The following is a 44,747-nucleotide window of genomic DNA, read 5'->3' as shown; positions in this document are numbered from 1 at the left end:
TACGCAGCCGCCAACTCACCAACCGAATGCCCCGCAACAAAATCAGCCCGCAACCCCCACGACTCCACCAACCGAAACAAACCCACCTCAACCGCAAACAACGCCGGCTGAGCAAACTCCGTACGCTCCAAAACCCCCTCAGCACCCAACCCCTCCGCAAACATCACCTCACGAAGCGACCCACCCAACACCCCATCAAAAACCCCACACACCTCATCCACAGCCGCAGCAAAAACCGGAAACGCCCCATACAAAACACGCCCCATACCCACCCGCTGCGAACCCTGACCAGAAAACAAAAACCCAACCCGACCAGCGTTATCAGCCACCCGACCCTCGATCGCGGCGGGCGACACCCGACCCTGGGACACCGTGTCGAGCCCGCGCAGAAGTGCGTCGGTGTCCTCGCCGAGCACCACCGCCCGGTGAGCGAACGCGGTACGGGACGTCGCCAGCGTCAGCGCCACATCGGCCGGGTCCGTCTCCGGCCGGTCCGCCACGAACGACCGCAGTCGCTCCGCCTGCGCCCGCAGGGCGGTCGTGTTCCTGCCCGACAGCACCCACGCCAGAGACCCGGCGCCGCCCTCGGAGCCAGAGTCAGCTCCGGAGTCAGAGCCGGCGCCAGAGCCAGGCCGGCCGCGCTCACCATCGCCGGCACCGCCCTCCCCGCTCCGCGCACCCGCAGGCGCCCCCTCCACCACCACATGGCAGTTGGTGCCTCCCATGCCGAACGAGCTGACGCCGGCCAGCGGCAGCGCGCCGGCCCGCACGGCGGGCCAGTCGGTCAGGGACCGCTGTACTCGCAGGTTCCACTCGTCCAGGGCGATGCGGGGGTTCGGCCGCTCGTAATTGAGGCTGGCCGGGATCTGCCCGTTCCGCATCGACAGGGCCACCTTCAGCAGCCCCACGATGCCCGCGGCGCCCTCCAGGTGGCCGACGTTGGTCTTGGCCGAGCCGACGGTCACGGGCAGTTCGCGGCCGTCCGCCGTGCCCAGGACCGCGCCGAGCGCGGAGGCCTCGATGGGATCCCCCACCTTGGTCCCGGTGCCGTGCAGTTCGACGTACTGCACCTGCGCGGGGTCGGCGCCGGCCGCCTCGTAGGCGAGCCGCAGCACCTCCTGCTGGGCCTGCGGGTTCGGCACGGTGAGGCCGTCGGTGGCGCCGTCGTTGTTCATCGCGCTGCCGCGAATGACGCAGTAGACGGGGTCGCCGTCCGCCAGCGCCCGCGCGAGCGGCTTCAGCAGTACGGCGCCGCCGCCCTCGCCCCGTACATATCCGTTCGCCCGCTCGTCGAATGTGTAGCAGCGGCCGTCGGGAGAGAGGCCGCCGAACCGCTCCGCGCCGAAGGCGCTTTCCGGGACGATATTGAGGTTCACGCCGCCCGCGATGGCGAGTTCGCTCGCACCGCTGCGAAGGCTTTCGCACGCCAGATGCACGGCGGTGAGGCCGGATGACTGGGCGGTGTCGACGGTGAGGCTGGGGCCGCGCAGTCCGAGTGTGTAGGAGACGCGGTTGGCGATGATGCTGCGGTGCAGGCCGGTCACCGAATGCTGGGTAACGGCGGAAAGTCCGCGCCGGTGCAGCAGCGTCGCGTAGTCGTCCCAAATGGCCCCGAAAAAGACTCCGCCCCGCGTGCCGCGCACACTTTCCGGAAGAATTCCGGCGTCCTCGAAGGCTTCCCAGGCGAGTTCGAGCACAAGCCGCTGCTGCGGGTCCATCATCACGGCTTCCCGGGGGGAGACGCCGAAGAACTCGGCGTCGAACCCGTCGACCCGGTCGAGAAAGGCCCCGTGCCGGGCCGGCCCCGTCAAGGCATCCGCGGCCCAGCGGTCGCGGGGCACCTCGCCGACCGCGCTGCGCCCTTCCTTGAGCAGTTGCCAAAAGGCCTGCGGGTCCGGCGCCTGGGGAAGTCGGCAGGATATTCCGACAACGGCGATTGCCCCCTCGGAAATCGGACCGTACTCAGTGACGCCACCGGGAACAAACGACATGGATCCCAACCCTCGCTCTTCGCAGGCCCTTACAGCACACGAAGGGATATCGAGGGGATTGCTCAGGAGCGGTGCCCCCCGAAAACCCCATACCGCACATGCACCACTCGGCGTCAACAGTAGGGGAGGGATCCCCCCTTCCCACACCCCTATCGCCCCCTGCTCCCCCCTACCTCAGACCCCTACCTCAGAGGGGCTTCCGCACCCCCTACCCGCCTCCCCGGGGAGCCCCTCAATGGCAATGCGTCATCAATGGAATAGCGGCAGCACCCGGGAGAGGGGGACCCGATTGAGAACGCCCCGGCATTAAAGCGGACGCTCGGTCGGTGGCGGTGGCGGTGGCGGCCAACTCTGAGCGTGCGCCGACGGTCCCCCCGCCGCGTAGGCGGCCATCCGCCGGCTGATGACCTTGCACGAGGGCCGCTGGACGAAGGTTCCCGTCAACCGGCGGCCCTTCTTGTCCCCATCGGTCCAGTGACGTGGACGGCGTGCCGGTCTGCCCCTGATCCGCAGGCCCGCCGGGTCACCTCACCGAGCGGCGGAGCCGACCGTCAGCCGCCGCTTGTCTGGGAGAGGCCCTTGCGCAGGTCTTCGACGTTCATGACAGGCGCATAGGTGATCTTGGCTTCGAACTGTGAGAAGAAGGGTTCGGACAGCTTCGGCATCTGCGAGGGGTCCTGAAGGTCGAAGACGATGAACGCGGTGCGGACACCCTCCTGCGTCGTGAAGTAAGCCGCCTCCGGATTCAGGGTTTTCAGCGCCGACTCCATGGTCTTCCCCAGGCTCCCGTCCTTGTACGCCTTGTTGCCGGCCGCGGTGTCGATCTGCATCTTCAAGAGCATGCGCATCCGAATCACTCCTCCGGTGGACCGGGCCGGGCGCACCTGTGCGCTCGGGTGGGACCCGATCCGCCTGGTGTTCAGCGTCTTCCGGGGCGGGGGGAGGCGCCACCGGGACGCGGCCGTCCGGTTGGTCACCGGTGCCGGCGGTGTACCCGGGCGAGGAGGAGGACGGTGTCGTCGGCCGGGGAGCTCGGTACGAGGCGGGCGAGGATCTGGTCCGCGGCGTCCTCCAACGAGTCGGCGGCTCGGCGCAGTTCCGCGCGGAGGGCGTCCAGTCCCTCGTCGATGTCGTGGCCTCGTGCCTCGATGAGGCCGTCGGTGTAGAGGGCGAGGGTGGCGTCGTCGGGCAGGGCGATCTCCGTCGTACGGAAGGGAGAGCCTCCGACGCCGAGGGGGACGCCGAGAACCTCGTCGATGAGCTCGGTCCGGCCGTCCGGGTGGAGGACGACGGGCGGCGGGTGGCCGGCGCTGGCGATGCGGGTGCGTCCGGTGGTGGGGTCGTAGCGGATGTAGAGGCAGGTCGCGAGTTCGATGCCCGCCTCTTGGGCGCAGCGGTCGAGTTCGGCGAGCAGCTCGTCGGGTTCCTGGTCGTGCCGGGCGAGCGTCTTGGCGGTGATGCGCAGCCTGCCCATGTCGGCGGCGGCGGAGACGCCGTGTCCCATGACGTCGCCGACGACGAGGGCGACCCGGTGGTCGGGGAGGGCGATCACGTCGTACCAGTCGCCGCCGACCTCGGTGGCACGACTGCCGGGCAGGTAGCGGTGCGCGATGCGCAGGTACGGGCTGGTCGCCAGGGAGCTGGGGAGGAGGGCGCGTTGGAGGGTGAGGGCGATGTTCCTCTCGCGGCTGTACAGACGCGCGTTGTCCAGGCACAGCGCGGCCCGGGAGGCGAGCTCGCCGGCCAGGCCGAGGTCCTGTTCGGTGAATGCCGGCCTGGCCGCGGACCGGCCGAAGATGGCGATGCCCTGGACCGTTCCCCGGGCGATGAGCGGGGCGAGGAGGAGACAGACCAGACCGCTGTCGGCCATCAGCCGGGCGCGCGCCGGGTCCAGCATGGTCCGCACCATGAATTCCTCGTTGACCGGTACGGAGATCGGGCGGCCGGTGCGCAGCATCTTGTGGATGGCGGAGCCCGGTGGGTGGTGCACGACGTCCCGTCGGCTGACGAGTTCCGTCGCGGGCGGGGGCAGGACGGTGCCGGAGGCGATGCGGCGGGTGATGACCGGCAGCGCGGGGTCGAAGGGCTCGAGCTCGTCCATCCACTGCACGAGCTCGACGACGGCTCCGTCGGAGAAGTCCGGCACCGCGGCCTCGACCAGTTCCCGGGCGGTGGCCTCCACGTCCAAGGTGGTGCCGATCCGGCCGGCGGCGCGGTTCAGGAGCGCCAGCCGCTGGCGGGTGGCGCTCGCCTCCACGAGGGCCTGCTCCCGGTCGGTCACGTCGACCACCAGCCCGCCCAGTCCCGGGCGGGTGCCGACCGCCTGGGTGAGGGGGAAGAAGCTCACCGACAGGACCTTGTCCCGGTCCGGATGGCCTCGGGTGCGCACCCCCACCAGCACGCCCGTGACGGGCTTGCCGTCCGCGGCGACGGCGCGCAGCAGGCGCTCGTATTCACCGCCGTCCGAGGTGGTCATGGTGTCGGTGAGGTGCCGTCCGAGGTGTTCTTCGATGGGGAGCCCGTTGATGTCGGCGAGCGCCTGGTTGAGGTGGAGGTAGCGCAGGTCCTCGTCGAGCATGACCAGCCCGATCGGGCAGGTTTCGAAGAGGGAGTCGAGGAAGGCGAGGTTGGTCTTCACCCGGTCCAGTTCGTCGCCGCGGCTCGCCAGGCCCATGAGCACCGAGCGTCCCGCCATGCCGGTGACCGGGAAGACGCGGAAGCCGCAGCCGAAGACCGTGCCGTCCTGGTGCCTGGCGAAGAGGCGGCCCCGCCAGTAGCCCAGGGTCCGGCCGCGCTCGGCCATGCGGGAGCAGGCGTCGGGGCCGCCTCGGGGGGAGTCGGGGAAGAGGAGGGCGCCGGGTTTGCTCAGCGCGTCCGTGGCGCGGTAGCCGAAGAGGTCCTGGGCGCCGGGGCCCCAGTAGGAGATCCGGTTGTCGTCATCGAGGCCGAACACGGCGACGGCGACGTGTTCCAGCAGTGATCCGGGCTCGGACCAGAGCGGGCCACGGCCCTTTTCGTCGCTCGGCCGATCTGGGGGCACCCGGCTTTCCCTTCCACCCGCCGCGCACAGTGGCTTGTCTGCCCTCCGGAGGGCAGGGCGGCTCTCTCAATTCTGCGCTTTTCCCGCAGCCGCGGATATTCGGGGCGGAGCGGGGTTCGCCGGGCGGAGGCGTGACGCGCGGCAGGGCGGGTGCCGGAGGCCGCCCACCAGGGGCGATACACGCCTCTATCCCTTCAATGTATACGTCGCCTGTAGAGTTCCGGCATGTCTCTTGATCTCGGCTCCGGGTTGGCCGCCGTTACGGGATGGAGGGGCGCTCCGGCCCCGGGCGGAGCGCGTCGGACGCCGGGTTGGGTGATAGCCGGCGCGCCCGCGCTGCTGGCGCTCGCGCTGGGCCTGTGGGGCCTGTCCCGCCAGGGCGCCATATGGCGGGATGAGGCCGCGACGTGGGAGGCGGCCGAGCGGTCCGTACCCGAGATCTGGCACATGATCGGGCAGGTGGACGTCGTCCACGGGCTCTACTACCTGCTGATCCACACCCTCTTCGAAGTCTTCGGGGCGGATCTGGCGGCGCTGCGGCTGCCGTCGGTGCTGGGCATCGTGGTCGCCGCGGCGGTCACCGCGGCGACCGGCCGCCGGCTCGCCGGGCCCCTGGGCGGCCTCGCGGCGGGGCTGGTGACGGCCCTGCTTCCGGTGATGCAGCGGTACGCGCAGGAGGGGCGCTCCTACGCGCTGGTGACGGCGGGGGTGGTGGTGGCGACGTGGCTCCTGGTGGGTGCCGTGTGCCCGGCGGGGCCCGAGACGTCGCGGGAAGGCGGCGGGCGGCGGGCGGCGTGGGGGTGGCGCTGGGGCTGCTACGCGGCGGTCATGCTCACGACCGCACTGCTCAACTGGCTGTCGCTCCTGGCGCTGGCGGCCCACGGCGTGACCGTTCTGATCGCCTGGCGCGCCGGCCAACGTCCGTTGTGCGTACGGTGGTTGGTGGCGTCCGCGGTGATCGTGTCGGGGGCCGCGCCTCTCATATTCGCCAGCCGTCCGCAGGCGGGCCAGGTGGCGTGGATAGAGCCCGCTTCGGCCGTCACCTTGCTGGGGGTGACGGTGCTGCTGCTGGTGGGCCTGATATGTGCCCGAATACCGCGGCGCGAGCGGACGGTGCTCTCGCCGGTGTCGGTGGGGCTGCCGCTGATCGCCGTCCCGCAGCTCGCGTTGCTGCTGGCCTCCTGGCTCATCGAGCCGCTCTACGTCGACCGCTACGTGCTGTTCGTCTACATCGGGGTGGCGCTGCTGGTGGGCCCCGCCCTCGTGTGGGCGGTGCGGGCGGTTCTGGCGTACGGCCGGGCCCGGGGCCGGGCCTGGGGGCGGATGCGGGCGAGGACGCTGCTCGCCGGGGTGGTGTCCTTCGCGTTCGTCGCGCTGCTGCCCCTGGAGCTGAGCCTGCGGGCCCCGACGAGCCGGACGGACGACGTGCGGGTGACGGCGGACAAGGTCGCGGCGCTCGCCCGGCCGGGGGACGGCGTCGTGTTCATTCCCGACCAGCGGCGGGATGCCGCGCTCGTCACGCCCTCCTCGTTCGGCGGACTCGACGATCTGGCGCTCGTGGAGGACCCGGTGGCCTCCGGGACTCTGTACGGCGTCGAGGCCCCGCCCGCACGTATCCGGGCCGCCATGCTGGCTCACCGGCGCCTCGTCGTCGTCAGCGACCCCGACTCCGAGCCGGCACCGACCGCGCCCCGCGATCTGACCAAACTCGCCGTCCTCGCACGGCACTTCACCCTCACCACCGCCACGGAGACCGGGGGGCGCCGGGTGTTGGTGTACGAGCGGACGGGGTGACGCACCGGACTGTCGCCGCGATGGCCGGGTCGTGCCGGGCCGCCGGTCCGGAGATTCCGCTCTCCACCGCGCGATATACGCCGACAGGGCGGGGGAATGCGATCAGGCGAGGCCGCGACGGACAATTATCCGATCGCTTCAACTGCTGTCGGGGAACAGGGCTTTCTGCTGAAGCGGAAGGGCGGTGGCGAAAGCTCCGCGCTCTCCGGACAGGATACTCTCGACACGCATTCCGGGGGCCGGGGGCGGAAGCGTTTCGACCGCGTGATCCTGCTCGGTGGTGCCTTTACCGCGCCGTTCGCCGCAGTGGTCCGCGAGAACGCTCGTGGCCAGGTGCCGCAGGACGTCGGTGTGCGCGATCAATGCCTTACGGGCGTGCTCGTCGGTGGGGTCCGTGAGCAGAATGCGGGCGGCGGTGTTCATCGCGCGCAGCCGCGAACGCTGGACTTTGCGCTGCGCCCGGGGCAGGGAGCGCCAGGCGAAGTTGCCGATCGTGACGGTGCGCCACAGTTCGTCGCGCCGCGGATCGCCACCGTAGAACCGCAGTCCGTGGCGTCCCACGAGCCAGTAGGAGAGGATCAGGCACACGGCCAGCGCGGCGTCGAAGACCAGCCACGGCTCGGCCAGATACCCGCCGCCCAGAACGGCCACGGTGAGCGCCGCGACACCCGCGCCGCCCGCGCCGAAGACGGCCGAGGCGATCAGCGTGAAGAAAGCCAGCGTCGGGATGAGTCCGATGCCGTTCTCGTTTTCCATGCACAACAAGCCCCGCCAATGAGGCGCCAGATAGCGAGCCAATCGGGCGATTCTTGGTGCGGGCTCTGCAATGACGATTCCCTGTGCCCAGCTCACGGCCACCGACGGTCATTCCTTCGAACGTTTGCTGCACTGGTCTCCATGTTTCCTAAACGAGCCCGAGACCGTAAAGGAGTTGCTTATACCCTCGAATGGCCGCTCCGCCGGTGGCAGCCGCCCAGCTCGCCACCGGCGCGGGCCCGGCACCGGTTTCCCGACGGCCCGCATCGCAACGGCCTTGCGGGGCACGCGAGTACGACAGGCGTATGAGAGCGACAGTCGACGAACGCCGTCGACGCCGTCCCCCATGTCGCAGCAACGAGCATCGACCGCGCGCACCACAGAGAACGGAGACCCTCATGGACTGGCGCCATCACGCCGCCTGTCGTGACGAAGACCCCGACCTGTTCTTCCCCATCGGCACCAGCGGCCCGGCACTGCTCCAGACCGAGGAGGCCAAGACCCTCTGCCACCGTTGCCCGGTCATGGACGAGTGTCTGGAATGGGCGCTGGAATCCGGTCAGGAATACGGAGTGTGGGGTGGCCTGAGCGAGGACGAGCGGCGCGCCTTGAAGCGGCGCAGGACCCGCGGCCGGGCCCGCCGGGCTTCCCACTAGCCCGGGGGCCCGCCCGCACTGTCCACGTCGCTGTCCGGTCGCTGTCAGGTGGTGGAGGCGGGGACGAGGACGCTTTCGCCGCCGAGGGAGCGGGTCGTCGTCTCGCGGTTCATGGCCAGTTTTCCGGCGGGCCAGAGTGCGACGAGGTCGTTCTGGCGGCCGTCGGCGCCGCCGAAGGAGCCGGCGGTGGCGAGGAGGGCGGAGCGCCAGGCCGATTTCGCGGGGCGGAGCCGGCGTTCGGCCCGCAGGCCGTTGGCGGCGATGTTCTCGTAGACGGTGACCTCGCCGTCCGCCCAGCGGACGAACAGGTCCTGATCGCCGGTGGTCGTACGGAAGTCGCCGGTGGCGAGGTTGCGGGCCTTCGGCCACGTCACGTTGCGCTTGCCGAGCCGCTTTTCGGTGTGCGTGCCCTTGCCGTCGACGTTCGGGTAGAGGGTGACCTCACCGTCGGACCAGCGCACCACGAGGTCGTCGCTGCGGGTGTTGCCGCCGCCGAAGCGGCCGGCGGTGAGGGCGTCGGCGTGCGTCCAGGTGTCGTTGGGGCCCTTGAGCTGGATCTCGTTGCGGAGCTTGGTGGTTTCGTTGACGTCCTTGTAAAGGGTCAGCTTGCCGTTGGCCCAGCGGACGAGGAGGTCGTCGCCGCCGTTACCGGTGAAGTCGCCCGCCGTGAGGGCTTTCGCCTGCTTCCATGCCTCGTTCTTCTTGACGAGCTGGATGTCCTTGCCGAAGCCGTACCGGCCGTCGCCGGGGACGAGGGAGACCTCACCGTCGGACCAGCGCACCAGCAGATCGCTGGTGCGCTCGCGCACCGAGGTGCTGTGGAAACGGCCGGTGGTCATGAGGCCGGCGTGCTTCCAGGTCTCGCCGTCGCCGAGGGGATTGGCCTTGTCGGGCGCCGAGTTGTCCACGGCCTGGCGGTAGAGGCGGAAGACGTCCTCGTCGAATTGCGAGGTGTAGGAGGTGTGCTCGTAGAGGCCGCCGGTCTTGTAGCCGCCGATGATGCCGACGAGATCGCCGCGGCGGCCGTCGAAGTTCTCCAGGAAGGGGCCGCCGCTGACGCCGGAGCGGAAGCCGTCGCACTTGATTTGCATGAACCGGCCCTGGAAGGCGGTGGTGTCGTTGACGCATCCCAGCGGGGTCTTCTGTCCGCCGGGGTAACCGATCAGCGTCACGCCGGTGCGGGCCAGCTTCGTGGACGGTACGGCCGTCAGTCGGTTGCCGGTCCCGACGGCGTCCTCCAGGAGTTGGCCCGCGGAGTTGGGCCCGACGCGCAGGAAGGCGAAGTCCACGTCGTCACTGGGGGACGAGGACAGGTACCGGCTGTCGATCCAGAGCCTGCCCTCCTGCATCGGGAAGACGCCGTACGGCGTCTCGCCGGGCTGACCGGCGGAGGAAGTCCCGGCGCGGTAGCCGGGTACGAAGGCCACGCTCCGGTGGGTCCTGGCGCCCTTGAGGCAGTGCGCCGCCGTGATGACCAGGCTCTTGGTCGGCGAGGTCACGGCGTTGGCGGTGCAGAACTGGTTGGGGCCGGTCGATCCGTCATCGTTGCGGATCAGGAAGACGCCGACGGTGGGGATGCCCTCCTCGACCGTGTGGCTCGGCTCCCGGGGCGCGCGCTCAGGCTGCGCGAAGGGCGGCCGCTTCCGGTCCTGGCCCGGGTTCTCGCCTGCGCGGGGAGCGTCCATGGGGACCGCGGCGCGGATGCGGTCGGGGGTCCAGTAGTCCTCCGCCGCCCGCGCCGCGCGGATCTGCTGCGGCGTCACGCCCTTGGAGGGCTCCTTCGCCGTGTCCGAGGGGGGCGGCGTCGGCTCGCCGGCGGACGGTGCGGGTGCGGGCCGGTGGTCGCCCAGTGGCGAGGGGGTGCCCTCGGCGATGTGGGCGGCTCGGGCGGTGGGCGCCGTGGTGGGGACGGCGGTCGCCGGGGCGGCGAGTGCGAACGCCGCGCACAGGCCGAAGGCGGCGTAACGCACCCAGGGTATTCGTCTCATCAACTCGTCCAGTGAAGTGGTGTGGCATCGACCGATCAGTATCCAGGTCACCCGGCCGGGCCCCGACGGGGGCTACGCCCTGGTGGGGTGGGGCGACCTGACCTGAAGATGCGAGGAATGCGACAGATGACCTACAGTCGGCGAATGATCTTCATTGTCGTCAAGTTCCCCGTCAAGCCCGAACACGCCGAGCAGTGGCCGGCGCGGGTCGATGCTTTCACGAAGGCCACCCGGGCCGAGCCGGGCAATCTGTGGTTCGAGTGGTCGCGGAGCGTCGAGGACCCGAACACCTATGTCCTGGTCGAGGCGTTCCAGGACGACGCCGCCGAGGCGCATGTGAACTCCGACCACTTCCGGGACGCGATGGAGCGGATGCGTCCGCTGCTGCGCCACACGCCCGAGATCGTCAGCACCACGATCGAGGGCGCCAACGGCTGGAGTGCGATGGGTGAACTCACCATCGACTGACCCCCGTACGCGGCGCTTACGGCGATTACCACGGTTACAGGGGTTTCGTGGTTACCCTCCGACGCAACGGGCGGCCACCGCCGCCGCCCCGCGACGCAGCTCTCGCCCGCAAAGGAGCCCCCATGACCACCAGCACGGACCTGCTCGTCGACGCTTTCGGCCGGATCCGGGAAACCGTCGGCGAGGTGGTGAGCGGCCTCGGCGCGGACCAGCTCGGCACCCGGATCGCCAAGGACGCCAACTCGATCGCCTGGCTCGTGTGGCACCTCACCCGCATCCAGGACGATCACCTTGCCGGCGCGGCCGGCACGGAGCAGATCTGGACCGCACAGGGCTGGTTCGAGGACTTCGGGCTCCCGTTCCCGGCCGACGCGACCGGATACGGCCACTCCAGCAAGGACGTGGCGGCGGTACGCGAGGTGAGCGCACAACAGCTCGACGACTATCACGCGGCCGTGCACGAGAGCACGGTCGGCTATCTCACCAGCCTCTCCGACAAGGACCTGGCGCACGTCGTCGACCGGTCGTGGACGCCGCCCGTCACGCTGGGCGTCCGCCTCGTCAGCGTCGTCTCCGACGCTCTGCAGCACGTGGGACAGGCGGCCTTCGTCCGGGGCGTGCTCGAAGGAGGCCGGTAGCCCGGGCCGAGGGGCAGGCGTGACGCCGTGAGCGCCCTCCGGATGGGGACGAAGGGCGCGCGCGACTGCAGGGGGGTGGCAGGTGTGGGCCCGGGTCGTCGGGCCCGGGCCCACATGCCGTACGCCCTTGGCGGGGCTTAGAGGAGCCCGAGCAGGCCGAGGCCCAGGAGGCCGTCGCGGGTCTGCTCACGGCTGGTGTCGGCGGCCCCGGTGCTCTTGTCGGCCTTCTTGTCCTTCTTCGCCTTGCACTTGCACTCGCCACGCCGGTTGCTTTGAGCCTGGGACTGGACGCAGCGCTCCTGTTTGGCCGTGGCGGTCTGCGTGTCGCCGGGGGCGGCCGTGGCGGCACCCGCCATCGGCGCCACTACGGCGGCCACGGTGAGGCCGGCCACTGCGAGCCCATGAGGAATCGATCGGAACATTCTTCCACCTTCGCTTGGGTCGAGCAGAAAAAGAATATTCTCTGCAAACACGACAATAGGGTCGCAACCTCCGTCAGCCCCGCGACCCACCGGAAAGTCACTGGAACGCAGCAGACCGCGGCGCGTCGGCGCGCGGCGGCGCACGCCTGACGGTGCGCCACAGGCCGACTGCCTGTGGCGCACCGCCGTGTCCGATGCCTTCCGGCCGGGCCGGCCGCCGCCGGCTAGCCCTTGTTCTTGAAGGTGTCCTTGATCTTCTCCTTGGCCGCGCGCGCGGAACCCTTGCTCCGCTTCATCCGGCCTTCCGCGGCCATGGACTCGTCTCCGGCCGAACGGCCCGCGTCCCGCTTGAGGGCGCCCTTGAGCTCCTCCGCCTTCGCCCTGGCCTTCTCGCTCTTGCTCATCGTGCGATCCTCCCTGCCGGTCATCCGCGTGCTTACCGCTCCTCGTCCTCCTCCTCTTCGTATTCCGCTTCCTCGTCCTCGGCGCCGTAGGGGCCCTCGTCCTCGCCCTCGCCGTATCCCTCGTCCTCGTCGTAGTCCTCGTCCTCGTCGTACTCCTCGCCCTCGGCGTCCTCTCCCCTCGCCGCCCCTTCGCCGTTCTCCGTGTCCCCCTCGCCCCGCGCCTCCTCTTCCTCGACGGCCTCTTCGTGGCTGCGCACCACTTCCCCGTCGCGGATCTCACCGCGCCAGCCTTCCGGCTCCTCGTCGGTGAGGGTGACGTAGCGCTGGAAATTCTTGAAGTCCAGCCGCAGACGGCGCCCTTGGGCGCGCCAGAGGTTTCCGGTCTTCTCGAAGAATCCCGAGGCGTAGTACTCGACGACGAGAACGATGCGGGTCAGGTCGGGCGTCAGTTCGTGGAAACTGACCGCTCCCCGGGTGCTTCCCTTGGCTCCGTCGGACGTCCAGACGATCCGCTCGTCGGGCACCTGCTCCTGGACGGTCGCTTTCCAACCGCGGGTGGACGGGCCGACCTTGGCCTTCCAGTCGCTGTCCGTCTCGTCGGTCTTCGACACGTCGCGTACGCCCTTGGTGAAGCCGCTGAACTTCTCGTACTGCGTCCAGTGGTCGTACGCGGTCCGCACCGGCACCCCGACGTCGAGCACCTCGATGATGTTGGTGACCTTCTTGTCTCCCGCTTTTCGGCCCTGGCCGCCGCCGAAAGCCTCTTTCGCCTTCCCCACGACCGTGTCCTTGACCCCCTTCGCCTTCTCGGTGAGGGCCGCCTTGACCGGCGAATCACCCTTGAGGATGCGGGAGCCGATGTCGGGCAGCCGTCCGCCGTTCTCGGCGACGTCGGTGAGCTGGTCCGTCATCCCGCTCAGCTTGTCGCCGGCCTTTTCGGCGAGGTTCCCCACCCGCACCCCCAGGTAGTCGCCTATTTCCTCACGCAGCCGGTCGAGTCCCGCTCCCGCTGCGCCCGCGTTGTCCCGTCCCGTCTTGGCCATGACCGGCTACCTCCGGCGATCGGCGCGCGTCGCTGTGTTCTTGGCGGCGCTCTTCGAGGAGGCCGCCTTCTTCCCGGCTGCCGACTTCTCGGCCGGGGCCGACTTCTTGGCGGAAGCCGACTGCCGGGCGGCTCCCTTCTTGCCCGGAGCCTGCTTTCCGGGCGCCTGCTTTCCGGGGGCCTTGTCGCCGCCGGATTTCTTACCGGTCGCCTTGTTGCCCCCACCCCTCTTGCCCGGGGCGTTCTTGGCGTCCCGCTTCCCCTCCGCCGCTTTCCCCTCCGAGGCCGGCTTCTTCCCTGACCGCTTCCGGCCGCCTCGCTCCTCACCGCGCGGTTCCCCCGCCTCCTCGTCCTCCCCCTCGTCCTCCTCTTCCTCTTCTTCCTCCTCCGGTTCCTCCTCGTCTTCGTACTCGTCCTCGGTCTCGTCCTCCGCCTCCCCGCTCTCCAGGCGGAGCGTGCGGTCGTGGATCGAATCGGCGAGGGAGGTCAGACTGCGGTTCGCGGCGGCGCCGGCCGCCTTCCGGCCGGCGTCGAGGAGTTCTCCGCGCACCTGCTCGGTCAGGTCCGCGACCTGCGGTATCTCGCTGATCCTGCGCAGGCCGCCGGAGACGAGTTGGCCTGGTTGGAGGCCGCGTTGGCGTCCGGCGAGGTAGGTCGCCGCGGTGAGCGCGAGCCGGCCCTTCTTCGTACGGCCCAGAACGTAGCCGCCTGCCACGGCGGCGGCGAGCATGACCTTGTGCTCGTTCATGGGTACGTCACCTCTTCATCGACAAAGCGAGCGATCGGCGCCGGGCAGGCCGGTGCGACGGCAAGGTGGGCACGCGCGAGGGGGACGCGCCGACCTTGAGCCGTGCCGCAGACGTACCTGGCTGCCGGAGTCATCGCCGCCACCTACTACCTAGTGTGATCGCCCTCCCGGCATACGCATCCCGAGCGCGAATGCGCCGTGGGCGGGCCGCGTACGGCCGCCGGAAACGCGGCCGCCGGTGGCCTTCCGCTCCTGAGGAACGGAAGGCCACCGGCGGTGGTGCGGCGGCTCAGGCCCGGGGACGCGCCCTCTCCTGGAGGGGGCGCGGCCTCAGGTGGAGGGGAAGATGTCTCCGCTGCTCATGCCGCTCTGCTGCTCGCTCTGCTCCTGAAGCCGGCGGGCCTTCTGCTGGAGCCGCTCACGCTCATCGGGGTCGCCCGCGCGCTCCGCCGCCTCCTTCAGTTGCTTGGCCTTCTCGCGCATCTGCCGGGCACGCTCGCCTGGCTCGTCCGCAATGCTCATCGTCACTCCTTGGACTGGGGAAGAGCGGGTATCGGGTATTCCTCAGCGAACCAGGGCCGGTGCGGGGCGGCACCTCGAACGGTCACTGTCCGCGACGGCCCGCGGCGACTACCGCTGCGGCGGTTCGTCGCGGTGCATCCGCTCGAACTCTTCCTTCAGCCGCCTTCTGCGTTCCCAGCCGGACGTGCCCGTGCGTTTCTCCGACCGCTCCTGGCCCGTCGGCTCCTTGCCCGGGGCCGGTGCCTCCTTGGCCGCGTCCGATCCCTTGGGGTGGGATTCCCCGGGCGTCAGCAGTCTCTTGATCCTGTCGGCCATGTTCATGCGTCGCCTCCTCGCCGCATCGGCGACTGCCCTACCTCTTCAGGATCGGGGCCGTTCGGGTGATCCGCACCCGGGCCGCCCGGACGCCGGGCCCGGAAGCCGCTGGCTTGGGAGCGGATGGCTCGGGTAACAGGGATGAGCCGGTCGGCGGGCCGGCTGCCCGCCCGTCGTCACCGGCCGGGACAGTCCGCCAACCGTCGTCCGGAGCAGTCGTCCACCGACCGTCGTCCAGTCGGGCCCCGGCCCGGAGTCCCGACGAGAACAGGAGCAGCCTCCATGTATGACGCCACCCCGTCGCACCGCCCCGTGCTGGTAGGAGTCGAGGAAGGCAGCGGTCAGCGGGCCGTCGTACGGCATGCGGCACGCCACGCCGCGCTGCACGGCAGTCCGCTGCACCTCCTGCACGTCCTCGGCCGCGGCGGGCCGTCCGGAGCCGGGGCGGACGACAGGCCGGCGGCCGGCCTCACGGCGCTCGGCGCGGGCGTCCTCGAACCGCTGGCGGCCGGGGTCCGGCTGGAATTCCCCGAGCTGACGGTGACGACGGAGGCCGTGTCCGGCCGGCCCGCAGCGGTGCTCGTGGAGCGGTCCGCCCAGGCGGCGTCGCTGGTGCTCGGTCACCGTGGCAGCGGCGGATTCCCCCGGCTGCCGCTGGGGTCGGTCAGTTGGCAGGTGGCCACCCACGCGGACTGCCCGGTCCTCGTCATACGCCCCGGAGAGACCGGCGAGGACGGGGACGACCGGGGCGCGGCCCGCGTGGACGAGAACCGGGTCGTGGCCGGTGTCGACGTCTCCGACGTGTCGGCACAGGCCCTGGACGTGGCCTTCGCCGAGGCGGAGGCGCGCGGGGCGCGTCTGGAGCTGCTGTACGCCAACTTCCCCCTCGGCGAGCTGCCCACCGGGCCCGGCCTGGTGGCGCCGGATTTCGAGGCGCTCGACGGCGCCGCCCGCGAGATGCTGGAGGTGGAGGCGGCCAAGCGACGTGACCGCTACCCGGGCGTGCGGGTGGAGCCGCGGGTGGAGCGGGTCCGGCCGGCCACGATCCTGGCGGAGGCGTCGCGGCGCGCCGGGCTGCTGGTCGTCGGCTCCCATGGCCGTACGGGCCTGCGGCGGCTGATGCTCGGCTCGGTCAGCGGCGCGGCCCTGCACACCGCCGCCTGCCCCGTCCTGGTCGTCCCCACCGCGGACGGCGGCTGACGGCGGGCCGCCGGCCGTCCGCCCGTCTGGTGTGACCGGCGCCGTCCTGGGCACCCGCGAGGACAGCAGCACAAGGAACCCGACAAGGCAGCATGTCGCGGCGCCGTCGTGACAGCGGAACGGACGCACATGAGCAACGGATTCATGGGTCCGGAAGGCTACGGCCCGGACTCGTTCGGCGACTTTCTCTCGCGCTTCTTCGGCCGTGCTGCGGAAAGCCCCGGCGGTTCGAGGCCGATGCCGCGGCAGGCCGACATCGCCCGGCTGATGAGCGAACCGGCCCGCGATCTGGTCAGCTCGGCGGCCGCCTACGCGGCGGAGCACGGCAGTGCCGAACTGGGCACGGAGCATCTGCTGCGGGCCGCCCTGTCAGCCGAACCGACCCGCAGCCTGATGCGGCAGTCGGGCGCCGACCCCGACGCGCTGGCCGCCGAGATCGACCGCCGTGCCGGGAGCGGCCCGCAGCAGTCGCGGGTCGCCGTGACCCCGGCCGTCAAGCGGGCGCTGCTGGGTGCGCACGATCTGGCCCTGGGCACCGGCGCCTCGTACATCGGCCCGGAACACGTGCTGGGCGCGCTGGCCTCGAATCCGGACTCGGCGGCCGGCCGCATCCTGAACTTCATCCACTTCGATCCGCAGGCCGCCCCGCACGGCGCGCTCGGGCATCAGCCGACGCCCGCCGAGCCGCCGCCCCCGCCGCGGCACGACACTCCGACCCTCGACAAGTACAGCCGCGACCTGACCGACCTGGCGCGGGCGGGCCGGATCGACCCGGTCATCGGCCGCGACGAGCAGATCGAGCAGACGATCGAGGTGCTCTCGCGCCGGGGCAAGAACAATCCGGTGCTGGTCGGCGACGCGGGCGTGGGGAAGACCGCCATCGTGGAGGGCCTGGCCCAGCGGCTGGCGGACGGGGACGTGCCGGACACGCTCGCCGGGCGGCGGGTGGTGTCGCTGGACATGAGCGGCGTCGTCGCCGGCACCCGGTACCGCGGTGACTTCGAGGAGCGGCTGAACGGCATCATCGAAGAGGTCCGCGCGCACAGCGACAGCCTGATCGTCTTCATCGACGAGCTGCACACCGTCGTCGGCGCGGGCGGGAGCGGGTCGGAGGGCGGGTCGATGGAGGCCGGCAACATGCTCAAGCCCGCCCTGGCGCGCGGGGAGCTGCATGTCATCGGCGCCACGACCCTGGAGGAGTTCCGGCGCCACGTCGAGAAGGACGCCGCGCTCGCCCGCCGCTTCCAACCGATCCTGGTGCCCGAGCCGACCGTCTCCGACACCGTGCAGATCCTGCGCGGTCTCCAGGACCGCTACGAGGCCCACCACCAGGTGCGCTACACCGACGCGGCGCTGCTGGCGGCCGTCGAGCTGTCGGACCGCTACATCCCGCACCGTTTCCTGCCGGACAAGGCCATCGACCTGATCGACCAGGCCGGCGCCCGGGTCCGGTTGCGGTCGGGCACCAAGACCACCGACGTGCGCGACCTCGAACGCCAGGCGGAGCAGTTGGTGCGGGACAAGGACCAGGCGGTCGCGGCGGAGCAGTACGAGCGGGCCACCGAGCTGCGGGACCGGATCGCGGAGATCACCACGCGGATCGAGGCCGGTCAGGGCGAGCGGACGGGCGACGGCCAGGTCGTGGAGGTCACGGCGGAGGATGTCGCCGAGATCGTGTCGCGGCAGACGGGTGTGCCGGTCAGCAATCTGACGGAGGAGGAGAAGACCCGGCTGCTGGGGCTGGAGGAGCGGCTGCACAGCCGGGTGGTCGGGCAGGACGACGCCGTCACCGCGGTCTCCCAGGCGATCCTGCGGTCCCGGGCCGGGCTCGCCGATCCGCAGCGTCCCATCGGCAGTTTCCTCTTCCTCGGCCCGACCGGGGTGGGCAAGACGGAGCTGGCGCGGGCCCTGGCCGAGGCGCTGTTCGGCAGCGAGGAGCGCATGGTGCGGCTCGACATGAGCGAGTACCAGGAACGCCACACCGTCAGCCGGCTGGTCGGCGCGCCGCCCGGGTATGTCGGGCACGAGGACGCGGGCCAACTGACCGAGGCGGTGCGCCACCACCCGTATTCGCTGCTGCTGCTGGACGAGGTGGAAAAGGCCCACCCGGACGTCTTCAACATGCTGCTCCAGGTGCTCGACGACGGGCATCTGACCGATTCGCAGGGCCGCACGATCGACTTCAAGAACACGGTCATCGTGATGACGAGCAACCTCGGCTCCGAAGCCCTCAGCGGGGGCCGCGGAATCCTCGGATTCGGTCCGGGTGACGACTCGGGGACGGGCGAGGGCGCGCGGGACCGGGCGATGGGCGCCCTGCGCGAGCACTTCCGGCCCGAGTTCCTCAACCGGCTGGACGAGATCATCGTCTTCCGGCGGCTCGCCGACGACCAACTGCGGCAGATCACCGGCCTGCTGCTGGAGGGCACCAGCCGCCGGCTGCGCGCGCAGGACATCTCGATCGAGTTCACGCCGGAGGCGGTGGACTGGCTCACCCGGCGCGGCCACCAGCCCGAATACGGGGCACGGCCGCTGCGCCGCACCATCCAGCGGGAGGTGGACAACGCCCTGTCCCGGCTGCTGCTGGACGGTGCGCTGTCCCCCGGCGACCAGGTGTGCGCACAGGTGCGGGACGACCAGTTGGTGTTCCGCACCGGCGAGGAGAGCTGAGAGGGGCCTTATCCGTCCTTCGCGCTGCCGCGACACCTTCTGTGGCGCATGATGCACCTGGGAGGACATGACCGATGGAACCCCGCGGCCCGCGACGGACGTACCCAGGCCGCCACGAGTCGGCCGAGGAGCGGGCCGACCGGCGGTGGGCGGAGTTGCTCCAGGAGGTGCGCGTCACCCAGACCGGGGTGCAGATCCTCTTCGGCTTCCTGCTCACCGTGGTCTTCACGCCCCGGTTCGCCACGCTGCCGCCGTCCGACAAGACCATCTACGTCATCACGGTCATCCTGGGCGCCGCCACGACGGGCGCGCTGATCGGGCCGGTGACGTTCCACCGGCTGGTGACCGGGCGTCGGCTCAAGCCCGAGACGGTGGCCTGGGCGTCCCGTCTGACCGTCCTCGGCGTCGTCCTCCTCCTGGCCACCGTCACCTCGGCGCTCTTCCTCATCCTGCGGATCGCGCTGCACAACAGCGCCGTCCCGTGGGTGGTCGCCGGTGTCGTCGGCTGGTTCCTGCTCTGCTGGTTCGCACTGCCCGTCTGGGCCCGCCACCGGTACGGGTCGCGGCGCTGAGTGGCCCCGTCGGGCCGGTTCAGCGGCGACGGGGCAGCCGGTGCAGCTCCACCGCCGTGAGACGGCCCGCCGCCGCCTCGGCCGTCATGTACGTGCAGTGGGGCTGGCGCCGCCGGTCGGTGGGCGAGCCGGGGTTCAGCAGCCGCAGCCGGCCTTCGGCGAGGGAGTCCCAGGGGATGTGGCTGTGGCCGAACACCAGCACGTCGAGGTCGGGGAACCGCTCCGCGCAGCGGCGCTCGCGGTCCCGCGCCGGCCCGGTCTCGTGGACGACGCCCAGGCGCAGCCCCTCCAGTTCGGCGTACGCCACCTCGGGCAGCCGGGTCCGCAGGTCGGGCCCGTCGTTGTTGCCGTACACGCCGACCAGCCGCCGGGCGCGGTCCTCCAGCAGGTCCAGGGTGGCGGTGTCGACCCAGTCGCCCGCGTGGACGACGACGTCGGCGCGTGCCACCTCGTCGAGGAGTTGTGCGGGCAGGGCCTTGGCGCGGGTGGGCAGATGGGTGTCGGACATCAGCAGAAGTCGCACGGGCTTCAGCACGGGGTGAGGGTCACGACCAGGACGTCGCGCCGGGCGGGCGCGCCGGGGTCGCGCGGGCGGAGGGGGGAGACGCCGTGCAGGGTGCGGCGGTCGTCGCCCAGGAGGAGGGTGCCGGGTTCGCTGAGCGTCGTCGTCATCACGTGGCCGCCGTCCAGGCCGGACACCGTGCTCTGCCCGCCGGTGGCGTTGTGCCGGTCGACCAGGAGGGAGGAGACGAGCGTGACGCCGTCGCGGTGCATGCCCTCCGGGGTGGGCTCGCCCGCGTCGTCGGTGGATGCCAGGACGCGGAAGGGGTGCACCTTGGCGTTCCAGCGGGCGGTGTCGTCCAGGGCGGTCGCGGTGCGTCCCAGCAGGGACAGGAGACAGAGCAGGAGCGGGTCCGCGGCGAAGGTGTCGGTCAGCGGCTCGAAGCGGCGGTCGACGTCGATGTAGAGGGGGTTGGTGTTGTCCGGCTGGACGAAGGGGAGGTGCGGCAGGCGCCGGATCTTGCCGGTGGCGGGCGCGTAGGAGAACTGGCCGTAGCGGCGCAGCCGGCGGGTGCCGCGCTCGGCGGCATACGGGTCCGGCTCCAGCGCGTCCCAGTGTGCGGCGAAGCGGGCCCAGCGGTCGGCGTCGGCGCCGACGCACGACCACACGGCGTCGGGCGGCATGAGATACGCCCCGGCCGAGCGCAGCGCGCGCCGGGCGGCCGCCACCGGTGCGGTGTGCGCGGTGGCCGCCACGGGGGCGGTGTCCGTCGTCCTGCCGTAGCCACCGGCCGCCTCGTCCACGCGGGATCCCGCCTCTCTTGCTCGGTGCGGAGCTGTCACCTACGCGTTCCATCCTCGGACGGCCGGGAAACGACCGCATCCCATGACGGACCCAGGTCGGGAGGGCCTAGCGTGGAGGGATGGATGAGAGGGACGAGAGGGGCGAGAGGGGGCCGGGCAGCGAGGACGTCGGGTTTCCGGCCTTTCACGCGTCGCGCTGCGGGACGCTGGCGGAGCTCGACGCGCGCGTGGTGCGGTGCCGGGCCTGTCCCCGGCTGGTGGCGTGGCGGGAGGAGACCGCCGCGACCCGGCGGGCGGCGTTCCGGGACTGGGATTACTGGGCGAGGCCGGTTCCGGGCTTCGGGCCGCCGGACGCGGCGCTGGCCATCGTGGGGCTGGCGCCGGCCGCGCACGGCGGCAACCGGACCGGCCGCATGTTCACCGGGGACGCCTCCGGCGACTTCCTGTTCGCGGCGCTGCACGCCGTCGGCCTCGCCTCCCGGCCGACGGCGACGCACCGGGGCGACGGGCTGGAGCTGTACGGGGTGCGGGTCACCGCGCCGGTCCACTGCGCTCCGCCGCAGAACAAGCCCACGCCCGGCGAACGCGACACCTGCCGGCCGTGGCTGGCGGCGGAACTGGAGCTGCTCAGCCCCGCCCTGCGGACGGTGGTCGTGCTGGGCGGCTTCGGCTGGCAGGCGCTGATGCCGGTGCTCGGCGAGGCCGGGTGGCACATCCCGCGCCCCCGGCCCGTCTTCGGTCACGGTGCGCTGCTGACGCTGCCCGCCACGGACACCCGGCCGGAGCTGCGGGTGGTGGGGAGTTACCACCCCAGCCAGCGCAACACCTTCACCGGCCTGCTCACGTTCGCCATGTTCGTGGACCTGCTCGGCGGCGCCGCGCGGCTCGCGGGGCTGGAGGGACGCGGCCCCGCCGGCTGAGCGGGGACCGGCATCGCGGTCGCGGGCCCCGGGCCTACATGTGGTCGCGCGGCACCGTCTCGTTCCAACTGCGGGAGAACACCCGCCGGTCGTTCTCGTAGCCGTCCAGGGTGGCGTCGACGAAGAAGGTGTCCTCGTCGCAGCGGAGCTCGGTGTGGGTGACGACCCGGACGTCCCAGTCGTCGCGCCGGAACCGCATGGTCCAGGTCGACTCGCCGCGGGGGGAGGTGAAGTCGTCGGCGGTGGAGGTGTAGCGCTCGTAGGCGCGGCGGGCCACATCGAGGGCGATGTCCTCGAAGCGGACCGTGCCGCGGTCCTTCACGATCTCCAACTCGGCGTGGTAGTCGGTCAGTTCACGCTTGACCTCCCAGCGTTCCTCCGGCGGCGTGAGCCGGGTGGCCTCGGCGAACGGTGCGCCCTCCGGCTCGTCGAAGGGGCGCGGCGGCACCTCGTCCGGCTCCCGGGTGGGCCGTACCGGCAGGGTCAGGGCGCTGGTGCTCTGGTAGACGCTCAGCCGGACCGGTTTGGGCGGCGGCCAGGCGAGCGGCCAGTACGAGGTGGACAGGGACAGCCGGATGCGGTGGCCGGGCGGGAACGCCTGTGCCACGCCGTTGAGTCGGACGGTGGCGCGGTAGCGGCGTCCGGGCTCCAGCGGCTCGGGTTCGTCGGCGCCGTCGCGCCGGGTGAGGTTCAGCAGTCCGTAGGTGACGCGGGTGGCGCGCCCGTCGGGGGCCACGTCGGACAGGCGGGCGGCGACCATCGCGACGGGTTCGCTGACCGACAGGTCCAGTTCGACGGTCGGTGAGCCGAGGATCTCCACCGGCTCGGTGAGTTCGCCGGTGTCGAAGACCATCGCCCCGCCGTCCTCCTCGCGCTGGTCGTACGGCAGGTCGGGGGGCGCGTTGTATGAGGCCCACTTGCCGGCGAACTGGCCGACGGACAGGGGGGATTGGACGGTCAGCGGCTCCTCGCCCGGTTCGGTGTCGCCGGGTGGGCCCTCACTGGGCGGGCCCTCACCGGGTGGGCCCTCACCGGGCGGGCGCTCGCCGGGGCGGACGAGGCGGTGCCGGACGAGCGGGTAGCGGACCGGTTCGATGTGCGGGGAGGGCCAGCCGGGTTCGCCGACCCAGCGGCCGGGCCGTTCCTCGTAGGAGGTGGAGGGCGGCACGCTGTCCTGCATCCAGGTGCGCAGCATCGGGCCGTCCATGACGCCGTTGTCGGCGCCCTTGAGCCAGTGGTCCCACCAGCGCACGACCTCTTGCAGATAGCCGATGGCGGGGCCGGGTTCGCCCAGGTGGGGGTACTTGTGCGACCAGGGGCCGATCAGTCCCTTGCGGGGGACGTCCAGATGGGACAGCAGGCGGGAGACGGCGTTGGAGTAGCCGTCGGCCCAGCCGCTGGAGGCGAGGACCGGGCAGCGCACGGCCTGGTAGTCCTCGCAGACCGAGGCGTGCCGCCAGTAGTCGTCGCGGCGCTGGTGGCGCAGCCATTCCAGGACCCAGGGGCGGGTGTTCTCCAGCCGCTCGTGCCACATCTCGCGCCACCGCTCGCCGACGATCGCCGGGTCGGGCGGGAGGGTGGCGTAGGCGAACATGGTGCCCGCTTCGGCGAGGTTGTCCGAGAGCAGGGTGCCGCCCATGTAGTGCATGTCGTCGTCGTAGCGGTCGTCGGTGAAGGAGGCGATGACGATGGCGCGCAGGCTCGGCGGCTGCCGGGCGGCGACCTGGAGGGCGGCGAAGGCGCCCCAGGAGATGCCCATCATGCCGGTGTTGCCGTCGCACCACGGCTGCTCGGCCAGCCAGGCGAGGACTTCTTCCGCGTCGCGCTGTTCCTGTTCCAGGTATTCGTCCCGCAGCACGCCTTCCGATTCGCCGGTGCCGCGCACGTCGACGCGGACGGCGGCATAGCCGTGGCCGGCGAGGTAGGGGTGGTGGATCGCGTCGCGTACGGAGGTCAGGTCGCGTTTGCGGTAGGGGATGTACTCCAGGACCGCGGGCACCGGTTGCCCGTCGGAGGACACCGGCCGCCAGATCCGCGCCGACAGCCGGGTGCCGTCGGACATCGGGATCGCGACGTGGGCTTCTTCCTTCGTCTCATGGGGCAGATCGCTGACGAAACGCATGCGAGGGGCTCGCTCCTTCGGTGTGGTGCGGTGCGGCGGCGGCCGGTGGGGCGGGGCGCGCGGCCGGGCCGGCCCGCGCGGCCCGGTCATCGGCCGTTCCCGTCCGCCGCGCCGGGCGCCGCCATCTCGTCGAAGCGGAGGTTGAGCGCCGCCACGCACCGGTCGTACTTCTCGCGCAGTTCCTCGGTGCTGTCCCCGCCGGTGAAGATGTGGGCGATCTCGTGGCTGTAGCTGTCCTGCTGGGGCATCTCCGACAGCCGTTGCCCTTCCTCGGGCACCACCTCGACGCGGACGCCCGGGATCTGGCGTTCGATCCGCTCGATGTCCTCGCCGTCGGGGACGCCGCGCACCACGCCGTCGGCGAACCACCGGTAGTACCACTTGGCGGCCGTCCGGTACGGTCCGGCGCCCCGGGGCAGGCTGGGGTCCTCGCCGAGGGCGAGGCGGAGCATGCAGTGGTGGTTGGGCACGCCGTCGACGAACTCGAAGAGTTCGGCGTGCGACTGCGAATGCCGGGGGTTGATCTCCAGCAGGTTGATCTCGTCGGTCCGCGGGTCGTAGAAGTACTCGATGCTGAACGTCGCGGAGTCCATGCCGATCTGCCGCATCACCCGTTCGGAGACGTCGTGCAGCCGCCGCACCACGGGTGTCGGGAGGGTGGAGGGGTACTGGTGGCGCAGGAAGGACGACGAGTCGGGATAGTTGACGGAGTCCAGTACGCCGTAGACGGTGACCCGGCCTTCGTGGACGTATCCCTCGACCGCCACCTGAAGACCCGTCAGCGCTTCCTCCGCCAGGCACACCTCGCCGCCGATGCCCGCCATCTCCGGCGGCAGCTCCAGCTCGTCGAGGATGGAGGTGAAGGGCCGGCCGATCCGGCCGATGCCGGCGCGGATCTCGGTGACCGCCGCGCGGAACTCCTCCTCGTCCTCGACCCCGAAGGCCAGTTCCGAGGAGTACGACAGGGCGGGCTTGAGCCACATCGGGAAGGGCACTCCGTCGGGCGGCCGCGGGTCGTCGGCCTCCAGGTCGACTCGCCCGAAGCGCGGGTGTTCGTCGATGACCTTTCGCTGCTCCAGCCGGCTCCAGTACTTGTGCTCGCACTTGACGACGGATTCCAGGCTGGTGCTGGTGGTGCCGTAGCGCCGGCTCAGCAGCGGGATGAGGGTGCTGACGGGGAAGTCCCAGTAGCCCACGATGGCGTCGACGGTGCCGTCGAACGCGTCCAGTTCGCTCTGCGCCTTCTCCCGCAGCGTTTCCACCGACACCTCGCCGACCTGGAGTTCCTCGACGGTCAGCAGGGGGTGGAAGCGGTAGTCGTGGGCGCCGGGTACGCCGTGCAGCGTGGGCAGGTTCGCCTCGTCGAGGCCGAGGACGAAGATGTTCTTCTCGGTCACCTGGTCTCCTTCCGTCCCGTCCGGGTGGCTCGCGTACCCGGCGCCCCGCCGCTCAATCCGGCCGGGTCAGCAGGCGCTGGGTGCGGTGGAGCACGCCGGTCGCGGCCAGGGGGTGCAGGGCCGCGCGGGCCGCGTTGGCGCCGCAGGCACCGTGGACGCCGCCGCCCGGGTGCGCGCCGGCCGAGGCGAGGTAGAGGCCCTTGACGGGCGTCTCCGGGCGCCCGGTGCCGGGCAGGGGCCGGAAGAAAAACTGCTGGTGGAGGGCGGTGGTGCCGCCGTTGAGGGCGCCGCCGCGCAGGTTGGCGTTCTCGGCCTGGAACGTCGGCGGGGCGAGGATGCGGCGGGCCCGGACGCGGGAGCGGAAGCCGGGCGCGTAGCGCTCCACCTGGCGCTCGATACGGTCCGCCATCGCCTCCTGCTCGCCCTTGCGCCACTCCCCCGTCAGGCCGTCGTCGCCCGCGTCGCCGCGCACGACCTGCGGGACGTGGGTGTAGGCCCAGGCCGACTCGGTGCCGGCCGGTGAGCGGGAGGCGTCCGCGGTGGTCATCTGGCCGAACAGCGCGAACGGCCGGTCGGGAACCCGCCCGGCGGCGATCTGCGCGGCGAACCGGGTGAGGTCGTCGACCCCGTCGGCCAGGTGGAGGGTGCCGGCGGTGGCGGCGTCCGCGGCGGTCCAGGGCACGGTGCCGTCCAGCGCCCAGTCGACCTTGAAGGTGGCGAAGTCCCACTGGAAGCGGCGCAGATCGGCGAGCAACCGGCCGGGCAGGTGCCGGGCGTCGACCAGTTCGCCGTAGAGCGCCGGCACGCTGACGTCGGCCAGCACCGCCCGGCGCGCCGGGACCGTCTCGCCGTCCGCGGTGCGCACCGCCACGGCGCGGCCCGCCCGCACCACGATCTCCACCGCCCGCGCACCGCACCGCAGTGCGCCGCCGCGCCGCTCCAGGCGCCGCACCAGGGCGGCGGTGAGCGCGCCCGCGCCGCCGACCGGCACGGGAAAGCCGTGGTGCTGGCCGAGCATGGACAGCAGCCAGCCGAACCCGCCGCTGCCCGCGGCCTCCGGGGCGAGGTCGGCGTGGAGGGCGTTGCCGGCGAGCAGGAGGCGGCCGGCCTCGGCGCGGAACTCCTCCTCGCCCAGGCGGCGTACGGGCAGCAGCATCGTGCGGGCCAGGCGCAGGCCGCCCGCGCCGCGCAGCCGGGCGAGCAGCCGGGCGCCGGCCCGCAGTGGCGGGAAGGGGGTGAACAGGGCGGCCAGGATGTCGGGGCCGACCCGGTCCCAGACGCGGCACAGGTCCTGCCAGGCCGCGCCGTCGCCGGCGGCGAAGGCGTCCAGGCCGCGGGCGGTGTCGGGGGCGTGGCGCTCCAGCACCGCGCATCTGCCGTCCGGCAGGGGGTGGGCGAGGACGCGGGGCGCGTGGCTCCAGCGCAGGCCCTCGTCCTGGAGGCGCAGAGCGGCGATGACGGGGGAGGCGGCGGCGAGCGGATAGAAGGAGCTGCACACGTCGCTGACGTAGTCGGGGTGGACGCCTCGGTCGCTGCGGACGGCGCCGCCCGGTTCCGCGGCGGCTTCCAGGACTTCCACGCTCCAGCCGGCGTCGGCCAGCAGGTTGGCCGCGACCAGGCCGTTGGGGCCCGCGCCGATCACCACCGCGTCCGGCATCGCTGACTCCTGTTCGCCCCGGCCGCGCTCCGGCGGGCGCCGGTCGGACGTGGGGACGGGTCGTGGGCGGTCAGGACGGTGCGCCGGAACGCTCCGGGCTGTCCTGGACCACTCTGGCCAGCCGGCCGAGCATGCTGCGGTGGCGCAACTGGATCAGGGCGTCCAGGACGGCGTTGTGCAGCAGTCCGCCGGCTCCGGTCAGGGGGTGTTCGTCGAAGATGACCAGGCTGTGGTCGCCCCACGGCCGGATTTCCATGGCGATCCGGGCCGTGCCCAGGGGCCCGCTGTCGATTTCCAGTTCGAGTTCGCGCGGTGGTTCGCTGCGCCGGACGATGGTCCGGCCGGTCACCGTCCAGGGCCCCAGGCGCACGTCGTACGTGAGGGTGGCGCCCACCTCGGGCCAGTTGCCCGCCTCGTGCCGCGAGTCCTTGGTGCCGACGACCCAGTCGGCGTACCGGGAGCCGTCGGCGAGGATCTCCCAGACGGTCTCCGGAGACCTCGTGATGAGCTGATGCCGCACGGCCATGAGCGTCCTCCTCCACCGCGCCTCGGGAACGCGCGCCGGCGTCCGGAAGCCAGCCTAGGGCGACTCGCCGTACCCGGCCCGCCCGGCGAGCGGGTGCCGCGCCCGCGGTGGTCGGGGAGCCGCCTCCGGCCGGTCAGGAAGCCGCGCCGGTTCGGCGTTACGTTGAATGCATGGCCGCACAGCTACCTCTGCTGGGGCGTACCGCGGTGGTCACCGGCGCCGCCCGCGGGTTGGGCGAGGGCTTGGCCGTGGGCCTCGTACGGCGGGGTGCCAGGGTCGCGCTGCTCGGTCTGGAGGAGCGCGAGCTGGCGCGGGTCGCGGCGGCGCTGCCGGACGACACCGCCGCCCATTGGTTGGTCGACGTCACCGACGAAGCCGCGATGGCGCGGACCGCCGTTCGGGTGGAGCGACGGCTCGGGCCGCCGTCGGTGCTGGTGGCCAACGCCGGGGTGGCGGCCGGCGGTCCCTTCCTCGACGGCGATCCGGCGATCTGGCGGCGGGTGGTGGAGACCAACCTGATCGGCAGTGCGATCACCGTCCGGGTCTTCCTGCCCTGCCTGCTGCGGACCGGGGGCTACTACCTCCAGGTGGCCTCGCTGGCGGCGCTCGCGCCGGCGCCGATGATGACGGCGTACTGCGCGTCCAAGGCGGGGGTGGAGGCGTTCGCCCACGCCGTGCGGGCCGAGGTGGCCCATCGCGGGGTGGCGGTGGGCGTCGCCTACCTCGGCTGGACCGACACGGACATGGTCCGGGACGCCGACCACCACGCGGCGCTCGGTGAGCTGCGGGCGCGGATGCCCTGGCCCGCGTCGAAGACGTACCAGGTGGAGGCGGTGGTCGACAGTCTGGTCCACGGGATCGAGCGGCGGGCACCCGCCGTGTACGCGCAGCCCTGGCTGCGCGGCGCGCTGGCCCTGCGGGCGGCCCTGCCCGGGCTCGTCGCCCGGCGGGCGCGCCGCGAGCTGGGGCGACTCGCCGACCGCGCCGCCTTCGCGCCGACCGGGCTGCTGGGCGCGGGCGGCCGGGCGGCCGAGGAGGCGTCGGGGCGCGCTCCGGGAGAGGGATACGGCTACGGAAACGGACGACGCGACGGAAACGGACGACGCGGCCGAAACGGCGACGGCGACGGCGACGGCGACGACTGAGCGTGCCGCCGGTCGTTCAGCTCGCCGCTCCGGTGTCCTTCGCCGCGTCGGTGTCCTTCGCCGCGTCGGCGCCCGGTGGCCTCCTGCGGCCCCGGTGGCTGGTGTCGCACCAGGGGAAGATCTTGCTGCGGCGGCACATGCACAGGGCCACCGTCGGGCGGTCCGAGCGGGCGGTGCCGCCGTCCGGGAGGACCACCTCGACGGGTCCCTCGATGAGCAGCGGCCCGCCCGGCTCCTGGCTGACCCGTCGCGCGGCACGGCACGCGGGCGCGCCGCCGTCCGCCGCGCCTGCTCCCGGGGCGGCGGTCTCAGGCCGGTCGTCGCGCACGGATCACCACCAGCTCCTCCTTGTCCTGGCCGGGAGCGAGCAGCCCCCGGTCCCGCAGCCAGGCCGCGCGGCCGCGTACCACCGGCCCGAAGGGAACGAGCCGCCGGTCGGTGACGGCCGCTTCCAGGCCCGCCGCGGACAGCAGTTCCAGTGTCGTACCGGGGCCGCTCAGCACGGAGTGGACCAGCAGCAGGACGCCACCGGGGCGCAGCAGGGTGGGTGCCTGGGCGCAGAGCCGGTCCAGTACCGCCCGGCCGTCCGTCCCGGCGTCCCAGGCGCGGGTGGGCCCGCCACGCGGCAGTCCGGGGCGGGGCGAGGGCACATAGGGCGGGTTCGCCATGATCAGGTCGAAGCGCCGGCCCGCCACCGGCGCGAACAGCTCCCCGCGGTAGGCGCGGACGGTGCGGCCGTGCCCGGCCAGCCAGGCATTGAGCCGGGTGGTGAACACCGCCGCGCGCGAGACGTCGACCGCGGCGACGTGGCCCGCCCCGGCCCGTGCGGCGGCGACGGCGAGCGCGCCGCTTCCCGTACCGACGTCGAGCACCGAGGCGTCCGCCGGGAGGGTCTCCCGGCCCAGGGCCGCCACCAGCGCGTCGGTGTCCCCCTGGGGTGCGTAGACCCCTGGGGGCCTGAGGAAGTATGCGCACCGCGCATGGCTCCGGCGGCCCCGCCGCGCACGTCCGGTCAGATGTCCCTCGGTTCCAGGGGGGTGTTGGCCGGGCCCTGGACCACCGTGCCGTCCGGCGCGAAGCGCGAGCCGTGGCAGGGGCATTCCCATGTCTTCTCTCCCGGGTTGAAGGCGACCAGGCAGCCCATGTGGGTGCAGCGTGCCGATACCGCGTGCGCCGTGCCGGTCTCGTCGCGGTAGACGGCGCAGCGTCTGCCCCGCACCCGGACCACCGCGCCGGTCCCGGGGGCGATTTCGGCGATGGAGTCGGCGTGCGTGGCGCGCAGCCGGTCGCCGAGGAAGTGCTGGGCCACTTCCGCCTGGTGTTTGAGGAACGCGGGCGCCTCTCGGACCGCGCTCCACAGCCGGCGGGGGTCGTACAGCCCCGCCCATGGCGGCGGGTCGCCGGTGATCAGGCCGGTCAGGAGCCGTCCGGCCATCACTCCCCCGCTCATGCCCCAGCCGCCGAACCCGGTGGCGACGTAGGTGTGGCGCGCGCCGGGGTGGAAGGGGCCGACCAGGGGCACGGTGTCGGTCGGGACGTTGTCCTGGGTCGCCCAGCGGTAGGTCACCTCCGTCCCGGGAAAAGCCTGATGGGCCCAGGCCGTCAGCCGTTCGAAGCCTTCGCGGGCGTCGCGGGTGCCCGGCTTGAAGGTCTCCCCGGTGACGATCAGCAGCCGCTGCCCCTCGCCGTGCGGCGCGGTGCGTACGGATCGTTTGCCCTCCTCCTCGGTGATGTACATGCCGCCCGGGTCGCGGTCGGCCGCCAGGGGCGCCGCCACCACCAGTTCGCGGCGGGGCGAGAGCCGGGTGAAGAGCAGCGCCCGGTCGAAGACCGGGTAGTGGGTGGCGACGACGACGTCCTGGGAGGTGACGACCGGCCCGGGCTCGGTCTCCACGCGGCACGGTGTGCCTTCGGTCAGGCCGGTGGCGCGGGTGCGCTCGTGGATGACGCCGCCCTGCGCCCGGAAGTCCTCGGCCAGGGCGAGCAGGTACTTGCGCGGGTGGAACTGGGCCTGGTCCTCGACGCGCACCGCGCCGGCCACGGGAAAGGGCAGCCCGGTGTCGGTGACGTAGGAGGCGGGCAGTCCGGCTTCCGCGGCCGCCTCGGCCTCCGCGCGCAGGGTGCTCACGCCCGAGGCGGCGCAGCCGAAGGTGAAGGCGGGGAAGCGTTCGAGGTCGCAGTCGATGTCCAGGAGGTCGGTGATCTCGACGACGCGTTCGACGGCTTCCTGCTGGGATCGGGCGTAGGCCCGCGCGCCGTCGGTGCCGCGGGTCCGGCGCAGCCGCTCGTAGACCAGGGTGTGCAGCGCGGAGACCTTGGCGGTGGTGTAGCCGGTGACGCCGGCGGCGATCCGGTCCGCTTCGAGGAGGGCCACGCGCCGGCCGGCGCGCGCCAGCTCCCATGCGGTGCTCAGGCCCGCGATGCCCCCGCCGATCACCGTGACGTCGACTTCGAGGTCTTCGGTGAGCGGCGGGTAGGACGTGCTGCCCGTCGTGGCCATCCAGTACGACTCGTCGCTTCGGGGTGGGGAGGAAGAATGCGCCATACGCTCACGGGTGCCCCGAAGATCGCCGGCGAAGCGCGAACGGGCCGCGTCTCCCCCGGTAGGACGTAGCCCTGGTGGCGGCTGCCCGCCAGGTGGGGCGCCGGAAGGATTGAGGTGGTGCGGGCAGGGCACCCGGTGCCTGGCCCGCGGACGGAAGCGGACGGATCCCGGACAGAGGGAATCAGGAGGCTCCCATGGCAGAGCAGGACCCCGGACTGCAGAACCCCGTGACCAAGCACCCCCAGCCGGAACTCCCCGAGCAGGACCAGCCGCACCCCGGCTGGACCGGGCCGATGGACCCGCCGCCCGATCACGGCGAGGACAGCTACGTGGGACACGGCCTGCTGGCCGACCGCAAGGCGCTGCTCACCGGCGGCGATTCCGGGATCGGGCGGGCGGTCGCGCTGGCCTTCGCGCGGGAGGGCGCCGATGTGGTGTTCACCCATCTGGACGCGGAGGAGGACGAGGCCCGCGAGACGTCGCGGCTGATCGAGGAGGCGGGCCGCAAGGCCGTCGCCGTCTCCTGCGACATCCGTGACGAGGACCAGTGCCGGGCGCTGGTGGAGCGGGCCGTCACCGAGCTGGGGCGGATCGACATCCTCGTGAACAACGCCGCCTATCAGATGTCCCAGCCGGACGGTATCGGCGCGATCTCCACGGAACAGTTCGACCGGGTGATGCGGACGAACCTGTACGGGATGTTCTGGCTGTCGAAGATGGCGCTGCCTCATATGCCCAAGGGCGGCTGCGTCATCAACTCCACCTCGGTCCAGGCGTACAAGCCGAGTCCGCATCTGCTCGACTACGCCATGACCAAGGGCGCCATCGTCACCTTCACCCAGGGACTGGCGCAGATGGTGGCCGGTGACGGTATCCGCGTCAACGCGGTCGCTCCCGGGCCGGTGTGGACGCCGCTGATTCCCGCGACGATGCCGGAGACGGCGAAGTTCGGCAAGCAGGCTCCGCTGGGCCGCCCGGCGCAGCCGGCGGAAATGGCCCCGGCCTACGTGTTCCTGGCGTCGCAACAGGCGAGCTACATCACCGCGGAGATCGTCAACGCGACGGGCGGCACGCCACTGCCGTGACGGCGCGGCCCGGCGGCCGCGGTGTTCGGCCGGCAGTTCAGCCGGTCGGGGCGGCGGCGTCCTCGTCGCCGCCCCGCGGCGTGAGCACGTCGAGCAGGAGCTTGGTCTCCACCAGCAGACCGCCGCTCACCGCGGCCGCCGTTCCGGTCTGCCGGCGGAAGTCGGCGGCGAGGCCGTCGTAGAGGTTCCAGGCTTCCTTCCGGGCGCTCTCGCGGCGGTCCCGGTCGTCCTGGGCGGCCCCGCCGGGCTCGGCCACCCCACCGACGGCCTCGCACAGTCGCGCCGTCCGCTCGGCGAGGTCGGCGTAGCGGGTGAGGAAGGCCGTGCCGGGCGCGGAGAGGCGGGCGCGCTCGCCGGCCGTGCTCGCCAGGGTGCGGGTGATGGCGGTGAGGTGGGCGACGGTGCGTTCCCACAGGGCGTCGGCTTCCTGCGGCGGTGGCGGTACGGCCGTGCGGCGCAGGCGCCGGCCGGGGTTGAAGCGGGAGCTCTCGGCGGTCCAGCGGCGGGCGTCGGCGAGGGCGAGCAGGACCTGGTCCAGGCGCCGGGCGCGGTCGTGCCAGCCCGCGGCGTCGGCGTCGCTCCACTCCTGGCGCAACCCGTCGGCGAGGGCGTACAGGAGACCGGCGCTCTCCCGTGAGAGGCGCCGCAACTGGTCGTGCACGTTGCGCAGATGCACCGGCGGCAGGACGAGCGCGTTGACGGCGACACCGATCACCGCGCCGATCAGCGTCTCCAGGAGGCGGTGGCCGACCTCGACCAGGGAGTAGGCGCCGTAGGTGATGACGAACAGGGCGGTGGTGGCGCCGTAGATGCCCTGGGTGCCGAATCGGCGGTAGGTGCCGAGGAGGGCGGTCACCGGCAGGGCGACGAGCATGGCGCCCAGGGCCCTGCCGCCGGTCAGGGCCATCGCCCCGGACGCCCACAGGGCACCGGCCATGATCACCGCGAGTTGCTGGAGTCCGGCGCGCAGCGAGCGGTAGACGGTGACGTCGACCAGCGCGAGCGCGGTCCACGGCGCCATGATTGCCAGCGGTGCCTTGAGCCACCAGCCCGTCAGCGCCCAGGCGGCGATCGCCGCACCGGCGGCCTTGAGCGACTGCGTCATCGTGTCCCGTTCGGGGCCCGGTCGCCGCACCGCGGCGTGCGCCGTACGGCCCACCGCGGACAGTTCCCAGCCGAGCCACCGCCACCCGGCCACCAGCCGCTGTGAGACCACCGATCGCCCTTCCGACGGATGTGTTCCGGCATGTGTCCGCCGCGCCCCCCTTGTGGGACGCGGCGTGCGGCGAGTACCCGCGGTGGCCGCCCCTACTCCCCGGCCCGCGCGGACGGCCGGCGGGTCGGCGTTCGGTCTCCGCCGATTGCACACACCACCCCTTGCGTGGCAATCTGCGTCATATAGAGCATTTCTCGCATTTCCCCCACATCTCCGCATGTCGGCCTTCTGTCCGCATGCGCATCGAAGACTTCTCACCCGTCAGCAGGAGGATTCCCATGCGCAGTTCCCGCCGCGACCTGCCGTACTCGTACACGCCGACGGGAGCCGTGGTCGTCCGCCCGGCCGCGGTCGGCTGCGCCGAGGCCGCCGAGGTACGCGACCAACTGCTCATCCTCCTCAACCGCGGGGCACCGGGACTCGTGGTGGATCTCCGCGCGGGCGCGCCGGTGTGCGCGTGCTGCGGGGCACCGGCGCTGGTACGGGCGCACCGGCGCGCCCGGGCGCTGGGCGCGCCGTTCGAGGTGCTGGTCGCGGGCGAGGCGGTCGCCACCCGGTTGCGGGCCCATTGCCGCGACAGCCGGGAGCCGATGCCGGTCCGCGCGTCCGTGGCGGCGGCCTCGACCGGGGCGGCGAAGGAGGTGGCCGCGGCATGATCCTGCGCGCTGTCGGCCGCCGGCTGCACTCCTGGCTGATCCGTACCTCGACGCTGATCCGCGCCTCGGCCGCGCTGCCGGCCGGGCGCAAGTCACCCCGACGGACGTAACCCGGGCCCGGACCTGGTTCGGTCCGCGTTCAGGGACCGGTCAGCCCAACGCCCCGGCCGCCACCCGCAGGTCCGACACCAAGCCCTCGTAGGCGGCCTCCCGCTCCTCGGAGCGCAGGATCGCGGACGGGTGAAGGGTGGGGAGGACGAGCCCGTGGCCGCCGTCCGAGGCGCCACGGGCGCCGGCCATGCCGTCCGCGGGCAGCGGGATGAGGGTGCCACGGTCCTGGGTGACCCGGAACGACGGTCCCAGCAGCGCCTTGCCCGCGGTCGCGCCGAGCGCCACCACCACCTCCGGGTCGACCAGCCGCAACTCGGCGGCCAGCCAGGGCCGGCAGGCGGTCATCTCCCGCAGGCTCGGCGCCTTGTGGATCCGGCGCTTGCCGCGCGCCTGGGCGGTGAACTTGAAGTGCTTGACGGCGTTGGTGAAGTACGCCTCGTCCTCGTCAAGTCCCGCGTCCCGCAGGGCTTTTCGCAACAGCCGTCCGGCCGGACCGACGAACGGCTCGCCCTGGCGGTCTTCTTGGTCGCCCGGTTGCTCGCCGACCAGCGCGAGCCGCGCCGACACGCTCCCGGAGCCGAAGACGGTCTGCGAGGCATCCTGGAACAGCGGGCACCCCTGGCAGTCCGCGGCCGCCCGCCGATACGCCGCGAGGCCGCCGCTGCGGGGCAGGTACGGACTCGCGTCGTACTGCTGCCCGGCGGCCGCGGCCTCGGTGTCGCTTCCGGTCATCGCCGTCCCTTCCTCGGTCGTTCACCGCTCCTCGCCACGGGCGCCGTCCGGTGAGTCGTCGCCGTCCGGTGGGCGGTCGCCGGTCCGCTCGGCGCGGACCCGCGCCACCGTCTCGTCGCGTTCGCCGGGCTGCCGATGCGTCAGCTCCGCCTTGAACGCGTTCGTCGAGGACACCCGGTGACCCCAGCTCTCACCCGCTTCCGTCTCGAACCCGCCGAGGTTCTTCGGGGAGAGGGTGGGGCCGAACGTCAGGCGTTCGCCTCGGCGGCCGGCTTCTTCGTACAGCTCGACCGTGAAGGGGCTCAGGTTCACCAGCGACTCCGCGGTGTGGTCGAAGCCGTACGCCCGAAGGTCCTCGACCGGCTCGTCGGCGATCAGCACCCGCCGCTGTTCGGCACCGGCCTCGTTGAAGCCGGCGCCTTCGTAGAGCGCGTAGAACCCGGTCGGGCAGGCAGTGACACCCGTTCCCTCGGTGACCTTCACCGTCATGGCGTACCTCCTCGCCGGCAGCGGCGCACTCGGGCATCGTCTTCTCCTCCGCTCCCGCTCGTACCCGACGGTCACCCCTCGACCCGCCTCCGAGTTCCCGTGGCCTTCGCCCCGAAACCCGGGGAAGCGCACCGGATGCAACTAAGAATGTGCGTTTTGCGGATGAATGTCAGGATACAGAGGTGGAATCGCGTCGTCCGGTCTCCGGGCGGCGCGCGACGTGAGGTTCAACCGTCAACGTTCAACGCCGGCGTCTTCCGCCGGCGTCACCTCAACTGACCGCAGACACCTGGAGGAACCCATGGCCGACTCCAATCCGATCGAGCTGCAGAAGGCGCTCAAGGGCGCGCACTACCCGGCGCGCAAGAAGGATCTGGTCGACTGCGCCCGGAGCAACAAGGCGGACAACGGGCTGGTGGAGAAGATCGCCGACCTTCCCAAGGACAACTTCGACGGACCCAGCGACGTGGAGAAGGCCGTCTTCCGGGGCAAGTAGCCGCGGCGCGGGGCGGCGCCACGCGCCGCCCCCTCTCCCGGCCGCCGCTCTCCTCACGCCTTGCCGTGCAGGCGGCGGACGCCGGTCGGCAGCAGCCGCGCGGCGTGCAGGAACCAGGCGTGCAGCCGCCGGTGGACCACCCGGAGAATCATGCGGCCTCCCGCTCGGACACCGCCTCGGACACCGCCGGGAACGGTTCCTGGCTGGTCTGCCACGCCCGCTCCAGCGGCAGGCGCACCACCGCGCCGCTGGGAGCGACGACTTCGAAGGCCACCCCGAGGGCGCGCGCCCGCCGGTAGGCCCGCACCAGCGCGGGCGCGCCACAGCACGGACACACCGCGTCGCAGGCGCTGAGATCCACCACGAGGGCGCTCGCGCCACGGTTCAGCAGGATCAGCAGTTGCTCGCGCACCGAGGCCGCCTCGGCGCAGTCCAGGATCGCCGGGCGCACGATGACCGTTCCCGAGGGCGTGCGCGTGGCCGGCAGGTTCTGGCGTCGGGTGTGCATGTCGCTCTCCTCCCGGCCCGCTGACCGGACCGCGCCCCCTGGATCGCTCAACGCTGTGCGGACGAAGGCTCATGGCAACGCGCTCGGTCCGCGACAGGACGCGCTTCGTTCGCGGTGATCGGCGGCGAACGGAGAGGCTCCCGCTCGGGGCGGAGGCCGCCTTCGATTAGTGCCCTGTCCGTTGCCCGGCAAAACGACTCGATCGCCCGTCGTGCGCCGGTGCGCCCCCAGGGGCGCACCACCGGCGTGCGCAGCGCGATCGCACCCTCCGTCCAGGGGCGCCCGGAGGTTTGTCGGCCCGTGGATCGGTGACCCGCCCAGGGAACGCCGTACGTCGCGCCCGCGCCGGTCCGCGAGCCGGGGCGGGGCGCGGCCCGCCTATGGACGGAGGACAGTCCCGTGAGTGATGCGAAGACCGAGCGCGCGGACGCGGCGAAGCTTCCGGAGGGTGACGTGGTGGGCATCCTGCTCCAGCAGCACGCCCACATCCGTGAGCTGTTCGCCGACGTCAAGGGCGCGCGAGGCGATCTCAAGAAGAAGATGTTCGACGAACTGCGGGCGGTACTGGCGGTGCACGAGACGGCCGAGGAAATGGTTCTGCGGCCGACCGCGAAGAAGGCCGCCGGCGAGGCGGAAGTGGAAGCCCGTAATCACGAGGAGGAAGAGGCCAACAAGGTGCTCTCCGAACTCGAGAAGATGGATGTCGGCAGCCCCGAATTCGACGCCATGCTGTCCGACTTCGAGAATGCCGTGATCGACCACGCGGAGCACGAGGAACAGGAGGAGTTTCCCGCCGTGCTCCAGGGCTGTGACGAGGAGACCCGCCGGCGTATGGGCAGCACGCTGGTGAGCGCGGAGAAGGCGGCGCCCACCCATCCGCACCCCGCGGTCGCCGGCTCACCCGCCGCCCAGTGGGCCGGGGGTCCGTTCGCGGCGCTGGTGGACCGCGCGAAGGACGCGCTGCGGTCGGGTCGGCAGGAGTAGCGCGAGCCGCCGGGCGCGCTCAGACGCGAAGAGCGGCGCGTGGCGCGTGGCGCGTATGACGAAGCGGGGGGGGGGGGGGGGGGGGGGGGGGGGAGGGGGGGGTGGGGGGGGGGGGGGGGGGGGGGGGGGGGGGGGGGGGGGGGGGGGGGAGGGGGGGGGGGGGTTCCCCCCCCCCCCCCCCCCCCCCCCGCTCGGCGTGCCGGAAGGTCGGGGCGAGGGACGCCCCCGGGTCAGGCCGCGGCCTGGTAGGGCACCGCCGCCGGGGCCGGGGCCGTCCACGCCGGGCGGCGGCGGGAGCGCAGCGCGCCGCCCGCGCCGATCGCGCCCGCGATGATCACTCCGCCGACCACCAGGGCGCCGCGGGCACCGGCCAGCTCCATCAGGAGACCCAGCAGCGGCGGGCCGACCAGGCCCCACCCGGTGCTGGCGCTGCGCCATACGCCCAGGACCCGGCCGCGCATCTCCGCCGGCGGGTCGGTCTGGAGGACCGTCGTGCCGGCGGTGTCGGAGACCGACTCCACGACGGCCATCGGCAGCACCAGGATCAGCAGGACGATGAGCGAGGGCGAGAAGCCCGCGAAGATCTGGAGCACGGCGCCGGCGGCGGCCAGCGCGCCGACGAGCTTGACGGAGGGGCTGCGCAGCCGCGCGGCGAGGATCGCGCCGAGGATGCCGCCGGCGGCGAGGACGGAGGAGACCGTGCCGAACGCGCCGGCGCCCGCGCCGAGCGGTCCGGTGACCAGGACGGCCAGGGTCAGGCCGTAGTTGCGGCCGAAGACGGCGCTCAGTCCGGTGATCGCGGCCAGGGCCACCAGGCGGGGCCGGCGGAAGAAGAACTTCATTCCGTCGCGGGCGCTCATGCCGGTCTCGGGCACCGGCGCGGTCGCGGGGCCGGCCGCCGGGGCGGGGTCTCCGGAGGGGGCGCGCAGGGCGGCGCTGACCGGGCGGAGGAAGGGGATGACCGCCGCGACGAAGAGGAAGGACAGACCGTTGGCGGCGTAGGCGGCGCCGGTGCCGAGGAAGCCCACGGCCAGGCCCGCCAGGGCGGTGCCGCCGAGCCGTCCCACGCTGTGCACCAGGGAGCCGACCGCGATGGCGGAGGGCACGTCCTTGGTGGGTACCAGGTCGTTGCCCAGCAGGGCGCAGGCGGGTCCGTCCACGGTGGCGATGAGGCCGGTGACGCCGGCCAGGGCCAGCAGCAGCCCGTAATTGAGCTGGTCGAAGGCCACCAGGGCGGCGGTGGTGAAGGCGATCACGCCGAGGACGGCCTGGCTGACCGCGGCGGTGACCTTGCGGGGCCAGCGGTCGACGGCCGCGCCGCCCGCCAGGCCCATGAGCAGGCCGGGGGCCGCCTGGACGGACAGGGACAGGCCGGTGGCCGCGGCGGAGCCGGTGATCTGGAGCACCAGCAGGTTCTGCACGGTGAGCTGCATCCACGTGCCGGCGTTGGACACCAGGTTGGCGACCGACCACCAGCGCATGCTGCGGTAGCGCAGCGAACGCCACGGAGCGTGGTCGGCGTGCGGGTCGGCGGGGCGGCGCCGGCTCAGGAGGTGCCGGCCGAGGCCGCGCGGACGGCGGGGGGCCGGGGGGTGCTCGCCGGTGGACTCGGCGGAGGTCGCCTGGGCAGGCATGCGGGCAGGGGCGAGGGCAGGAGAAGACACGGCTCGGAGACTTCGTGAAGAGCCCAGCAGGCTCGGGAAGCGGGTCGGCGGGCGCGGGCGGCACATCTGTGTGCGAGGCGGCCACGCCGAGACGGTCAGTGCTGGGCACCCGGCGAACCTCGGTGAAGAAGCCCTTCAGGCACAGCGATGTCACATCTTCACAGATCTCCGCGGCCGGGCAGAAGTGGCTGACGCCCGCGGGCGGCCCCGCGGGGCCGTCGGCAGGCGTCAGAACTCGCCGGATCCCTTGTGCCGCAAGGGATCCGGCGAGTGCGTGGGGTTGCTCACAGGGATGATCGACAAGGGCCGGCGGCCGTGACGCACGCCGCATGGCGGGACCTTTGGCGTGACCCACGCCGCACCGCCGGCCGGGCGCTCAGGGCTCGCGGCGGTCCTCCTCGTCGACGACGTGGACGGCCGCTTCCTCCGCCGAGGCCGCGCCGCCGTCGATGCCGACATCGCGCGCGATCGTGTCGTCGGCGCGGCGCGGGAAGCCCTCGTCGGCGCCGACGATCCGGCCGGCCCGGGCGTCGGCGAGCTGGTCGTCCACGGGTTCGCCGGCCGCCGGTTCCTCGCCCGCCGGGCCGGCGGGCGGCGGCTCGACGTCGGCCACCTCTTCGTACAGCCGCTCGTCCAGGCTCTCGCCGCGGCGCTGTTCCCGGGCGGTGACACCGTCGTTGACGCCGTAGGGCTTCTCCGGCGGGGAGTAGCCCTCGTCCAGCGTCTGGTCCAGGTCCCGTTCGTCGAGCGCGTTCTCCAGGTCCGGTCCCTGGGAGGTGTCCTGTTCGTCCCGGGTGGTGTCGGGCTGGTAGACCGCGTCACCCATGGCTTCGTCGGACATGCCTCACGTCCCTTCCCTCGGGCTGTGCGTCGGTACGAGGAGGCGCCGCGCGCTCAGCGGGCCTGGCGGGTGCGCCGCTCGTTGGCCTTGCGGATCGCCTCCAGCAGCTCGGGCTTGTCCATGGCCGACCGCCCCTCGATGTCCAGTCGCCGGGCGACTTCGTAGAGGTGCTTCTTGGTGGCCTGTTCGTCGACGCCTTCGCCGCTTCGGCCGCCCTGCTGGCGGGGCCGGGCGCCCAGGGGGTCCGACGGGCCTTTCCGGCCGCCTTCCTTGCGCTCCCAGTGGTCGCCGACCTTCTCGTACTTGTGCTTGAGCGCCGCGAAGGCGACCCGGTGGGACCGTTCGCCCTCGCCGTAGCTCTCCACAGCGGAGTCGTGTGCCTTGATCCATGTGCGCTGCGCGTCACGCGGTGAGCGCTCCAGTGTGGAGGGCAGCTCCTGCCGTCCCGGCATCGCGATCACCTCCGTATTTCTCTGTTCCTACGGCTTCCCGGCGAGGGGATCACAAAACGGCCGAAAACCGTTTCTCCGCGCTGGTCGGCGGCCGCGTTCTTGCGCCGGGCGAGTCGCATCGGCCGGGCATCGGGGCGAATCCCCGCTCCGCGTGACGTTTCTCCCCGCCGCCAGGGGTCACTTGCAGGGGCACGGGTTTCTCGACCGAAAGGACAGCGATGGTGGACCCCAAGCAGGAGCAGCGCGCGGCATTCCGCGCGGCCGACCCGGCCGGAGGCCCGCTCACCACCGATCAGGGCGTCACCGTCGACCACACCGACGACTCCCTGCGGGCCGGTGAACGCGGCCCCACGCTGATGGAGGACTTCCACTTCCGGGAGAAGATCACCCGCTTCGACCATGAGCGCATCCCCGAGCGGGTGGTGCACGCGCGCGGTGCCGGCGCCTACGGCTACTTCCAGCCGTATGAGTCCTGCGCCGAGTTCACCCGCGCGGCGTTCCTTCAGGACCCCTCGGTGCGCACCCCGGTCTTCGTGCGGTTCTCGACCGTCCAGGGGCCGCGCGGTTCGGCGGACACCGTACGGGACGTGCGCGGCTTCGCGACGAAGTTCTACACGTCGGAGGGCAATTACGACCTGGTCGGCAACAACTTCCCGGTCTTCTTCATCCAGGACGGCATCAAGTTCCCGGACTTCGTGCACGCGGTGAAGATGGAGCCGCACAACGAGATCCCCACCGGCGCGTCGGCGCACGACACGCTGTGGGACTTCGTGTCCCTGCAGCCCGAGACACTGCACACGATCATGTGGCTGATGTCGGACCGGGCCCTCCCCCGCAGCTACCGCATGATGCAGGGCTTCGGGGTGCACACCTTCCGCTTCGTCAACGCCCAGGGCCGCGGCACGTTCGTGAAGTTCCACTGGAAGCCGAAGCTCGGGGTGCACTCGCTGGTCTGGGACGAGGCCCAGGAGACGCAGGGCCGCGACCCCGACTTCAACCGCCGCGACCTGTGGGACACCATCGAGGCCGGCGAGTACCCGGAGTGGGAGCTGGGGGTGCAGCTCGTGCCCGAGGAGGACGAGCACGCCTTCGACTTCGACCTGCTGGACCCCACCAAGATCATCCCGGAGGAGCGGGTGCCGGTGCGGCCCCTCGGCAGGATGGTGCTCAACCGCAACCCCGACAACTTCTTCGCCGAGACCGAGCAGGTCGCCTTCCACACCGCGAACGTCGTGCCCGGCATCGACTTCACCAACGACCCGCTCCTCCAGGCCCGCAACTTCTCCTATCTCGACACCCAGCTCATCCGTCTGGGCGGTCCCAACTTCGCGCAGATCCCGGTGAACCGGCCGGTGGCGCCGGTCCGCAACAACCAGCGGGACGGCTACCACCAGGGCCGGATCCACCAGGGCACCAGCTACTCGCCGAACTCGCTCGGTGGCGGCTGCCCGGCGCTGGCCGACGCCGACGCGCCCGCCTTCCGGCACCTGACCGAGCGGGTGGACGGGCGCAAGATCCGCAAGCGCAGCCCCAGCTTCGACGACCACTACACCCAGGCGGCGATGTTCTGGCGCAGCATGTCCGACTGGGAGCGGCAGCACATCGTGGAGGCGTTCCGGTTCGAGCTCGGCAAGGTGGGCGCGAAGGAGGTCCGCGCGCGTACGGTCGAGCAGTTGGCGCTGGTGGCGCACGATCTGGCCGTCGCGGTCGCGGAGGGCGTCGGCGTCCCCCGGCCGCCGGAGCGGACCACTCCGCGGCCCGAGCCGTCGCCGGCCCTGAGCATCGAGAACGTGAAGGGCGACGGTGCCATCGCCACCCGGCAGGTGGCGGTGCTGGTCTCCGACGGGGTGCGCGCGGACCAGGTGAGCGCGGTCCGCGAGACGCTGACCGGCCAGGGCGCCCGCGTCGAGACGATCGCCCCCCGGGACGGCGAGGTCACCGCCGCGGACGGGGAGAGCTTCGGGGTGGACCGGGCGCTGCCGACGGTCGCTTCGGTGCTGTACGACGCGGTGCTGCTGCCGCACGGCGGACTGGACTCGGGTGACGCGGTGGCCGATGACGCCGCGCTGCGATTCGTGCTGGACGCCTACCGGCACGGCAAGCCGATCGGCGCGCTGGGCGGGAGCGTGGAGCGGCTCGCCGCGCTGCTGCCACGGGATCTGCGCCTGGCCGACGGCGGTCCGCTCTCCGACCGGGGCGTGGTGACCGACCGGGCGGACGGCGTACCCGGCGAGGACTTCGCGCGTGCCTTCTCCCAGGCGATCGGCGGCCACCGGCATTGGGACCGGCCACCGCTGCGGCGCTGAGGCGGACGGCCCGGCCGCACTGTCGAGGAACGGCCGGGCCGGGGAAGCGGCACGGAGAGAGGCCGGCCCCCGCGGGGGCGTGGGGGACGCGTCGTCGCGCGCCGTGCCCGGCGGCGGCTGCCGCCCGCCGGGCACGCACACACGTGGCCGGTCACAAGTCGCGGGGTGTGGGGACCGCCCGCACATTGAAGGCAGACATCCGCGCCGCTCGCCGCTGCCCCCCAAGAGCCGGTCCCCGGACCCGGGCTCGGAGCACGACACAGGCACGCATTGGAGGCACCGTATGACCTCGGCCCGCCCCAGCTTCACCGCATCGCTCGACGGCGACGCGCGCCCCCAGGTTCTGGTCCTGCGGGCGCTCGGCCTCGGCGACCTGCTGACGGCCGTACCGGCGTTGCGCGCGCTGCGCACCGCCTATCCGGATCACGAACTCGTGCTCGCGGCGCCGGGCAGGCTCGCCGACGCCGCCGGGGCGACGGGAGTCATCGACCGGCTGCTGCCGACCTCGGCGCCCGGCCGGGACGTCCCGCGGACCCTGGACTGGACCGGTCCGCCCCCGGCCGTCGCCGTGGACCTGCACGGCAACGGCCCCGCCAGCCACGGCCTGCTCCAGGCCCTGCGCCCGGTCCGGTTCCTGGCGTACGCGCATCCCGGCATGCCGGAGATCTCCGGGCCCGACTGGCGTGAGGACGAGCACGAACGCGACCGCTGGTGCCGACTGCTGGCCTGGTACGGCGTCCCGGCCGACCCCACGGACCTGCTGATCGACGCGCCCGAGCCGCCCTCCCCCGCGCCCGGCGCCGTCGTCATCCATCCCGGTGCGGACGCCGCGGCCCGGCGGTGGCCGCCCGAGCGGTTCGCGGCGGTGGCCAACGCCCTGCACTGCGCGGGGCATCGGGTCGTCGTGACCGCGGGGTGCGGGGAGGGGCCGCTGGCCCGGCGGGTGGCCGCACAGGCGGGCCTGCCCGCGTCCGCCGTGCTGGGCGGCGCCTCGGATCTGCCGTTCCCCGAGCTGGCGGCGCTCGTCGCGCACGCCCGGGCGGTGATCGTCGGCGACACCGGTCTGGGGCATCTGGCCAGCGCCCTGGGCACGCCGTCGGTGGTGCTGTTCGGGCCGGTGGCGCCCCGGCTGTGGGGCCCGCCCAACCTGCCCCGGCACCGCGCGCTGTGGCATCCCGACCCCATCGACCGCCCGCGCCCCGGGGACGCCCACGGCGACCGGCCGGACGACCGGCTGCTGCGCATCACGGCGGCGGAGGTGCTGACCGCGGTGGCGCAACTGCCCGAGCCGGAGCGGGCGACCGCCGCACCGGGCGCCGATGCCGTGAGCGTGTCGTGAGGCGCGCTTCGGGCCCGGTGGCGATACCGGCCGGGCCGGGACGCGAGCGGTGACCGGGCCGCCCCGTGTCCTGCTCACCGGCTGGTTCAGCTTTCTGCACGGCGAGGTGACGGCGGGCGACATGCTCGCGGCGCAGGCGGTGCAGTGTGCCCTGGCAGACGCCGGGTACGCGCATGACACGGCGTGGTCGCCGGTGTTCCGGCCGGACGGGCTGCGGTTGGGCGACGCCGATCCGGCGCGCTACACCCATGTGCTGTTCGCGTGCGGGCCGGTGCATTCCCGGCGGCCGCCGGACGGCGGGCCGAGTCCGCTGCTGGCGCTGCACGACCGGTACGCGCGGTGCCGCCGGATCGCGGTGGGTGTGTCGGTGCCGGACGCGTCCGATCCGGCCGCGCGCCGGTTCCACGAGGTGCATCCGCGTGACGCGGCCGGGGTGGCGGGCGGCTCGGCGGATCTGAGCCTGCGCGCGCCTCCGTCGGAACAACTGCCTTTGGTCGGAGTCATTTTGACGGAAGGTCAGCACGAGTACGGGGCGCGCCGGCGGCACGGTGCGGTCTCCCGGGCCCTGACGGAATGGCTCGCCGGCGCGGCGGTGGCGCGGCTCGCCCTGGACACCCGGCTGGACACCCGCGACTGGCGGCTGCCGGCGACCCCCGACGAGCTGCACGCCACGCTCGGCCGGCTCGACGCGGTGGTGACCACCCGGCTGCACGGCCTGGTCCTCGCCCTGCGGGCCGGCACCCCGGCGCTCGCGGTGGACCCGGTGGAGGGCGGGGCGAAGGTCGGCGCCCAGGCGGCCGCGCTGGGCTGGCCCGCCGTCCTGCGCTGCGAGGACGTCACTCCGGCGGAGCTCGACCGGCGACTCGCCTGGTGCCTGTCGGACGAGGGGCGGCGGGGGGGGGGGGGGCGGGCCCCCCCCCCCCCCCCCCCCGCAGCCCCCCCCCCCCCCCCTCGTGGGCCCGGGGCGTCCGGCCGGCTAACATCCCCTTACGACCCAGCCAATACACCCACTGGTGAAGCCCCCC

43 protein-coding genes are annotated in these 44,747 nt (G+C 72.6%); 16 read left to right on the top strand and 27 right to left on the bottom strand.

The window, feature by feature from the left end:
• From ACZ45Z_RS31540 to ACZ45Z_RS31530, 3 genes are all read right to left on the bottom strand, one after another.
• Positions 1-1,991, bottom strand: a 1,991-nt coding sequence (locus ACZ45Z_RS31540; RefSeq protein WP_468369761.1) for a type I polyketide synthase, incomplete at its 3' end; no start/stop codon positions are given.
• 551 nt (positions 1,992-2,542) lie between these two features.
• Complete coding sequence (locus tag ACZ45Z_RS31535; protein WP_468369758.1) at positions 2,543-2,821, bottom strand: DUF3303 family protein; 279 nt, start codon at positions 2,819-2,821, stop codon at positions 2,543-2,545.
• A gap of 143 nt (positions 2,822-2,964) precedes the next feature.
• Complete coding sequence (locus tag ACZ45Z_RS31530; protein ID WP_468369756.1) at positions 2,965-5,031, bottom strand: SpoIIE family protein phosphatase; 2,067 nt, start codon at positions 5,029-5,031, stop codon at positions 2,965-2,967.
• 315 nt (positions 5,032-5,346) lie between these two features.
• On the opposite strand from ACZ45Z_RS31530, the gene ACZ45Z_RS31525 reads away from it, so the two are divergent.
• The gene (locus tag ACZ45Z_RS31525; RefSeq protein WP_468369753.1) at positions 5,347-6,825 is read left to right on the top strand and encodes a glycosyltransferase family 39 protein; all 1,479 of its coding nucleotides are present in this window, start codon (positions 5,347-5,349) and stop codon (positions 6,823-6,825) included.
• A 138-nt stretch (positions 6,826-6,963) separates the two neighbouring features.
• Here ACZ45Z_RS31525 and ACZ45Z_RS31520 read toward each other — a convergent pair whose 3' ends face one another.
• Positions 6,964-7,683 carry a hypothetical protein gene (locus ACZ45Z_RS31520; RefSeq protein WP_468369750.1) on the bottom strand — a complete coding sequence of 240 codons (720 nt, stop codon included), beginning with the start codon at positions 7,681-7,683 and terminating at the stop codon, positions 6,964-6,966.
• A 296-nt stretch (positions 7,684-7,979) separates the two neighbouring features.
• Between ACZ45Z_RS31520 and ACZ45Z_RS31515 the strand changes: the two genes are divergently transcribed.
• The gene (locus ACZ45Z_RS31515; protein WP_468369748.1) at positions 7,980-8,237 is read left to right on the top strand and encodes a WhiB family transcriptional regulator; all 258 of its coding nucleotides are present in this window, start codon (positions 7,980-7,982) and stop codon (positions 8,235-8,237) included.
• A 44-nt stretch (positions 8,238-8,281) separates the two neighbouring features.
• Here the strand turns inward: ACZ45Z_RS31515 and ACZ45Z_RS31510 are convergent, their stop codons facing one another.
• Complete coding sequence (locus ACZ45Z_RS31510) at positions 8,282-10,225, bottom strand: trypsin-like serine peptidase (protein WP_468369746.1); 1,944 nt, start codon at positions 10,223-10,225, stop codon at positions 8,282-8,284.
• 144 nt (positions 10,226-10,369) lie between these two features.
• Here ACZ45Z_RS31510 and ACZ45Z_RS31505 point away from each other — a divergent pair, with 144 nt between their 5' ends.
• Entirely contained in the window at positions 10,370-10,693 is a 324-nt protein-coding gene (locus ACZ45Z_RS31505; protein WP_468369743.1) for a putative quinol monooxygenase, read from the top strand.
• A gap of 122 nt (positions 10,694-10,815) precedes the next feature.
• A complete protein-coding gene (locus ACZ45Z_RS31500) occupies positions 10,816-11,331 on the top strand; it encodes a mycothiol transferase (RefSeq protein ID WP_468369740.1) in 516 nt (171 codons plus the stop codon).
• Between the two features lie 137 nt (positions 11,332-11,468).
• On the opposite strand, the gene ACZ45Z_RS31495 is transcribed toward ACZ45Z_RS31500, so the two are convergent.
• From ACZ45Z_RS31495 to ACZ45Z_RS31470, 6 genes are all read right to left on the bottom strand, one after another.
• On the bottom strand, positions 11,469-11,753 hold the full coding sequence (locus ACZ45Z_RS31495; protein WP_468369738.1) for a hypothetical protein: 285 nt from the start codon (positions 11,751-11,753) through the stop codon (positions 11,469-11,471).
• A gap of 224 nt (positions 11,754-11,977) precedes the next feature.
• On the bottom strand, positions 11,978-12,157 hold the full coding sequence (locus ACZ45Z_RS31490; protein ID WP_468369735.1) for a CsbD family protein: 180 nt from the start codon (positions 12,155-12,157) through the stop codon (positions 11,978-11,980).
• 32 nt (positions 12,158-12,189) lie between these two features.
• The gene (locus ACZ45Z_RS31485; RefSeq protein ID WP_468369732.1) at positions 12,190-13,200 is read right to left on the bottom strand and encodes an SRPBCC family protein; all 1,011 of its coding nucleotides are present in this window, start codon (positions 13,198-13,200) and stop codon (positions 12,190-12,192) included.
• Between the two features lie 6 nt (positions 13,201-13,206).
• Entirely contained in the window at positions 13,207-13,947 is a 741-nt protein-coding gene (locus tag ACZ45Z_RS31480; protein WP_468369729.1) for a histone protein, read from the bottom strand.
• A 330-nt stretch (positions 13,948-14,277) separates the two neighbouring features.
• Entirely contained in the window at positions 14,278-14,469 is a 192-nt protein-coding gene (locus ACZ45Z_RS31475) for a DUF6381 family protein (protein ID WP_468369726.1), read from the bottom strand.
• 108 nt (positions 14,470-14,577) lie between these two features.
• Positions 14,578-14,790 (bottom strand): hypothetical protein, encoded by a 213-nt coding sequence (locus ACZ45Z_RS31470; protein WP_468369723.1) that lies wholly within the window; start codon positions 14,788-14,790, stop codon positions 14,578-14,580.
• A gap of 276 nt (positions 14,791-15,066) precedes the next feature.
• Between ACZ45Z_RS31470 and ACZ45Z_RS31465 the strand changes: the two genes are divergently transcribed.
• The 3 genes from ACZ45Z_RS31465 to ACZ45Z_RS31455 all read left to right on the top strand — a co-directional run bounded on the left by ACZ45Z_RS31465 (position 15,067) and on the right by ACZ45Z_RS31455 (position 19,226).
• Positions 15,067-15,984, top strand: a complete 918-nt coding sequence (locus ACZ45Z_RS31465; RefSeq protein WP_468369720.1) for a universal stress protein — start codon at positions 15,067-15,069, stop codon at positions 15,982-15,984.
• Positions 15,985-16,113: 129 nt separating this feature from the next.
• Positions 16,114-18,654: an ATP-dependent Clp protease ATP-binding subunit gene (locus ACZ45Z_RS31460; protein WP_468369718.1), complete on the top strand. Its 2,541-nt coding sequence runs from the start codon at positions 16,114-16,116 to the stop codon at positions 18,652-18,654.
• Between the two features lie 74 nt (positions 18,655-18,728).
• On the top strand, positions 18,729-19,226 hold the full coding sequence (locus ACZ45Z_RS31455) for a DUF6328 family protein (protein ID WP_468369715.1): 498 nt from the start codon (positions 18,729-18,731) through the stop codon (positions 19,224-19,226).
• A gap of 19 nt (positions 19,227-19,245) precedes the next feature.
• Here ACZ45Z_RS31455 and ACZ45Z_RS31450 read toward each other — a convergent pair whose 3' ends face one another.
• Both ACZ45Z_RS31450 and ACZ45Z_RS31445 read right to left on the bottom strand, forming a co-directional pair.
• Positions 19,246-19,749: a metallophosphoesterase family protein gene (locus tag ACZ45Z_RS31450; RefSeq protein WP_468369776.1), complete on the bottom strand. Its 504-nt coding sequence runs from the start codon at positions 19,747-19,749 to the stop codon at positions 19,246-19,248.
• Positions 19,750-19,754: 5 nt separating this feature from the next.
• Positions 19,755-20,531 (bottom strand): 2OG-Fe dioxygenase family protein, encoded by a 777-nt coding sequence (locus tag ACZ45Z_RS31445; protein WP_468369713.1) that lies wholly within the window; start codon positions 20,529-20,531, stop codon positions 19,755-19,757.
• A 119-nt stretch (positions 20,532-20,650) separates the two neighbouring features.
• On the opposite strand from ACZ45Z_RS31445, the gene ACZ45Z_RS31440 reads away from it, so the two are divergent.
• A complete protein-coding gene (locus tag ACZ45Z_RS31440) occupies positions 20,651-21,451 on the top strand; it encodes a uracil-DNA glycosylase (RefSeq protein WP_468369711.1) in 801 nt (266 codons plus the stop codon).
• Positions 21,452-21,485: 34 nt separating this feature from the next.
• Here ACZ45Z_RS31440 and ACZ45Z_RS31435 read toward each other — a convergent pair whose 3' ends face one another.
• The 4 genes from ACZ45Z_RS31435 to ACZ45Z_RS31420 form a co-directional block, all read right to left on the bottom strand.
• The gene (locus ACZ45Z_RS31435) at positions 21,486-23,573 is read right to left on the bottom strand and encodes a CocE/NonD family hydrolase (RefSeq protein WP_468369708.1); all 2,088 of its coding nucleotides are present in this window, start codon (positions 23,571-23,573) and stop codon (positions 21,486-21,488) included.
• A gap of 86 nt (positions 23,574-23,659) precedes the next feature.
• A complete protein-coding gene (locus tag ACZ45Z_RS31430) occupies positions 23,660-24,970 on the bottom strand; it encodes an ATP-grasp domain-containing protein (RefSeq protein WP_468369705.1) in 1,311 nt (436 codons plus the stop codon).
• Between the two features lie 52 nt (positions 24,971-25,022).
• Positions 25,023-26,627, bottom strand: coding sequence for a phytoene desaturase family protein (locus ACZ45Z_RS31425; RefSeq protein WP_468369702.1), 1,605 nt, complete (start codon positions 26,625-26,627; stop codon positions 25,023-25,025).
• A 70-nt stretch (positions 26,628-26,697) separates the two neighbouring features.
• Positions 26,698-27,153 (bottom strand): SRPBCC family protein, encoded by a 456-nt coding sequence (locus tag ACZ45Z_RS31420; protein ID WP_468369699.1) that lies wholly within the window; start codon positions 27,151-27,153, stop codon positions 26,698-26,700.
• Positions 27,154-27,323: 170 nt separating this feature from the next.
• On the opposite strand from ACZ45Z_RS31420, the gene ACZ45Z_RS31415 reads away from it, so the two are divergent.
• Positions 27,324-28,298 carry an SDR family oxidoreductase gene (locus tag ACZ45Z_RS31415; protein ID WP_468369697.1) on the top strand — a complete coding sequence of 325 codons (975 nt, stop codon included), beginning with the start codon at positions 27,324-27,326 and terminating at the stop codon, positions 28,296-28,298.
• Positions 28,299-28,314: 16 nt separating this feature from the next.
• Here ACZ45Z_RS31415 and ACZ45Z_RS31410 read toward each other — a convergent pair whose 3' ends face one another.
• Genes ACZ45Z_RS31410 through ACZ45Z_RS31400 form a run of 3 tightly spaced genes read right to left on the bottom strand, consistent with a single transcriptional unit; the run spans position 28,315 to position 30,843 of the window.
• Positions 28,315-28,626 (bottom strand): CDGSH iron-sulfur domain-containing protein, encoded by a 312-nt coding sequence (locus tag ACZ45Z_RS31410; protein WP_468369694.1) that lies wholly within the window; start codon positions 28,624-28,626, stop codon positions 28,315-28,317.
• Positions 28,607-29,398, bottom strand: coding sequence for a HemK2/MTQ2 family protein methyltransferase (locus ACZ45Z_RS31405; protein WP_468369774.1), 792 nt, complete (start codon positions 29,396-29,398; stop codon positions 28,607-28,609). Before ACZ45Z_RS31405 ends, ACZ45Z_RS31410 begins: the two co-directional genes overlap by 20 nt.
• Positions 29,311-30,843, bottom strand: a complete 1,533-nt coding sequence (locus ACZ45Z_RS31400; protein WP_468369691.1) for an FAD-dependent oxidoreductase — start codon at positions 30,841-30,843, stop codon at positions 29,311-29,313. Before ACZ45Z_RS31400 ends, ACZ45Z_RS31405 begins: the two co-directional genes overlap by 88 nt.
• A gap of 194 nt (positions 30,844-31,037) precedes the next feature.
• On the opposite strand from ACZ45Z_RS31400, the gene ACZ45Z_RS31395 reads away from it, so the two are divergent.
• The gene (locus tag ACZ45Z_RS31395) at positions 31,038-31,928 is read left to right on the top strand and encodes an SDR family oxidoreductase (protein ID WP_468369689.1); all 891 of its coding nucleotides are present in this window, start codon (positions 31,038-31,040) and stop codon (positions 31,926-31,928) included.
• A 37-nt stretch (positions 31,929-31,965) separates the two neighbouring features.
• On the opposite strand, the gene ACZ45Z_RS31390 is transcribed toward ACZ45Z_RS31395, so the two are convergent.
• Complete coding sequence (locus tag ACZ45Z_RS31390; protein ID WP_468369686.1) at positions 31,966-33,144, bottom strand: FUSC family protein; 1,179 nt, start codon at positions 33,142-33,144, stop codon at positions 31,966-31,968.
• A 278-nt stretch (positions 33,145-33,422) separates the two neighbouring features.
• Between ACZ45Z_RS31390 and ACZ45Z_RS31385 the strand changes: the two genes are divergently transcribed.
• Entirely contained in the window at positions 33,423-33,800 is a 378-nt protein-coding gene (locus ACZ45Z_RS31385) for an STAS domain-containing protein (RefSeq protein WP_468369683.1), read from the top strand.
• Between the two features lie 150 nt (positions 33,801-33,950).
• Here the strand turns inward: ACZ45Z_RS31385 and ACZ45Z_RS31380 are convergent, their stop codons facing one another.
• Entirely contained in the window at positions 33,951-34,643 is a 693-nt protein-coding gene (locus ACZ45Z_RS31380) for a UdgX family uracil-DNA binding protein (protein ID WP_468369680.1), read from the bottom strand.
• A 21-nt stretch (positions 34,644-34,664) separates the two neighbouring features.
• Positions 34,665-35,132: a peptidase inhibitor family I36 protein gene (locus tag ACZ45Z_RS31375; RefSeq protein ID WP_468369677.1), complete on the bottom strand. Its 468-nt coding sequence runs from the start codon at positions 35,130-35,132 to the stop codon at positions 34,665-34,667.
• A 301-nt stretch (positions 35,133-35,433) separates the two neighbouring features.
• On the opposite strand from ACZ45Z_RS31375, the gene ACZ45Z_RS31370 reads away from it, so the two are divergent.
• Positions 35,434-35,628: a DUF2795 domain-containing protein gene (locus ACZ45Z_RS31370; protein ID WP_468369674.1), complete on the top strand. Its 195-nt coding sequence runs from the start codon at positions 35,434-35,436 to the stop codon at positions 35,626-35,628.
• Between the two features lie 148 nt (positions 35,629-35,776).
• Here ACZ45Z_RS31370 and ACZ45Z_RS31365 read toward each other — a convergent pair whose 3' ends face one another.
• The gene (locus ACZ45Z_RS31365; protein ID WP_468369672.1) at positions 35,777-36,136 is read right to left on the bottom strand and encodes an STAS domain-containing protein; all 360 of its coding nucleotides are present in this window, start codon (positions 36,134-36,136) and stop codon (positions 35,777-35,779) included.
• A 399-nt stretch (positions 36,137-36,535) separates the two neighbouring features.
• Here ACZ45Z_RS31365 and ACZ45Z_RS31360 point away from each other — a divergent pair, with 399 nt between their 5' ends.
• Positions 36,536-37,120 (top strand): hemerythrin domain-containing protein, encoded by a 585-nt coding sequence (locus ACZ45Z_RS31360; protein WP_468369669.1) that lies wholly within the window; start codon positions 36,536-36,538, stop codon positions 37,118-37,120.
• Positions 37,121-37,350: 230 nt separating this feature from the next.
• On the opposite strand, the gene ACZ45Z_RS31355 is transcribed toward ACZ45Z_RS31360, so the two are convergent.
• From ACZ45Z_RS31355 to ACZ45Z_RS31345, 3 genes are all read right to left on the bottom strand, one after another.
• Complete coding sequence (locus tag ACZ45Z_RS31355; RefSeq protein WP_468369772.1) at positions 37,351-38,601, bottom strand: MFS transporter; 1,251 nt, start codon at positions 38,599-38,601, stop codon at positions 37,351-37,353.
• Positions 38,602-39,160: 559 nt separating this feature from the next.
• Positions 39,161-39,625 (bottom strand): DUF5709 domain-containing protein, encoded by a 465-nt coding sequence (locus ACZ45Z_RS31350; protein ID WP_468369666.1) that lies wholly within the window; start codon positions 39,623-39,625, stop codon positions 39,161-39,163.
• Positions 39,626-39,678: 53 nt separating this feature from the next.
• The gene (locus ACZ45Z_RS31345) at positions 39,679-40,077 is read right to left on the bottom strand and encodes a ChaB family protein (RefSeq protein WP_468369663.1); all 399 of its coding nucleotides are present in this window, start codon (positions 40,075-40,077) and stop codon (positions 39,679-39,681) included.
• Between the two features lie 218 nt (positions 40,078-40,295).
• On the opposite strand from ACZ45Z_RS31345, the gene ACZ45Z_RS31340 reads away from it, so the two are divergent.
• From ACZ45Z_RS31340 to ACZ45Z_RS31330, 3 genes are all read left to right on the top strand, one after another.
• Positions 40,296-42,383 carry a catalase gene (locus ACZ45Z_RS31340; RefSeq protein ID WP_468369661.1) on the top strand — a complete coding sequence of 696 codons (2,088 nt, stop codon included), beginning with the start codon at positions 40,296-40,298 and terminating at the stop codon, positions 42,381-42,383.
• A 283-nt stretch (positions 42,384-42,666) separates the two neighbouring features.
• Positions 42,667-43,722 (top strand): glycosyltransferase family 9 protein, encoded by a 1,056-nt coding sequence (locus tag ACZ45Z_RS31335; RefSeq protein WP_468369658.1) that lies wholly within the window; start codon positions 42,667-42,669, stop codon positions 43,720-43,722.
• 49 nt (positions 43,723-43,771) lie between these two features.
• Positions 43,772-44,747: polysaccharide pyruvyl transferase family protein (locus ACZ45Z_RS31330; protein ID WP_468369655.1), on the top strand; the 976-nt coding region annotated here is incomplete at its 3' end.

It is taken from the genome of Streptomyces sp. NPDC031210 (assembly GCF_055570395.1).
This window is presented reverse-complemented; position numbering and strand designations above follow the sequence as displayed.

Excerpts from the sequence above, each read along its gene's own strand:
- ACZ45Z_RS31475 (WP_468369726.1), bottom strand. The coding sequence starts at position 14,469 with ATGAGCATTGCGGACGAGCCAGGCGAGCGTGCCCGGCAGATGCGCGAG.
- ACZ45Z_RS31510 (WP_468369746.1), bottom strand. The coding sequence starts at position 10,225 with ATGAGACGAATACCCTGGGTGCGTTACGCCGCCTTCGGCCTGTGCGCG.
- ACZ45Z_RS31375 (WP_468369677.1), bottom strand. The coding sequence starts at position 35,132 with ATGACGGTGAAGGTCACCGAGGGAACGGGTGTCACTGCCTGCCCGACC.
- ACZ45Z_RS31340 (WP_468369661.1), top strand. The coding sequence starts at position 40,296 with ATGGTGGACCCCAAGCAGGAGCAGCGCGCGGCATTCCGCGCGGCCGAC.
- ACZ45Z_RS31400 (WP_468369691.1), bottom strand. The coding sequence starts at position 30,843 with ATGGCGCATTCTTCCTCCCCACCCCGAAGCGACGAGTCGTACTGGATG.
- ACZ45Z_RS31425 (WP_468369702.1), bottom strand. The coding sequence starts at position 26,627 with ATGCCGGACGCGGTGGTGATCGGCGCGGGCCCCAACGGCCTGGTCGCG.
- ACZ45Z_RS31465 (WP_468369720.1), top strand. The coding sequence starts at position 15,067 with ATGTATGACGCCACCCCGTCGCACCGCCCCGTGCTGGTAGGAGTCGAG.
- ACZ45Z_RS31345 (WP_468369663.1), bottom strand. The coding sequence starts at position 40,077 with ATGCCGGGACGGCAGGAGCTGCCCTCCACACTGGAGCGCTCACCGCGT.
- ACZ45Z_RS31395 (WP_468369689.1), top strand. The coding sequence starts at position 31,038 with ATGGCAGAGCAGGACCCCGGACTGCAGAACCCCGTGACCAAGCACCCC.
- ACZ45Z_RS31480 (WP_468369729.1), bottom strand. The coding sequence starts at position 13,947 with ATGAACGAGCACAAGGTCATGCTCGCCGCCGCCGTGGCAGGCGGCTAC.
- ACZ45Z_RS31535 (WP_468369758.1), bottom strand. The coding sequence starts at position 2,821 with ATGCAGATCGACACCGCGGCCGGCAACAAGGCGTACAAGGACGGGAGC.
- ACZ45Z_RS31505 (WP_468369743.1), top strand. The coding sequence starts at position 10,370 with ATGATCTTCATTGTCGTCAAGTTCCCCGTCAAGCCCGAACACGCCGAG.
- ACZ45Z_RS31470 (WP_468369723.1), bottom strand. The coding sequence starts at position 14,790 with ATGAACATGGCCGACAGGATCAAGAGACTGCTGACGCCCGGGGAATCC.
- ACZ45Z_RS31365 (WP_468369672.1), bottom strand. The coding sequence starts at position 36,136 with ATGCACACCCGACGCCAGAACCTGCCGGCCACGCGCACGCCCTCGGGA.
- ACZ45Z_RS31420 (WP_468369699.1), bottom strand. The coding sequence starts at position 27,153 with ATGGCCGTGCGGCATCAGCTCATCACGAGGTCTCCGGAGACCGTCTGG.
- ACZ45Z_RS31370 (WP_468369674.1), top strand. The coding sequence starts at position 35,434 with ATGGCCGACTCCAATCCGATCGAGCTGCAGAAGGCGCTCAAGGGCGCG.
- ACZ45Z_RS31435 (WP_468369708.1), bottom strand. The coding sequence starts at position 23,573 with ATGCGTTTCGTCAGCGATCTGCCCCATGAGACGAAGGAAGAAGCCCAC.
- ACZ45Z_RS31495 (WP_468369738.1), bottom strand. The coding sequence starts at position 11,753 with ATGTTCCGATCGATTCCTCATGGGCTCGCAGTGGCCGGCCTCACCGTG.
- ACZ45Z_RS31440 (WP_468369711.1), top strand. The coding sequence starts at position 20,651 with ATGGATGAGAGGGACGAGAGGGGCGAGAGGGGGCCGGGCAGCGAGGAC.
- ACZ45Z_RS31500 (WP_468369740.1), top strand. The coding sequence starts at position 10,816 with ATGACCACCAGCACGGACCTGCTCGTCGACGCTTTCGGCCGGATCCGG.
- ACZ45Z_RS31350 (WP_468369666.1), bottom strand. The coding sequence starts at position 39,625 with ATGTCCGACGAAGCCATGGGTGACGCGGTCTACCAGCCCGACACCACC.
- ACZ45Z_RS31385 (WP_468369683.1), top strand. The coding sequence starts at position 33,423 with ATGCGCAGTTCCCGCCGCGACCTGCCGTACTCGTACACGCCGACGGGA.
- ACZ45Z_RS31455 (WP_468369715.1), top strand. The coding sequence starts at position 18,729 with ATGGAACCCCGCGGCCCGCGACGGACGTACCCAGGCCGCCACGAGTCG.
- ACZ45Z_RS31405 (WP_468369774.1), bottom strand. The coding sequence starts at position 29,398 with ATGCCCCTGCCACGGCTCGCGCTTCGCGCCGGACGGCACGGTGGTCCA.
- ACZ45Z_RS31415 (WP_468369697.1), top strand. The coding sequence starts at position 27,324 with ATGGCCGCACAGCTACCTCTGCTGGGGCGTACCGCGGTGGTCACCGGC.
- ACZ45Z_RS31380 (WP_468369680.1), bottom strand. The coding sequence starts at position 34,643 with ATGACCGGAAGCGACACCGAGGCCGCGGCCGCCGGGCAGCAGTACGAC.
- ACZ45Z_RS31335 (WP_468369658.1), top strand. The coding sequence starts at position 42,667 with ATGACCTCGGCCCGCCCCAGCTTCACCGCATCGCTCGACGGCGACGCG.
- ACZ45Z_RS31515 (WP_468369748.1), top strand. The coding sequence starts at position 7,980 with ATGGACTGGCGCCATCACGCCGCCTGTCGTGACGAAGACCCCGACCTG.
- ACZ45Z_RS31490 (WP_468369735.1), bottom strand. The coding sequence starts at position 12,157 with ATGAGCAAGAGCGAGAAGGCCAGGGCGAAGGCGGAGGAGCTCAAGGGC.
- ACZ45Z_RS31355 (WP_468369772.1), bottom strand. The coding sequence starts at position 38,601 with ATGCGCTGGTGGTCGGTCGCCAACCTGGTGTCCAACGCCGGCACGTGG.
- ACZ45Z_RS31485 (WP_468369732.1), bottom strand. The coding sequence starts at position 13,200 with ATGGCCAAGACGGGACGGGACAACGCGGGCGCAGCGGGAGCGGGACTC.
- ACZ45Z_RS31460 (WP_468369718.1), top strand. The coding sequence starts at position 16,114 with ATGAGCAACGGATTCATGGGTCCGGAAGGCTACGGCCCGGACTCGTTC.